Source organism: Azospirillum brasilense (assembly GCF_022023855.1).
Lineage (GTDB): Bacteria > Pseudomonadota > Alphaproteobacteria > Azospirillales > Azospirillaceae > Azospirillum > Azospirillum brasilense_F.
Genome location: NZ_CP059453.1, coordinates 250,001 through 305,184, shown reverse-complemented (window position 1 = coordinate 305,184; position 55,184 = coordinate 250,001). Strand labels below are relative to the sequence as shown.

The 55,184-nt window shown below is 69.4% G+C and carries 53 protein-coding genes (2 of these 53 running past the window's edge); 23 read left to right on the top strand and 30 right to left on the bottom strand.

Going from position 1 to position 55,184, the window contains the following annotated elements; genetic code table 11:
- Positions 1-3,896, top strand: partial view of a Calx-beta domain-containing protein gene (locus H1Q64_RS34050; protein ID WP_330874665.1) — the 3' end only. Its footprint begins 11,017 nt before the window's first position; 3,896 of the gene's 14,913 nt are visible here — the last part of the coding sequence; its start codon lies beyond the left edge, outside the window; it ends in the stop codon at positions 3,894-3,896.
- A gap of 83 nt (positions 3,897-3,979) precedes the next feature.
- Here H1Q64_RS34050 and H1Q64_RS31130 read toward each other — a convergent pair whose 3' ends face one another.
- Genes H1Q64_RS31130 through H1Q64_RS31105 form a run of 6 tightly spaced genes read right to left on the bottom strand, consistent with a single transcriptional unit; the run spans position 3,980 to position 8,937 of the window.
- Positions 3,980-4,630 carry a flagellar hook assembly protein FlgD gene (locus tag H1Q64_RS31130; RefSeq protein WP_237908168.1) on the bottom strand — a complete coding sequence of 217 codons (651 nt, stop codon included), beginning with the start codon at positions 4,628-4,630 and terminating at the stop codon, positions 3,980-3,982.
- A gap of 15 nt (positions 4,631-4,645) precedes the next feature.
- Positions 4,646-5,962: a flagellar hook-length control protein FliK gene (locus tag H1Q64_RS31125; RefSeq protein WP_237908167.1), complete on the bottom strand. Its 1,317-nt coding sequence runs from the start codon at positions 5,960-5,962 to the stop codon at positions 4,646-4,648.
- A gap of 32 nt (positions 5,963-5,994) precedes the next feature.
- Entirely contained in the window at positions 5,995-6,717 is a 723-nt protein-coding gene (locus tag H1Q64_RS31120) for a MotE family protein (protein WP_237908166.1), read from the bottom strand.
- A gap of 3 nt (positions 6,718-6,720) precedes the next feature.
- Positions 6,721-7,377, bottom strand: a complete 657-nt coding sequence (locus H1Q64_RS31115) for a DUF6468 domain-containing protein (protein ID WP_237908165.1) — start codon at positions 7,375-7,377, stop codon at positions 6,721-6,723.
- Positions 7,358-8,464 (bottom strand): flagellar motor switch protein FliM, encoded by a 1,107-nt coding sequence (gene fliM, locus H1Q64_RS31110; RefSeq protein ID WP_237908164.1) that lies wholly within the window; start codon positions 8,462-8,464, stop codon positions 7,358-7,360. The genes H1Q64_RS31115 and fliM overlap by 20 nt, the downstream gene beginning before the upstream one ends.
- 17 nt (positions 8,465-8,481) lie before the next feature.
- Positions 8,482-8,937 (bottom strand): flagellar basal body-associated FliL family protein, encoded by a 456-nt coding sequence (locus H1Q64_RS31105; RefSeq protein WP_237908163.1) that lies wholly within the window; start codon positions 8,935-8,937, stop codon positions 8,482-8,484.
- Positions 8,938-9,175: 238 nt separating this feature from the next.
- Between H1Q64_RS31105 and fliF the strand changes: the two genes are divergently transcribed.
- Genes fliF through H1Q64_RS31070 form a run of 7 tightly spaced genes read left to right on the top strand, consistent with a single transcriptional unit; the run spans position 9,176 to position 14,770 of the window.
- Entirely contained in the window at positions 9,176-10,876 is a 1,701-nt protein-coding gene (gene fliF / locus H1Q64_RS31100; RefSeq protein WP_237908162.1) for a flagellar basal-body MS-ring/collar protein FliF, read from the top strand.
- Complete coding sequence (locus H1Q64_RS31095) at positions 10,876-11,607, top strand: FliH/SctL family protein (RefSeq protein WP_237908161.1); 732 nt, start codon at positions 10,876-10,878, stop codon at positions 11,605-11,607. The genes fliF and H1Q64_RS31095 overlap by 1 nt, the downstream gene beginning before the upstream one ends.
- Positions 11,595-11,936, top strand: a complete 342-nt coding sequence (gene fliN, locus H1Q64_RS31090) for a flagellar motor switch protein FliN (protein WP_237908160.1) — start codon at positions 11,595-11,597, stop codon at positions 11,934-11,936. The genes H1Q64_RS31095 and fliN overlap by 13 nt, the downstream gene beginning before the upstream one ends.
- A gap of 32 nt (positions 11,937-11,968) precedes the next feature.
- Positions 11,969-12,751 (top strand): flagellar type III secretion system pore protein FliP, encoded by a 783-nt coding sequence (gene fliP, locus H1Q64_RS31085; protein ID WP_237908159.1) that lies wholly within the window; start codon positions 11,969-11,971, stop codon positions 12,749-12,751.
- A 4-nt stretch (positions 12,752-12,755) separates the two neighbouring features.
- Positions 12,756-13,079, top strand: coding sequence for a hypothetical protein (locus H1Q64_RS31080; protein WP_051658806.1), 324 nt, complete (start codon positions 12,756-12,758; stop codon positions 13,077-13,079).
- A gap of 9 nt (positions 13,080-13,088) precedes the next feature.
- The gene (locus H1Q64_RS31075) at positions 13,089-14,117 is read left to right on the top strand and encodes a flagellar motor switch protein FliG (RefSeq protein ID WP_237908158.1); all 1,029 of its coding nucleotides are present in this window, start codon (positions 13,089-13,091) and stop codon (positions 14,115-14,117) included.
- Between the two features lie 11 nt (positions 14,118-14,128).
- On the top strand, positions 14,129-14,770 hold the full coding sequence (locus H1Q64_RS31070) for a hypothetical protein (protein ID WP_237908157.1): 642 nt from the start codon (positions 14,129-14,131) through the stop codon (positions 14,768-14,770).
- A 47-nt stretch (positions 14,771-14,817) separates the two neighbouring features.
- Here H1Q64_RS31070 and H1Q64_RS31065 read toward each other — a convergent pair whose 3' ends face one another.
- The 3 genes from H1Q64_RS31065 to H1Q64_RS31055 all read right to left on the bottom strand — a co-directional run bounded on the left by H1Q64_RS31065 (position 14,818) and on the right by H1Q64_RS31055 (position 16,966).
- On the bottom strand, positions 14,818-15,714 hold the full coding sequence (locus tag H1Q64_RS31065; protein ID WP_237908156.1) for a sigma-70 family RNA polymerase sigma factor: 897 nt from the start codon (positions 15,712-15,714) through the stop codon (positions 14,818-14,820).
- 26 nt (positions 15,715-15,740) lie between these two features.
- Positions 15,741-16,076, bottom strand: coding sequence for an antibiotic biosynthesis monooxygenase family protein (locus tag H1Q64_RS31060; RefSeq protein WP_237908155.1), 336 nt, complete (start codon positions 16,074-16,076; stop codon positions 15,741-15,743).
- A gap of 110 nt (positions 16,077-16,186) precedes the next feature.
- Positions 16,187-16,966: a response regulator transcription factor gene (locus H1Q64_RS31055; RefSeq protein WP_237908154.1), complete on the bottom strand. Its 780-nt coding sequence runs from the start codon at positions 16,964-16,966 to the stop codon at positions 16,187-16,189.
- Between H1Q64_RS31055 and H1Q64_RS31050 the strand changes: the two genes are divergently transcribed.
- Both H1Q64_RS31050 and H1Q64_RS31045 read left to right on the top strand, forming a co-directional pair.
- Positions 16,965-17,312, top strand: a complete 348-nt coding sequence (locus H1Q64_RS31050; protein WP_237908153.1) for a hypothetical protein — start codon at positions 16,965-16,967, stop codon at positions 17,310-17,312. The two genes, H1Q64_RS31055 and H1Q64_RS31050, sit on opposite strands and share 2 nt — an antisense overlap.
- Positions 17,313-17,318: 6 nt before the next feature.
- On the top strand, positions 17,319-18,137 hold the full coding sequence (locus tag H1Q64_RS31045) for a hypothetical protein (protein WP_237908152.1): 819 nt from the start codon (positions 17,319-17,321) through the stop codon (positions 18,135-18,137).
- 17 nt (positions 18,138-18,154) lie between these two features.
- Here H1Q64_RS31045 and H1Q64_RS31040 read toward each other — a convergent pair whose 3' ends face one another.
- The 3 genes from H1Q64_RS31040 to H1Q64_RS31030 form a co-directional block, all read right to left on the bottom strand.
- The gene (locus tag H1Q64_RS31040) at positions 18,155-18,373 is read right to left on the bottom strand and encodes a hypothetical protein (protein WP_237908151.1); all 219 of its coding nucleotides are present in this window, start codon (positions 18,371-18,373) and stop codon (positions 18,155-18,157) included.
- Between the two features lie 123 nt (positions 18,374-18,496).
- On the bottom strand, positions 18,497-19,180 hold the full coding sequence (locus tag H1Q64_RS31035) for a class I SAM-dependent methyltransferase (protein ID WP_237908150.1): 684 nt from the start codon (positions 19,178-19,180) through the stop codon (positions 18,497-18,499).
- 61 nt (positions 19,181-19,241) lie between these two features.
- Positions 19,242-20,243, bottom strand: coding sequence for an alpha/beta hydrolase family protein (locus H1Q64_RS31030; protein ID WP_237908149.1), 1,002 nt, complete (start codon positions 20,241-20,243; stop codon positions 19,242-19,244).
- A gap of 236 nt (positions 20,244-20,479) precedes the next feature.
- Between H1Q64_RS31030 and H1Q64_RS31025 the strand changes: the two genes are divergently transcribed.
- Positions 20,480-21,145, top strand: coding sequence for a MarC family protein (locus H1Q64_RS31025; protein WP_237908148.1), 666 nt, complete (start codon positions 20,480-20,482; stop codon positions 21,143-21,145).
- A 9-nt stretch (positions 21,146-21,154) separates the two neighbouring features.
- Here H1Q64_RS31025 and H1Q64_RS31020 read toward each other — a convergent pair whose 3' ends face one another.
- The 3 genes from H1Q64_RS31020 to H1Q64_RS31010 form a co-directional block, all read right to left on the bottom strand.
- On the bottom strand, positions 21,155-22,213 hold the full coding sequence (locus H1Q64_RS31020) for a Glu/Leu/Phe/Val dehydrogenase dimerization domain-containing protein (RefSeq protein ID WP_237908147.1): 1,059 nt from the start codon (positions 22,211-22,213) through the stop codon (positions 21,155-21,157).
- 387 nt (positions 22,214-22,600) lie between these two features.
- Positions 22,601-23,212, bottom strand: coding sequence for a DUF2076 domain-containing protein (locus H1Q64_RS31015; protein WP_237908146.1), 612 nt, complete (start codon positions 23,210-23,212; stop codon positions 22,601-22,603).
- A gap of 327 nt (positions 23,213-23,539) precedes the next feature.
- A complete protein-coding gene (locus tag H1Q64_RS31010) occupies positions 23,540-24,655 on the bottom strand; it encodes an AI-2E family transporter (protein WP_237908145.1) in 1,116 nt (371 codons plus the stop codon).
- A gap of 214 nt (positions 24,656-24,869) precedes the next feature.
- Between H1Q64_RS31010 and H1Q64_RS31005 the strand changes: the two genes are divergently transcribed.
- From H1Q64_RS31005 to H1Q64_RS30975, 7 genes are all read left to right on the top strand, one after another.
- Positions 24,870-25,547 (top strand): HAD family hydrolase, encoded by a 678-nt coding sequence (locus H1Q64_RS31005; RefSeq protein ID WP_035682875.1) that lies wholly within the window; start codon positions 24,870-24,872, stop codon positions 25,545-25,547.
- A complete protein-coding gene (locus H1Q64_RS31000; RefSeq protein WP_237908177.1) occupies positions 25,544-26,428 on the top strand; it encodes a lipid kinase in 885 nt (294 codons plus the stop codon). The genes H1Q64_RS31005 and H1Q64_RS31000 overlap by 4 nt, the downstream gene beginning before the upstream one ends.
- 341 nt (positions 26,429-26,769) lie before the next feature.
- Complete coding sequence (locus H1Q64_RS30995) at positions 26,770-27,459, top strand: GntR family transcriptional regulator (RefSeq protein ID WP_035673347.1); 690 nt, start codon at positions 26,770-26,772, stop codon at positions 27,457-27,459.
- A gap of 41 nt (positions 27,460-27,500) precedes the next feature.
- Positions 27,501-29,258 (top strand): oxalyl-CoA decarboxylase, encoded by a 1,758-nt coding sequence (gene oxc / locus H1Q64_RS30990; RefSeq protein WP_137102847.1) that lies wholly within the window; start codon positions 27,501-27,503, stop codon positions 29,256-29,258.
- Positions 29,259-29,375: 117 nt separating this feature from the next.
- Positions 29,376-31,106, top strand: coding sequence for an NAD(P)H-dependent oxidoreductase subunit E (locus H1Q64_RS30985; protein ID WP_237908144.1), 1,731 nt, complete (start codon positions 29,376-29,378; stop codon positions 31,104-31,106).
- A gap of 1 nt (position 31,107) precedes the next feature.
- Positions 31,108-33,861 carry a formate dehydrogenase subunit alpha gene (gene fdhF, locus H1Q64_RS30980; RefSeq protein WP_237908143.1) on the top strand — a complete coding sequence of 918 codons (2,754 nt, stop codon included), beginning with the start codon at positions 31,108-31,110 and terminating at the stop codon, positions 33,859-33,861.
- A 109-nt stretch (positions 33,862-33,970) separates the two neighbouring features.
- Positions 33,971-34,816, top strand: a complete 846-nt coding sequence (locus H1Q64_RS30975) for an IclR family transcriptional regulator (RefSeq protein WP_014200109.1) — start codon at positions 33,971-33,973, stop codon at positions 34,814-34,816.
- A 425-nt stretch (positions 34,817-35,241) separates the two neighbouring features.
- On the opposite strand, the gene soxR is transcribed toward H1Q64_RS30975, so the two are convergent.
- The gene (gene soxR, locus H1Q64_RS30970) at positions 35,242-35,703 is read right to left on the bottom strand and encodes a redox-sensitive transcriptional activator SoxR (protein WP_237908142.1); all 462 of its coding nucleotides are present in this window, start codon (positions 35,701-35,703) and stop codon (positions 35,242-35,244) included.
- Between the two features lie 97 nt (positions 35,704-35,800).
- Here soxR and H1Q64_RS30965 point away from each other — a divergent pair, with 97 nt between their 5' ends.
- On the top strand, positions 35,801-36,061 hold the full coding sequence (locus H1Q64_RS30965; protein ID WP_014200106.1) for a hypothetical protein: 261 nt from the start codon (positions 35,801-35,803) through the stop codon (positions 36,059-36,061).
- 274 nt (positions 36,062-36,335) lie between these two features.
- Here the strand turns inward: H1Q64_RS30965 and frc are convergent, their stop codons facing one another.
- On the bottom strand, positions 36,336-37,586 hold the full coding sequence (gene frc / locus H1Q64_RS30960; RefSeq protein ID WP_237908141.1) for a formyl-CoA transferase: 1,251 nt from the start codon (positions 37,584-37,586) through the stop codon (positions 36,336-36,338).
- Positions 37,587-37,669: 83 nt separating this feature from the next.
- Complete coding sequence (locus tag H1Q64_RS30955; protein ID WP_237908140.1) at positions 37,670-38,098, bottom strand: PAS domain-containing protein; 429 nt, start codon at positions 38,096-38,098, stop codon at positions 37,670-37,672.
- Positions 38,099-38,550: 452 nt separating this feature from the next.
- Here H1Q64_RS30955 and H1Q64_RS30950 point away from each other — a divergent pair, with 452 nt between their 5' ends.
- Positions 38,551-40,614, top strand: coding sequence for a methyl-accepting chemotaxis protein (locus H1Q64_RS30950; protein ID WP_237908139.1), 2,064 nt, complete (start codon positions 38,551-38,553; stop codon positions 40,612-40,614).
- 11 nt (positions 40,615-40,625) lie between these two features.
- Here H1Q64_RS30950 and H1Q64_RS30945 read toward each other — a convergent pair whose 3' ends face one another.
- The 8 genes from H1Q64_RS30945 to H1Q64_RS30910 all read right to left on the bottom strand — a co-directional run bounded on the left by H1Q64_RS30945 (position 40,626) and on the right by H1Q64_RS30910 (position 49,929).
- Positions 40,626-41,915, bottom strand: coding sequence for an amidohydrolase family protein (locus H1Q64_RS30945; protein ID WP_035673371.1), 1,290 nt, complete (start codon positions 41,913-41,915; stop codon positions 40,626-40,628).
- Positions 41,915-42,838: an ABC transporter permease gene (locus H1Q64_RS30940; RefSeq protein WP_237908138.1), complete on the bottom strand. Its 924-nt coding sequence runs from the start codon at positions 42,836-42,838 to the stop codon at positions 41,915-41,917. The genes H1Q64_RS30945 and H1Q64_RS30940 overlap by 1 nt, the downstream gene beginning before the upstream one ends.
- A gap of 5 nt (positions 42,839-42,843) precedes the next feature.
- Positions 42,844-43,893: an ABC transporter permease gene (locus H1Q64_RS30935; protein ID WP_094307311.1), complete on the bottom strand. Its 1,050-nt coding sequence runs from the start codon at positions 43,891-43,893 to the stop codon at positions 42,844-42,846.
- Positions 43,883-45,424, bottom strand: a complete 1,542-nt coding sequence (locus H1Q64_RS30930; RefSeq protein WP_237908137.1) for an ABC transporter ATP-binding protein — start codon at positions 45,422-45,424, stop codon at positions 43,883-43,885. The genes H1Q64_RS30935 and H1Q64_RS30930 overlap by 11 nt, the downstream gene beginning before the upstream one ends.
- A gap of 221 nt (positions 45,425-45,645) precedes the next feature.
- Positions 45,646-46,650, bottom strand: coding sequence for a BMP family protein (locus H1Q64_RS30925; RefSeq protein WP_237908136.1), 1,005 nt, complete (start codon positions 46,648-46,650; stop codon positions 45,646-45,648).
- A gap of 146 nt (positions 46,651-46,796) precedes the next feature.
- Positions 46,797-47,432 (bottom strand): uracil phosphoribosyltransferase, encoded by a 636-nt coding sequence (gene upp, locus H1Q64_RS30920; RefSeq protein WP_237908135.1) that lies wholly within the window; start codon positions 47,430-47,432, stop codon positions 46,797-46,799.
- A 29-nt stretch (positions 47,433-47,461) separates the two neighbouring features.
- Positions 47,462-48,670 carry a URC4/urg3 family protein gene (locus H1Q64_RS30915; protein ID WP_237908134.1) on the bottom strand — a complete coding sequence of 403 codons (1,209 nt, stop codon included), beginning with the start codon at positions 48,668-48,670 and terminating at the stop codon, positions 47,462-47,464.
- The gene (locus H1Q64_RS30910) at positions 48,667-49,929 is read right to left on the bottom strand and encodes a GTP cyclohydrolase II (RefSeq protein ID WP_237908133.1); all 1,263 of its coding nucleotides are present in this window, start codon (positions 49,927-49,929) and stop codon (positions 48,667-48,669) included. The genes H1Q64_RS30915 and H1Q64_RS30910 overlap by 4 nt, the downstream gene beginning before the upstream one ends.
- 251 nt (positions 49,930-50,180) lie before the next feature.
- On the opposite strand from H1Q64_RS30910, the gene H1Q64_RS30905 reads away from it, so the two are divergent.
- On the top strand, positions 50,181-50,531 hold the full coding sequence (locus H1Q64_RS30905) for a hypothetical protein (protein WP_237908132.1): 351 nt from the start codon (positions 50,181-50,183) through the stop codon (positions 50,529-50,531).
- A 56-nt stretch (positions 50,532-50,587) separates the two neighbouring features.
- Here H1Q64_RS30905 and H1Q64_RS30900 read toward each other — a convergent pair whose 3' ends face one another.
- The gene (locus tag H1Q64_RS30900; RefSeq protein WP_237908131.1) at positions 50,588-50,998 is read right to left on the bottom strand and encodes a hypothetical protein; all 411 of its coding nucleotides are present in this window, start codon (positions 50,996-50,998) and stop codon (positions 50,588-50,590) included.
- Positions 50,999-51,388: 390 nt separating this feature from the next.
- Between H1Q64_RS30900 and H1Q64_RS30895 the strand changes: the two genes are divergently transcribed.
- Positions 51,389-53,440, top strand: a complete 2,052-nt coding sequence (locus H1Q64_RS30895; RefSeq protein ID WP_237908130.1) for a cellulase family glycosylhydrolase — start codon at positions 51,389-51,391, stop codon at positions 53,438-53,440.
- A gap of 82 nt (positions 53,441-53,522) precedes the next feature.
- Here H1Q64_RS30895 and H1Q64_RS30890 read toward each other — a convergent pair whose 3' ends face one another.
- Entirely contained in the window at positions 53,523-53,867 is a 345-nt protein-coding gene (locus H1Q64_RS30890) for a hypothetical protein (RefSeq protein WP_237908129.1), read from the bottom strand.
- A gap of 138 nt (positions 53,868-54,005) precedes the next feature.
- Positions 54,006-54,416: a hypothetical protein gene (locus H1Q64_RS30885; RefSeq protein WP_145708419.1), complete on the bottom strand. Its 411-nt coding sequence runs from the start codon at positions 54,414-54,416 to the stop codon at positions 54,006-54,008.
- A gap of 261 nt (positions 54,417-54,677) precedes the next feature.
- Here H1Q64_RS30885 and H1Q64_RS30880 point away from each other — a divergent pair, with 261 nt between their 5' ends.
- Entirely contained in the window at positions 54,678-55,055 is a 378-nt protein-coding gene (locus H1Q64_RS30880) for a hypothetical protein (RefSeq protein WP_174451866.1), read from the top strand.
- Positions 55,056-55,145: 90 nt separating this feature from the next.
- On the opposite strand, the gene H1Q64_RS30875 is transcribed toward H1Q64_RS30880, so the two are convergent.
- A protein-coding gene (locus H1Q64_RS30875) for a lytic transglycosylase domain-containing protein (RefSeq protein WP_237908128.1) crosses the window boundary here: on the bottom strand, positions 55,146-55,184 show its 3' end. The gene runs 840 nt beyond the window's last position; only the last 39 of its 879 coding nucleotides appear in the window; the start codon falls outside the window, past its right edge; the stop codon is at positions 55,146-55,148.

Below are 55,184 nucleotides of genomic sequence, written 5' to 3'. Positions count from 1 at the left end.
GGCGCCAGACCGGGGACTTTGACGCGGAGTTCCGCTACGAGTCCGTCAACTGGGCGCAGACCGGCGGGAACGCGGTCGCGCGGGCCGGCTACACGGCCGGCAACGGCGACACGGCGGGCCTGTTCATCCTGCCGCAGTCTGGCAGCGAGGCGGGGATGCTCGCCCTCGACACCACGGCGGGCAACACGGGCGTGAACGGCCTGTGGCGCTTCGAGATGACCGGCGGCACGGCGTCGAACGTCCTGCCGGCGGTCGTCGCCATCGAGCCGGGCCAGCTGTCCAAGGCGGAAGGCAACAGCGGGACCACCCGCTTCACCTTCACGGTCACCCGCTCCGGCGACACGACCGGCGCGGTGTCGGTCGGCTACACGGTGGCCGGCACGGGCAGCAACCCGGTCGGCGCCGGGGATCTGGCGGGCGGCTTCCTGCCCTATGACGGCACGGTCACCTTCGCGGCGGGCGAGACCAGCAAGACCATCTCGGTGGACGTGCTGGGCGACACCGTGGCGGAGGCGAACGAGACCTTCGCGGTGACGCTGGCCACTCCGGCGGACGGCTCCAACATCAAGCTGGGCAACCGTCAGTCCACCGGCACCATCCTGAACGACGACAACCAGGCGCCGCCGCTGCCGCCGGGCTTCCGTCCGGGCGCCAACTGGGGCGACCCGCATCTGGTGACCTTCGACGGCTTCTATTACAGCTTCCAGGCGGTCGGCGAGTTCACCTACGTCAACGCCAAGTCGGGCGACGAGCGGATCGTGCAGCTCCGCACCGCGGCGCTGGGCGACGCGGTGTCGATCAACACGGCGGTGGCGACGAAGATCGGGTCGGTCCGGGTGTCCATCAACGCGAAGGACTCGGCCCATCCGCTGCGCATCGACGGGCAGGCGACCGACATTCCGGACGCCACCGGGTCGCTCGCCGTCGGTGACGGGCACATCTTCCGCTCCGGCAACGTCTACACCATCGTCTATTCGAACCAGGAGCAGCTCATCGTCACGGTCGAGGCCGACCGCGTCGACCTCCAGCTCTACCTGTCGCCGAGCCGTGCGGCGGGGTCGATCGAGGGCCTGATGGGCAACCTCGACGGCGACGCTTCCAACGATCTGGCGCTGGCCGACGGCACGGTGCTGTCGCAGCCCATCGATTACTCGGTGCTGTACGGCAGCTACGCCGACGGCTGGCGGGTGACGCAGCAGACCTCGCTCTTCGACTACGGCCAGGGCGAGACGACGGCGACCTACACCGACCGCAGCTTCCCGCGGCAGGTGCTGTCGGTGGACGCCCTGCCCGAGGCGCTGCGCCAGCGGGCGGAGGCTCTGCTGGACGCCGCCGGCATCACCGATCCGGCGCTGCGGCAGGCGGCCCTGCTCGACGTGGCGCTGACCGGCGACGCCAGCTTCCTGAAGGGGGCCACGCAGACCAACGCTCCGACGCAGCAGTCCGCCACGTCGAACGCGCCGGCCGCCGCCCCGGTCATCACCATCGCGGCCCGCACCGCCACGGTGACGGAGCGCAACAGCGGCAGCACGAACGTCGTCTTCGACGTGTACCGGACGGGCGACTCCAGCGCCGATCTGGTGCTCGACTTCGCCGTGACGGGCTTCGGCGCGTCGGTGGCGGACGCCGCGGACTTCGGCGGTCGGCTCCCCGGCGGGACGGTGACCCTGGCCGCCGGCCAGACCTCCGCGACGATCACCGTCGCGGTGGCTGGCGACGCGGTGGCGGAGGCCGACGAGACCTTCGCCGTCACCCTGTCTCAACAGTCCGGTGCCCCCACCCAGGCGGTGATCGCCGCGCCGCGGGCGACGGTGACGATCGAGAACGACGACGGCGCGCTGACTCCCCGTCTGGACATCGCGGCGGCGTCGGCCATCGTGCAGGAAGGGGCGAACGCCAAGGCGACCTTCACAATCACCCGCAGCGACAACGCCCTCGACCCGGTCAGCGTCACCTACACGGTGGCCGGCAGCGGGCCGAGCCCGGCGTCCGCGGCGGATTTCCTGGGCAACGCCTTCCCGACGGGTGTTATCAGCCTCGCGGCCGGTGAGACGACGAAGACGGTGGAAATCGCCATCGCGACGGACACTCTGAGCGAAGCGGACGAAACCTTCACGGTCACGCTGTCCAACCCGAACGGCGCCACCATCGGGACGGCGGTGGCGACCGGCGTCATCAAGAACGGCGCCCCGCCGCCGGACCTGTCCATCGCGGCGGAAACCGGCAGCGCCGCGGAAGGCAACGACGGCACGGCGGCGCTGACCTTCCTGGTCACCCGCACGGGCGACACCTCCGGCTCCACCACCGTGTCCTACGCGGTGGCGGGCAGCGGTGCCTCCGCCGCCAACGCCGCCGACTTCGCCGGGAACGCCCTGCCGCAGGGAACGGTCACCTTCGCGGCAGGTCAGCAGACGGCCCGGATCACCATCAACGTCCAGGGCGACCAGACCGTGGAGTCCGACGAGACCTTCACGGTCACGCTGTCCAACGCCAGCGGCGGCACGATCGGGACGGCCACGGCGACCGGCACCATCCGCAACGACGATGTGGGGGTCATCAGCCTCAACAGCGGTACCAAGCCCGTGGGCGATGAGACGGTGAACGGCGTCGTCGTTCAGACCCGAAGCGCCAGTGCCCCTGCGGGCATCGACGTTCCCTTCGTCCAGACGGGCCTTGCCCAGCCTGTGCCGGCCGGCAGCCGGGATGGCGTGACCGTTTCGCTGATGCAGAGCTGGCTGAGCGGCATGCTCCTCCAGGCGAACGTGTCGGCGGGCGGGAGCCTCACCGCCTACGGTCCGCAATCCACGGTACAGAGCGGCCAGATGACCGGTGTCTTCGCCGGCATGCTCGCCGCCCTGCTGCCGGACAGCCTGACCACGGCGATCCGGAACGAAGTGGCGGCCTTCGCCGGCGGCGGCGGTGCGATGACGCTGCGCACTTTGACCCCGACGGGTTCGGGACCGGTCACCATCACCGGCAGTGCGGACTTTGAGGCTCCGCGCGAGGCGCTCATTATCAACATGGGCAGCAACGCCGGCGGTTCGGTCGTCCTCAATCGGGTGGACTTCGCGGTGCTGGTCGGCCAGGGCACCTTCACCGGCGGGGAGGGCAGCAGCCTGACCATCGGCGACGACAGCGCCCAGGTCATCAACCTCGGTCCGGGCGACGACACCACCCGCGGCGGCGGCGGCAACGACGTGGTGGCCAGCACCACCGGGCGCGACCTGCTGGCCGGCGACGCGGGCAACGACACCCTGCACGGCGGCGACGACGACGACACCGTGATGGGCGGCGACGACGACGACGTGATCGGCGGCGGCAACGGCAACGACCTGCTCAGCGGCGACGCCGGCAACGACTGGCTGATGGGCGAGGACGGCAACGACACGGCCATCGGTGGCGAGGGCAACGATGTGCTGTTCGGCATGAACGGCAACGACCTGCTGACCGGCGACGCGGGCAACGACACCATCGTGGGCGGGGACGGCAAGGACTCCATCCTCGGCGGTGCCGGGGCCGACCTGATCGGCGGCGGTGCCGGCGACGACCTGATCGACGGCGGCGACGGCAACGACGCCCTGGTCGGCGAGGACGGCAACGACACGCTGTTCGGCGGTGCCGGTGACGACGTGCTCTGGGGCTTCGGCGGTGACGACTGGCTGATCGGCGGTGCGGGGAAGGACATCTTCGCCTTCACGCTCGGCGGCGGGAACGACTATGTGTTCGAGTTCAACCCGGACGAGGACATCCTCGGCTTCGCGATCGCCGGCATCAGCATCGCGGACATCAAGGCGAGCGCCCAGACCGTCGGCAAGAACACCGTCTTCACCCTGTCCGACAAGAGCACCATCACCGTGGTCGGCCTGACCGGCGTCACCGACTCCTGGTTCTCGTAAAAAGGCCGCTGGCCGGCGGGGAAACAGTTCTCCTCCGCCGGCCAGCACGCCGTTTCCACCATCGAATCAATCCGGTGAAACCATCAGGACGCGGACAGGATGTCCGTGCCCTTCACCGTGGCGCCGCCCTTCAGGACGAACTGCGTCTCGCCGTCGACGCTGCGCACCTCCTTCACCGTGTCGGTCGTCACGGTGGCGGTGGTCAGCGACGTGCCGGCCTTGTCCTTCGCCGTCACGCGCACGAGGTAGGTGCCGTCCGCGGCGGTGGCGCCGTCGCTGCGCTTGCCGTCCCAGGTGAAGGTCTGCCGGCCCGCCTTCGGGCTGCCGGGCGCGCTGTAGATCACCTGCCCAGCGTCGTTCACCACCTCGATCTTTACCGACGCGGCGGCCCCATCGATGGCATAGGCCATCTCCGCCTTGCCCTCCGACAGGCTGATGCGGTCCGACGCGGCTTCCACCTTCCGGCCCAGATAGGCCATGTCCAGCCGCATGCCGCTGTTCTTCAGCGTGTCCAGCACCTGCCCCAGAGTCTGGTTCGTCTGCACGCCCTGCTCGACGGTGGAGAGCTGGGCGAGCTGCGTCATGAACTGTGTGGCGTCCATGGGTGACAGCGGGTCCTGGTTGCGCAGCTGCGCGGTCAGCAGCTTCAGGAACGCCTCGTAATCCACCGTCTGCTTCTTGGCGGCGGCGGCGGGGGGGGTGGTGGCCGTGTTGGTGGCCGCGGTCGTGGTCATGGCGGGTCCTTGCGGCTAGACGGAGATGTCGACGAGGCCGTCGATGGGGCGGGCGGCGCGTTCGGGCGGCAGGGCGCCGGAGGAATCGGCGAGGCGGATCGCCCGTCCGGGGCTGTCCTGGCGCCCCCCCGTTCCGTCGCCCTGGCCGGAGAAGGCGAAGCCGCGCGGCTCGCCGTCGCCGCGCAGCGAGAAGTTCAGGGTGCCGCCATCCAGCTCGAACCCGGCGTCGGACAGGGCGCGTTCCAAGTGATGGATGTCCCGGCGCAGCAGGGCCAGCGTCTCCGGGCTTTCGGCCTGGACATGCAGAGCGACGCGGGCGCCGCTCAACTCGGCGACGACGCGGACGGGGCCAAGCTCCTCCGGCTTCAGGTCGATGTGGAACTCGCCGCCGCCCGCCTCGACGACGCGCACCAGCTGGCCGGCCACCTGGGCGGCGGGCAGCCGCGCCGCGGCGCTCTCGCCGGGATGCGCCGCGTAGTGGGCCGCCGCGTGGGCCGCCGGCGGAGCGAGGGAAGAGGGCAGCGGTGCCGTGCCGACTGGGTCCGCCGGGGAGGACAGCCCCGACAAGGCTTCCGGTCCGGTCGGGTTGCCGCGGCCTTGTCCCTGTCCTTGCCCCGGATTCTGGCCGGTGCCGCCGTTGGACGCGGCGTTGCCGCCCGCCTGGGCCATCGCCTGCTGAAGCTGGGGGGATGGGGTTTGCGTTGCGTCGCCCTTGGCGGGCGTCGCGGGGTCCTTGGCTTGGAACAGCGGGGCTGAGTCCGGTTTGGCCCCGGAAGCCGGCAGGGCAACGGACGAGGTGGCGGGTGCCGCGGAGTCGGTCGTGGCCTGTGGCGGTGTCCCGTCCGCCCCAGCGTCCGGTCTGGTATTCGGGATCGCCGGGATGGTGGGCACCATGGGCTGCGACGCGGCCGGTTGCGGCGGACCGGGTTGGGCCGGAGCCGGCGGCTGGGGCGTCGCGGCGGTCTCCGCCGGGGGAGCCGTGACGGGTGGCAGCACCGACAGGGCGCCGGTCGAAGGCACGGAGTCCGGTAAAGCTGCGGCGTCCGCGATGCCCGGCGCCGAGGCGGGCGGCGGGGCGGCAAGCAGCGGCAGGAGCGCGGCCAGGGCGGCGTCGGCGCCGGCCGGCGCGCCACCGGTTCGGGCGGGGGAGTCCGCTTGGTCACCGTCCGCATCGGCGTCGCCTTGCCCCGCGGCGTCGTCCAGCAGGTCGGCGAAGGGCGTGCCGGACGCCTCGCGCTCGCCCGGCGCGCCGGGAGACGGCGCTGCCGTCGTCTCCGCGGAACGGGCGGGGCGGGGCGGTGGAGCGGCGATGACGTCGGGAAGGCTGGGCATGATGTCTCTTGGTGAGAGAACCGCAACCGGGTTCAGTTCGTCGGCGTCTGCATCAGGCGGACGGGCAGCGGGGCGGGCGGCGGCGGGCGGTCGCCGGGCAGGGCGCGCCGTTGCAGGACGAGGCGAGTGACCTCGCGCGCCTTGCCATCCTCCAACTCCGCGATGATCGGGGCGGAGCGGCGCTCGGCCATGCGGTCCAGCACGTCGATGATGATGTCGGTTTCCAGGTCGTTGAAGATGCGTGCGGCGTCGCGGGGCTTCATCGTCTCGTAGATCGTCACCATGCGCTTCAGATCCTCCGCCTGGAGGTTTGAGCGCTGCTGCATCAGCGCCTCCACATCGCGCTTGATGGCGCTCAGCTTCTGGATCTGGGCGGTGGCGCGGGTCTCGGCGGCGGCCAGCACCGCTTCCGCCTCGCCGAGATGGCGGGTGCGGCTGGTCACGTCGGCCTTCTGCTCCGCGATGGCGGCGCGCAGGGCCGGGTCGGTGCAGCTCGCCGCGGGCAGGACGGCGTCCGCGGGCGAAGCCGCCGCGGTCATCGGCAGCGCGGCCAGGGCGGGGGCCGGCGCTGGCGGGGCGTCCAGGGAGGAGGGCTCCGCGCCGCCCTTCAGATCCTTGGCCCAGGGGCGCTCATGCTTGCCGAACTCGCGGTCGAACTGCTGGGCAACCACCGGCAGCCCTTCCATCAGCGAGCCGAGCTTGAGCGGCAGCATCATCAGGATCGCCACCAGCGTGATGGGAAGTACGCGCAGCATGGCTCAGCGCTCCGGTCCGATGGCCCGCAGCCGGGCGTAGAAGGCGTTGGCGGCCTGCTGCCGCGCGCCGCCGGTTTCCATGGCGGATTCGGCGGTCTCAATGGCGGCCTCCGGGACGGGCGGCGGTTCCTCTGCCGGGCGGGCGGCGGCTCCGGCCAGCGCGGCGACGCGCATCGGGCGGAAGCCATCCTCATCCTCCGGCGAGTCGCTGTCCGGCGCAGGAGCGGCGTTCGCGGGGGCGGGCACCGGTTCCGTGACGGTGGCGGGGACGGCCGCGGGCGGCGGGACCGGGCGGGGTCGCGGGCGCGGCGCCGGGCCGTCCTCCAGCCGGCGGACCAGGGCGCGGGCCTCCTGCACGGACGCCTCGATGCGCTTGGACGCCCGCTCGCAGGAGCCGAGGACCAGCGCCGCCTCCTCGGTCACGCCCTTGGCGCGGTCGAGGCCGTCGGACAGCTTGGCCGAGGCCTCCGTCGCGGCGGCGACCAGCCGCTGCACCGAGGCCTCCGTCTCGTCGATGGTCTTGGAGAAGGTGCCGATCAGCGCGCCGATCTCGGCTTGGCTGGAGCGCATCACCTTCAGCCGCTTGTTGACGATCACCAGGAACACCGTGGCGGTGACGAGCATGATCGCCAGGACGGCGTCAATGAGGAATGAGACCATCGATCAGCTCCTGCTTGGTCTCCAGGTCGGTGTCGATCTTGACGGAGATGTTGCCGTTGCGCTGGCCCATGTGGCCGGCGAAGAGGGGAGTGGTCTTGCTTTGCAGAACCACCGGCGCGTCGGGGTCGATGCGCAGCTTCAGCGAGGTGCCCTTTTCCCAGTTCAGCACCTCGCCCAGCGACACCTGCGTCTGCTGCAGCACCGCGACGAGGTCCAGCTTGGCGCGCATCAGCTCGGCCTTCAGGTGGCTTTCCCACACCGTGTCGTGGCCGAACTTCTCGCCCATGAAGGTTTGCACCAGCTTGCCGCGCACCGGCTCCAGCGTGGCGTATGGGATCACCACCTCGGCGTGGCCAACGCGGCGCTCCACCTCCACCGCGATGCGCACGCGGATCACCGCGTTGGTGGCGCGGGTGATGGTGGCGAATTGCGGGTTCGTCTCCAGCCGGTCGAAGGTGAAGTCGATGGGCGTGATCGGGTCGAAGGACTGGCTGAGATCCTGGAGGATGACCCGGATCAGCCGCTCGGTGATCTTGCGCTCGATGGAGGTGTAGGTGCGCCCGTCGATGCGCCGGGCGCGGCTGCGCCGTCCGCCCAGCAGCACGTCCATCATGCAGTAGATCAGCGCGCTGTCGACCGACACGACGATGTGGTTGTCCCACTGCTCCGCCCGCGCGACGCCGACCAGGGCCGGAAGCTCGATGGTGTCGAGGAACTCGTTGTAGCGCAGCCAGTCGATGCGCAGCAGGCTGGCCTCCACGCTGGTCGAGGAGAACTGGCGCAGCGACGTGTTCAGCAGCCGGACCATGCGGTCGAAGACCACGTCCAGCATCGGCAGCCGGTCCTTGTTGACCGTCGTCGTGCTGATCAGCCGCTCGATGGCGCGGGTCTGACCGGCGGATTCCGTCTGCGGTCCGACGGCAAAGTTCAGCAGGCGGTCGATCTCCTCCTGGCTCAGCTCCTTGGTGTCGGCCATCAGGGCGGCGGCCTCGGACTCACCGGAGGCGGCGTCCAGGCCCCAGTCGAGATCGTCCCCGGTGGCGCCGTTTTGGCCGCTGCCGTCGTCCGTGTCGATGGGAGTGCTCATCCGTTCCTCTGGGTCGGCTATTGGGTGAGAAGGCTGCGCAGCAGGACGTCGGACACCGTGTCCGGGCCGAGGATCAGGTTGAAGCGGCGGCGCAACTCCTCGCGCAGCCGCAGCAGACCGGCGGAGCCGCGCAGGTCGTGCTGGTCGATGTTGCGCAGGAACTCCTGCTGGGCGTTGACGAGATGGGGCATCGCCTGCTCCACCCGGCCGCGGTCTTTGGGCGCCAGCGCCAGCGCCAGCGTCACCCCGATCTTCATGAAGCGCGACGGCGTATCGGGGCGCAGGTTCACCAGCAGCTCCGGCATGTCGAGCGTCGCCTGGGCCGGTTCGGCGATGGGCGTGCCCTCGAACAGCCGCGCCACCCCGTCCGGCCCGACGGCCATCCAGTAGCCGCCGAACCCGGCTGCGGCGACGCCGCACAGGGCGGCTGCCCCCAGCGCCAGCCGGGCCAGCGGCAGCACGATGACGTACATCCGCTGCCGGCCCGGCGTTCCCGTCCTTGCCTTTCCAGCATCTGTATTCATCGCGGCCGGCGCCTCCAAAATACCGAAAATTTGAGAGACTGTTTTAAACGATCAAGTTTTATCGACTTCCTTCCGGTCTATCTTCGCGGCTTTTACTCCGCTTAAAAGTCATCCCGGTAGGTTGTGAAGGCTCACGGGGTGAACATTACGGTCCCCGCTTTTCGGAAACTTTAAAGGTGCGGGTGTCGTGACGGGACTGATCGACAATCTGCGGACGCTTGGGCGCACGCGCCTTCTGGTGCTGGCCGGCACGGGTGTCGGCATCGTCCTGGCGGTCGCCACTATGGCGGTTCTGCTGTCGCGGCCGCACATGACGCCGCTCTACACCGGGCTGGAACCGGCGGAGGCCGGGCGCATCGTCAAGGCGGTGGAGGCTATGGGCGTGCCGGTGTCCGCTGCCTTCGACGGCACCGCCGTCCAGGTGCCGGAGGCCGAGGTGCCGCGGCTGCGCATGCTGCTGGCCGAGAAGGGCCTGCCGTCGCGCGGCGGCATCGGCTACGAGCTGTTCGACACCGACAAGCCGCTGGGCATCACCAGCTTCATGCAGCGGATGAACCGGCTGCGCGCCATGGAAGGCGAACTGGCCCGCACCATCGAGACGCTGTCCGGCATCGAGGCGGCGCGCGTCCACATCGTGCTGCCCGACCGCGAGGAGTTCTCGCGCGCCGCCCCCACCCCGACCGCCTCCATCGTGGTGCGCATGCGGGGCCGGGCGCCGCTGGAACGGCGGCAGGCGCTGTCGATCCGCCACCTCGTCTCCGCCGCCGTGCCCAACCTGAAGCCGAGCGCCGTCACCGTGCTCGACGCCTCCGGCGAGGTGCTGCTGACCGAGGAGGACGGCGACGCCCGGTCCTCGGCGAAGGTGGACGGGCTGCGCGCCGGCCATGAGACGCGCATCTCCCGCGCCATCGAGCAGATGCTGGTGGCGCGGCTGGGGCAGGGGAATGTTCGCGTTCAGGTTGCTGTCGACGTCGAAACCAAGCGGGAGGTCGTGCGCAGCCAGAGCTTCGACCCGAACAGCCAGGTCGTCCGCTCCACCCAGACGGTGCAGGAGCAGGACCGCAGCCTGGACAGCACGGGCGAGCCGCCGGTCACCGCCGAGCAGAACCTGCCGCAGCGCGAGGTCCGCGCCCAGGCCCAGAACAACCGCTCCTCCTCCGACTCCAAGCGCCAGGAGGAGACGGTCAATTACGAGATTTCCAACGTCGCCCGCGAAACCGTGATCGAGCCGGGGGACATCCGCCGGGTCAGCGTCGCCGTGCTGGTCAACGGCACCTGGGCGACCGCGCAGGACGGCACGCGCAGCTACGAGGCGCGCTCGCCCGAGGAGTTGCAGCGCATCACCGAGCTGGTGCGCTCCGCCATGGGCTTCAGCGAGGCGCGCGGCGACCGGGTCACCGTCGACAACCTGGAATTCGTCAACCTCGCCCCCGAGCTGGGCGCCCGCGAACCGATGGCGGAGATCGTCGACACGCTCAGCCGCAACGTGATGACGCTGATCCAGTGGGTGATCCTGCTGGTGCTCTGCGGGCTGCTGATCGTGCTCGGGCTGCGCCCGCTGATCCGCCGCGTCTTCCCGGCGCCGGAGCCGGTGGCGGCGGAAACCGCCGCCCCGGCGCTGGCCGCCGGAGCGGCGATGCCGCAGCTCACCGGTCCGGCCATGGGCAGCGATCCCGCCATGCAGGCGGCCCAGCTCACCGACGCGGGCGATCCGGCAACCGCGGCCCTGCCGGGCATCGAGGAGACGATGGACCAGCTCATCGAGCTGCGCACGGTGGAGGGTCGGGTGCGCGCCTCCTCCATCCGCCGGCTGGGCGACATCGTGGACCAGTACCCGGATGAGGCCATCGATATCCTGCGCTCCTGGCTCTACGAGGAGGCGGTCTGATGGGCTACCCGCGCTACCGCTTCGACCTGCGCTTCGACAGCACGGCCCAGGCCGCGGCGCAGGCGGCGGCGGAGTTCGGCGTTGCTCCCGAACCGGACCCCGTCGACCCGCTCGACGAGATCGTCCATTCCGAACGCCACCTCCAGGCCGCCGTCTACGGCGCCGAAGTCCGCGCCTTTGCCGAGGGGGTGGAGCAGGGCCGGCGCGAAGGGGCGGCGGAGGCCGCGGCGCGCACCGACGCCGCGCTGGCGCAGGCGCTCTCCCATCTCGACGAGCAATTGGCTGCCCTGGACGACCGTTTCACCGACGCCCTGCGCGGGGTCGAGGCGCAGGGGTCGGCGGTGATGCTGGCGCTCGTCCGTCGTCTCGCCCCGGCGCTGCTGGAGCGCATCGGCGCGGCGGAGACCGAACGGCTCGCCACGGATGCCCTGCGGCTGGCCGGCGGGTCGCCGCGGCTGCGGCTGCGCGTCCATCCCGATCTGGCGGAGTCCGTCCGCGCCCGGCTGGCCGACCCGGAGTCCCTTGGCTTCAAGGGCGCGCTGGAGGTGGTCGCCGACCCGTCCCTGCCGCCCGGCGGGCTCGACGCCGCCTGGGAGGCCGGGGGCCTGCGCTACGACCCCGCCGCGGTGGAGCGCGCCGTCGACGGCCTGTGCGACCGCGCGCTGGCTGCCCTGTCCACCGAACATGACCTCTTCACCGACACGGAAAGCACCGCATCATGGCCCCACTGAACCTCGACGTCCTGGAAGACGACGCCAAGCCCGCCGAGAAGGACCCCGCCGGCATCCCCGCCGCGGCGGTCGCCGGAGGCTCGATGAACGCCATCTACAACGTCCCGGTGGACGTGCAGGTGGTGCTCGGCCGCACCAGCATGCTGGTGGCGCAGCTCCTGAAGCTCGGCCGCGGCGCCGTGGTGGAGCTGGAGCGCAAGGTGGACGAGCCGGTGGAGGTCCTGGTGAACCACCGTCTGGTCGCCCGCGGCGAGGTGGTGATCGTCGAGGACCAGCGGCTGGGCGTCACGTTGACCGAGATCGTGCGCACCGATCTGGCGATCGATTGACACTTCCAGCACCGCATCCACGGGTTCCCGCCATGATCCGACGCCTGTCCTTGTACGGCCTTCCCGCCGCGCTCGCCGTTCTGCTTCCCGCGGCGGCCTGGGCGCAGAGCGGCGGGCTGGACCTGTCCTCCATCGGCAGCGCCCTCGGCGGCGCCACGGGGGAGAGCGGGTCGCTGTCCGGGCGCGTCATCCAGGGCATCGTCCTGCTGACGGTGCTCAGCGTGGCGCCGGGGCTGCTGGTCATGGCGACCTCCTTCACCCGGATCATCGTCGTGCTGTCGCTGCTGCGCTCGGCGCTCGGGCTTCAGCAGTCGCCGCCGAACATGGTGCTGATCAGCCTCGCCATGTTCCTGACCTTCCACATCATGGGGCCGGTCTTCGACACGGCGTGGCAGGACGGGCTGCGCCCGATGCTGAACGAGCAGGTGACCCAGGAGCAGGGGCTGGAGCGGATGGTCGAGCCCTTCCGCAACTTCATGGCCTCCCAGGTGCGGGACAAGGACCTGTCGGCCTTCGCCGGCTTCACCGGCAAGCCGGAGGCGGAGCAGCCGAAGACAGCGGCCACCGCTGACCTGCGCGTGCTGGTCCCGGCCTTCCTGCTGTCGGAGCTGCGCCGCGCCTTCGAGATCGGCTTCCTGATCTTCTTGCCCTTCCTGGTGATCGACATGGTGGTGGCGGCGGTGTTGATGGCAATGGGCATGATGATGCTGCCGCCGGTGATGATCGCGCTGCCCTTCAAGATCATTTTCTTCGTGTTGACCGACGGCTGGTTCCTGATCGCCAACAGCCTGATCCGCTCCTATGGGGGAACCTGACGCGATGACCGAGCCCCGGTTGCTGCCCGCCGTTCCCTCCGCCGGTCTGTCGGCGCCGCCCGCCGCACCCCCCGCCGGGGCGTCGGGGATGGCCGACAGCGTGACCGCCTTCGCCAGACGGCGGGGCGTCACGGTGGACGACGAGACGGCCGTCGTCACCCTCCTGAACGCGCTCGATCCGAACCCGCTGGTGCCGCACCGCATGGTGCTGGTCGCCGGCAGCGTCCTGGCGAACGTCTTCCGTCACGACCGCCTGCAGGGCGACCGCCCCCTGGAGCGGGATGACGATTCCGACCACTCCACCCTGACCGCCGACCGCTTCTTCTGAGGTGCCAGCATGGGCATGCCGATCAAGATCCGAGACAATTTCAAGAGCCTGAGCGGGTCGGAGAGGACCGCGGTGATCTTCCTGGCGCTGGGCGAGGAGCGCGGCTCCCGGCTGATGGAGAAGCTGGACGACGACGAGATCCGCATGGTCAGCCGCGCCATGGCCAGCCTGGGAAACGTCACCTCCAACCTCGTCGAGGCGCTACTGCGCAGCTTCACGGAGCGCTTCGCCAACACCGGCTCCGTCGTCGGCTCCTACGACAGCACGGAGCGCATGCTCTCCCGCTTCCTGCCCGACGACCGCGTGTCGGAGATCATGGGCGAGATCCGCGGCCCGGCGGGCCGCACCATGTGGGAGAAGATGTCCAACGTGAACGAGGCCGTGCTTGCCACCTATCTGGCGGGCGAGTACCCGCAGACGGCGGCGGTCATCCTGTCCCGCATGCGCAGCGACCACGCCGCCAAGGTGCTGCCGCTGCTGGCCCCGGCGCTGCGGCTGGAGGTGATCGAGCGGATGATCCAGATCGAATCCGTGCAGCGCAAGGTGCTGCTGGACATCGAGTCCATCCTGCACAACGAGTTCATGGCGAACTACGCCCGCACCCACGGCGCCGACACGCACGAGCGGATGGCCGACATTTTCAACCGCATCGACCGCGACACCATGGCGGACATCTTCACCGACCTGGACGCCGTGATGCCGGATTCGACCCACCGCATCCGCCAGCTCATGTTCACCTTCGAGGATCTGCTGCGGCTCGACCGCGTGTCGCTCCAGGCGGTAATACGGCGTTGCGACACCGGACAGCTCGCCATCGCGCTCAAGGGGGCGGAGGCGCTGCAGCGTGACCACTTCCTGTCCGTCCTGTCCGAGCGCGCCCGCATGATCCTCCAGGACGAGATCGAGAACATGGGGCCGGTGCGCATGCGCGACGTGAACGAGGCTCAGGCGGAGATCGTGCAGGTCGCCAAGGCCATGGCCGACGACGGGGCGATCGTCCTTCCGCAATCGGACGAAGCGGACGCCGTCGTTTACTGAGTCGTCTACCGATGGGTATGCTCATGCCGGACGCGGTCGCCGAGGTTGGCCATCTGCTGGCGGTGGTGGAGGCGCTGGACCCGCGGGCGGCGCAGGAGCTGCGCGGCGGGCTGCCGCGCTGCGATTCCACCTTCGGTCTGGGGCTGGCCTTCTTCCTGGCGGCGACCGCCAACGGCGCACGGGCGTGGCTGGGGCCGAAGCGCTGCCGGTTGCTGGAGCAGCTCGACGGCGGTGCGCTGCTGGACGATCTCGACTTGGCGCTGGCGCCGCGCCACCGCCGCACCGCCGACGGGCGGGAGTGGCGGGTGATGAGCATCCCGGTGATGGACGGCACGGTGGCGGGCGGGTGCAGCGGCCTGCTCTGCGCCATTTCCGACGGGGTTGACCTTCAGACGGGGAGCGCGCTGGTCCTGCAGATGCGTTTGCCGGCGCTGGGGGCGGTTCAACTCGTCGCGGCGGGGGAGGGGCGGCGGTTCGACGTGACGCTGCAGACCGGCGGCGGCCTGTCCTCCGCCGCGCTGGCCGACATGCAGGACGGCTTCGCCGGGGCGATGGGCGACGCGGGCCTGGGCGGCGACCTGACGGTGGGGCCGCTGGCCGGGGCGTGGCTGGATCTGGAGGAGGAGGCGCTCAGCGCGGACTGGTCGGGGTGAGCGTCCGTCGAAACCCGAAGGGGCCAGGCTGAAACCGTTGATCGGCCTCAGCTCTGCTCGATCTCGATCCGTACTCCGCGACAGTGCCCGTCCAGGTGCCGCACCTTGTCCGGGTTTCTGGTGATGTAGATTGCGACGATTTTTCCCTGCTCGATGTGCAAGGCGGTGGTCTGCACGATCCGGCCGCCCTCGACGGAGATGAAGCCGGGAAGCCCGTCGATCATGGCATAGCGTATGAGAAAGGACGGCGACTGGTTGAACTCCTGCGCAAGCTGGACATGCCGCGCCATCACCTCATCGATTCCGATCAATGGACGTTGCGAGGCCGGCACCCTGCCACCGCCGTCCGCGCTGGCAATGACATCATCGGCGAGAAGCAAACGCAGGCGGTCCATGTCACCGTCGCGCGACGCGGCGAAGAACGCCGCAGCGATCTCCAGCCCATGCTTTTCCGTCACGAGGAAGCGTGGGCGAGCCGCCTGGATATGCTCACGCGCCCGGCTGGCCAGTTTGCGGCATGTCGCGGCTTCACGGCCTATGGCGCTGGCGACCTCATCGAACCCCATGCCGAAAACATCGTGCAGCAGAAAGGCCGCTCGCTCCAACGGCGACAGACGCTCCAGCGCGATCATCAACGGAAGCGTGATGTCGTCGATGGAATCCAATTCTCCCGCGTCAACGAGGGGCTCCGGCAGCCACAGCCCGATGTAGGTTTCGCGTCTGCGCCGCGCGGATTTCAGTTCGTTCAGACAGAGGCGCGTGACGATGGTGTGCAGCAAGGCCGCCGGCTGCCGGACCGTCTCGCGGTCGGTCGCCAGCCAGCGGAGATAGGCATCCTGGACGACGTCCTCGGCATCCGCCACCGATCCGAGCATCCGGTATGCGAGGCGGATGAGGCGGGGGCGAATTTCAGAGAATGATGGGTCGGTGGGGATGTCGTCCATGGTCCTGCCGCCTTGCCATTCCTTCGTTACTCCGCGTGAACGGCTTCGACCGTATAGAGGCTTGGCGTGACCGACGTCGCGAGGCCCGCGAACTGTTTGAGTTTCTCTTGCATCTCGGGCTTCTTCATGAAGCCCTCGAAGTGCTCCTTGGATGCCCATTGGACGTAGTTCACGATCTTCTTTCCGTCGAGGCTGCTATGGATGCAGACCGACATGAAGCCGGGCTGGTGGCGAATGGTGTTTTCGGTCGATTCCGAAAGGGCCTTCGCCAAGGCAGCCTGCTTCTTCGGCTCGACCTCATAAACGTTTATCAGCGTCAGGCATGGGGACTGAGGGTCAATCGTTGCGATGTTCTTGGCCATCGTCACCTCCTTCAAAAGTGCAGCCACGAAGGGGATGACAACGCCTGCCCGCGAAATGTGACATGCCGGACGAAAAAGGGAAACGCGCGGCATTCAGATCGTGTTCGCCCTCACCCCGCCAGCCGCGCCTCGCCAATCCCGCGCCCGAACGCCGCGTAGCCTGGCAACACCCGGCGCGCCTGCAGGGCCGGGGCAGAGTCCTCATGCTCGGGCGGGGCCTCGAACTTGTAGCCGCGCCCATAGACGGTCTCGATGTAGCGGGCGCCGCCGGTGGCTTCGGCGATCTTCTTGCGCAGCTTGCAGATGTAGACGTCGATGACCTTGTCCAGCGGGTCGGCGCCGGACAGGCCGTAGACCTCGTCGTAGATGTGCTCCTTGGACACGACGCGGCGATGATGGGCGGCCAGCACACCGAGGATGGCGTGCTCGCGCTGGCTCAGCCGCAGCCGCTCGCCGCCGACCTCCGGGTCGCGCCCGTCGAGGAAGACCGTGAGCTGGCCCACCCGCACCGCGTTGCTCAGCAAGCCGCGCGAGCGCCGCCGCGCCACCTCGATGCGCGCCCGCACCTCGGCGCTGACCACCGGCTTGACCAGCACGTCGTCGGCCCCGGCGTGCAGCAGTTCCACCGTCGTCGTCACGCAGCGCCGGTCGAGCAGGCAAAGGATCGCCGCCCCGACCTGATGGGCCCGTAAGGCCGCCACGCAGCGCGCCGGATCGTTGACGCTGCCCAGGACGATGGCGTCGTAGCCCAGCCCGTCCGCACCTTGCTGTTGCAGAAGCTCCTCCAGCCCGGCCCAGTCCTGGCGGTCGTAACGGATCTTCCCCATGCCGAGCTGACGGCCGAGCGCGTCGGCGATCAGGGGGTTCGGTTCAACCAGGACAGCACGCATGGGGTTCTCCGCAGCATCGGATCGGCCAGGGCGATTGATTTGCTTTTTAGAAAAAGTCTTTTTCGCGCCTGCAAACATCATTCAAAAAACCAATCGAAATCCGTACTGTCAATCGTTGGTGTTAATACCTTGGCGAGAGGCGGGAGTCGGCGTTAAACCGGTTTTAAAACCCGTTAACAGACCTGATTTTGCAGAATTTGCCGACGAAATCCCTGAAAATACAAAACGAATTCTCGGCAGTGCTTTTTGCCGGACCGTCTCCCGGCCCCGGCCTATGGAAAAAGGTTCCTGTGCGCGGCGCGCCGGACGCGCTACTGTGGCGGTGCAGGCCCGACTGTCAGGATAAGCCGCGATGACCGAGATGATGCCGCTCTCCAACGCCGAGGATACGACGCCTCCGCCCGCGGCACCGGCCAAGCGGGCCACCCGTCCGCGCGCGGCGAAGGCGCCGTCGGAGGAAACCACGCAACTCCTGCGCGTCTACGGGGATCAGGTCGCCACGCTCGGTGAACAGATCGCCAAGGCGGAGGCGGCGGCGGACAGCGAACGGGCGGAGCGGCTGCGGGTCATCGCCGAGCACGCCTCCGAACGCGAGCGCTGGCGCGAGGCCATCGGGCAGGTCGAGCGGGCGCGCTCCGGGGATGTCGGGACCCTCCAGGGCGACCGCGAGGCGGAGCGCGACCGCATCAACCAGCTCGTCGAGACTCTGATCGCCGAGACCTCGGCGCGCGAGCAGGGCATGGCCCGCGCGCTTCAGGACGCGGAGAACCGGCTGTCCGCGGTGAACGCGGAGATCGCCGCCCTGCGCCTGTCGCACGCGGTCGCGCTGGACCGGCTCCAGGCCGACCGCGAGGCGGAACGCAAGCGCATCGGCGATCTCGTGGAGCGGCTGATCGCCGACACGGAGGCGCGGGAACGCGGCTTCCGCCAGCGCATCGAAGCGGCGGAGCGCCGCAGCGAGGAGGCGCAGGCGGCGCTGGAGCAGGAACGACGGACCGGCGCGGAGCTGGAGAAGCGGCTGGAGCGACTGACCGGCACGCTGGACGGCCTGCGCCGCGACCGCGAGGCCGAGGTCACCGCTTACGAGGCGATGCGCGACCAGTGCCGCATTCTGGTGACCAAGTTGGCGCGGCGGCAGAGCCCCTGGTGGCGCCGCCTGTTCCGGCGTTGAGCGTCCGGCGCTGAGCGTTATTCGTCCTTTTTCTCGTCGCCGCCGCGGAAGGGCGCGGTCGCCACATGGGCCGTGGCCGACACCACGTCGCCCGCGACGCTGACCGCGGACCCGGCGACGCTGGCCGCCGTGTCCACCGTGGCGACCACCACGCCGCAACCGGTCAGAAGCAAGGCCGCCGGGAAGAGCAGGACGGCGGCGGACAAGCCGGATCGGGACAAGGCGGGGTGGGGCATGGTCTTCGGCCTTCGAAAGGGTGACACCGCTCCACTATGCCCCGGACGCGCGGCAGCGCGCCTGTGACCAAACGGCGGCGCTCATGCTGGCACGCCGCCGTATCGCGGCCAAACGGGTCCTGCTTAAGGCAGTCTCTTGAAGACCATGCGCCGCATCGGCTGGTCGAAGGCGGTCATCCCCTCCGCGTCGATCCGCCCGCTGGCGGCGAAGCGGCGGCGGACCTCGGCCTCCACCGGGGGCAGGCGCTCGCGCCGCGCCGGGTCCACGGCGGTGACGTGGGTAAGGTAATGATCGGCGTCGCGGTAGCGCACCACGGTGCTGTAGACCGTCTCGTCCACCGCCTCCAGCGGCAGCGGCGGGTGCTTCAGCGTGTCGTAGGCGGCGGCGCGCACCTCCGTCTCGTCCTCGATGGGCAGGATGACCTCGAAATAGGCGCCCTCGGCGATCGGCTCCACCACCACCAGCGTGCCGCCGGGCTTCAGCGCCCGCGCCGCCTCGGCCATCGCGTCGGCCATCACCGCCAGCGGCAGATGGTGGAAGCTGTTGGAGTAGACGATGGCGTCCACCGACGCGTCCTCCAGCGGCAGGGCCTCCCCCTTGCCGACGCGGTAGTCGGCGCCGGCCACCGGCTCCGCCTTGCGGGCGCGGGCGAGCTGGCCCTCGCTGATCTCGATGCCGATGGCCCGGGCGCCGAGGCCCGCGAAATGGCGGGTCAGCGACCCGTCGCCGCAGCCGACATCCACCACGGTCCGGTCCCGCGGGTCCAGAACCTCGGCCAGGGCGTCCTTCAGGGTCATCGTCGTCATGGTGCGTTTCCGTTTTTCTTGATGGTTGGCAGGTGTTGGGCGACGTTCCGGCCCCGGTGGGTCAGGGCGCGGCGTTCAGCGTCCGCCGGAAATAGTCGAGGACTTCGTCGTTCAGCCGCGCGTGGAAGCCGGCGCGGTCGAAGCCCGGCGGGTCCTGCACCGTCGCGCCGAAGCGGGCGGCGGCGCTGGCCGGGACCGGCGTCAGGAAGGCGTAGTGGCCGGCGCCGGGAACGAGGTCGTATTCCGGCGGCCGGGGCAGCAGGCCGCGCACCCGTGCCACCTGGAGGGCGCCGCTTTCGTCGCCCTTCTCCGCCTCATAGAGCCGGACCGGGACGGTGACGCGGGACAGCGCGCCGTCCGCGAACAGCGCGCCGACCGGGTCCATCAGCAGCAGCGAGCGGATACGCGGATCGGTGGCGGCCTCCAAACGCTTCGGCGTGGCCGCGGCGGTGGTCTTGGCGCCCGCCGGGCAGAGGCTGCGGTTGTCTGGATGGGCAGCGCAGACCTGGGTCAGCCGCCCCGGATCGGCGACCCCGCCCGCCGCCGCCAGCGCCGCATGGCCCCCGGCCGCGTAGCCGAGCACGCCGATGCGCTGCCGGTCCACCCGGAAGCCCATGGGCGAGGAGTCCAGCACGGCGTCCAGCGCCGCGCGGAGCTGCAGCGGCAGTTCCGACCACAGCGGCACGGTGCCGACCCGGTCGCCTTTGCCGGCCCTGGGATCCGCGTCCGGTTCCACGCCGCCGAGATGGGTCACGATGGCTGTCATCATCCCGCGGCGCGCCAGGAACAGGGCGACGCTGACCATCGCCAGACCGTTGCGCGCCGGTCCCTGGGTCATCATCACCAGCGGCACGGAATCCAGCGCCGGTCCGCCCTCCGGGGCGACGTTCAGGTGATAGGGTCCCCGCCGGATCGGCTGCACGGGATCGCGCGTGGGGTAGAAGAGCAGGATCGGCACCGTCTTGCCCGTACCCGGATCGGCGTAGGCGATCTGCGACACCGCCGCCCGGAACTGGGCCGGCGTTTCCGCCCGCGCGGGCAGGACCGGAAGCAGCCCGGTCATCAGAAGAGCCAGAACCCACCGCCGTGTCCGCGGACCCATCGCAACCCCTCCGGCATCACGTCACGAGGCCTTCCCCGTTGGGGGGAGTGTGGCCGTCTTGCCGGTCGAACGGCAAGCACGGCGTTTCCTGCCTGAACAATGGAGTCCGCAAATCATGGCGCCTTGCCAAGAAACGGGCCGGCCTGTACCACGGCGGTGCGCCCCGCCAACCGCCAAGGCACAGGTCGGCCCGTCCCATGTTCGACAGCTTCCTTCTCGCCTTCACGGCGCTGTTCTCGATCGTCAACCCCATCGCCATGGCGCTGATCTTCAGCCAGGTGACGGCGGAGCGCAGCCCGAAGGAGCGGGTGCAGCTCGCCGCGCGGGTTGCCGTCTATTCGGCCATCGTCATGCTGGCCGCCTTGTGGGCGGGGTCCTACGTGCTGAACTTCTTCGGCATCTCGCTGGCGGCGCTGCGGATCGCCGGCGGCTTCGTGGTGGCGGAGCGCGCCTGGGCACTGCTGAGCGCGCCGGAAGCCCACGAGGCCCGCAAGCAGGAGCAGGCCGCACCGGCGGAGGAGGCCGGGGACTCCGATGTCGGGGAATCGGCCTTCTTCCCCCTGACCATCCCCTTCACCACCGGCCCGGGCACCATCTCCGTCGCCATCGCGCTCGGCGCCACCCGCCCGGCGGACACCGCCGGCCTTACGAACTTCTTCATTGGCGTGTCGGCGGCGGCGTTGACCATCGCGCTGCTGATCTGGCTGTCCTACCGCTCCGCCGACCGGTTGGTGGCTCTGCTCGGCCACACCCGCGCCCGCGTGCTGACGCGGCTGTTCGCCTTCCTGCTGTTCTGCGTCGGCGTGCAGATCCTGCTGACCGGCATCCTGGACGCCTTCCCCGTGCTAGCCTCGGGGCGCTGATCGTCTGCTTCAGCGAGCCCGCCCCACGCGCTGGCGGGCCATGCGGTCGGCGACGGCGGCGGTCGGTTTGCGCTCCATGTCGGCGCGGGCGAAGATCTCCGTCAGCGTGTCGGCGATCCGCTCGATGTGGCTCATCACGCGGCCGTGGTCGTAACCGGCGCGCTCGTGATAGACGTCGATCACCCCGCCGGCGTTGATGACGTAGTCGGGGGCGTAGAGGATGCCGCGGTCGGCCAGCGCCTGCCCGTGCCGGGCCTCGGCGAGCTGGTTGTTGGCAGCACCCGCGACGACCGGGCAGGTCAGCCGCGGGATCGTGCCGTCGTTGAGGACGGCGCCCAGCGCGCAGGGGGCGAAGACGTCCACCTCAAGATCGAAGATGGCGTCGGCGGACACCGGCGTGGCGCCGACGCGGTCGGCCACGCGGCGGGCCTGCGCCTCGTCGATGTCGGCGACCCACAGCCGCGCCCCGGCCTCGGCCAGATAGCGGGCGAGATGTCCGCCGACGCTGCCCACCCCTTGGATGGCGACGGTCAACCCCTCCAGGTCGGCGCGGTGCAGGCGGTGGAGCACCGCCGCGCGGAGCCCGACGAAGACGCCGTAGGCGGTTGAGGGGGAGGGGTCGCCGCTGCGCGTGCCGCCGCTTGCGGTCGCCTTCTCGACCACGCCGGAGACATGGGCGGTTTCCTGCGCCATGGTCTTGATGTCGGGAACCCCGGTGCCGGAATCCTCGGCGACGATGTAGCGTCCGCCCAGCCGTTCGACGTGGCGCCCCATGGCGCGCAGCAGCGCCTCGCTTTTGTCGGTGCGCGGGTTGCCGATGATGACCGACTTGCCGCCGCCCAGCGGCAGGCCGGCCAGGGCCGACTTGTAGGTCATGCCGCGCGACAGGCGCAGCGCATCGCGCAGGGCCTCCTCGTCGCTGGCGTAGGGCCACATCCGGCAGCCGCCCAGCGCCGGGCCGAGCGCCGTGTCGTGGATGGCGACGATGGCGCGCAGGCCGGACGCGGCGTCGGAACAGAAGACCACCTGCTCATGGTCGTCGAAATCGGGATGGTCGAACAGCGGCACGGTTTCCTCCTGATCTTTTTCTTTTTGAAAAAGCGGAAATCACCGTAATGCAAAGCTCGGGCGTTGCGCGCGGCAGGGTTCCGCGCGCCGCGCGATGGTTCGGCGTGTCCGCTTTTCCTTGCCCTGTGCTTCACCCCTTCTTGATCGGGCGGGGGAGCGACGGAGCGTTCTCTTGAAGGAAACTAGATGCGCATGAAAATGCTGGCAAGGCGGACGGTTGGCTGGCCTGCAAAAAGCAAGGAGATGAGCGCGGGAACAGTTCCGCGTTGAGAAAGTGTCGCGCACGGGACCGCGAACGATAATTTCCGGTCTGCTCTCAAAAGGGCGAAGAAGGCCGGGGACCGGCCGGGCGGTGGGAGGAGGCCGCCCGGCCGGTCCCCGCGGGGATCAGAATTCCTCTTCGTCCCCGCCGAAACCGCCCCAGGAATCCTCTTGGCTGGGGATCTCCTCAGCCACCTGATCGACGGCGCCCTGGGCCTCCTGGGCGATGGCCTCGCCGCCGCCGGAGAAGGCGCTGGACAGCGCGCTGCCGATCAGCATGCCGCCGGCCACGCCCATGGCGGTCTGCATGGCGCCGGCCATGAAGCCGCCGCCGGCGCGCTGCGGCTGCTGGGCATAGGCCGCCACTCGCGGGTCGCCGTAGGCCGGGGCGGCGCCGGGGGCCTGACCCCAGGGCGAGCCGCCGGGGCGCTGCTGCGGGGCCGGGGCGGGCTTGGCGGCGCCGCCACCGAACAGGCCGCCGAAGATGCCGCCGCCGGCCGCCGCGGCCGGGCGCTCCTGAAGCTGGCGCTCCAGCTCCTGGTTCTGGTTCTGCGAGGCGGCCAGCGCCTGCTCCAGCATGACGATGGCCTGCGCCATCAGGTAGGGCGCGCCCGGCTGGCGGGCGATGGTGTCGCGGATGTGGGCTTCGGCCTGCGGGTCGCGCGGGCCGGACTGGGCCTCGGCCTGACGCAGCTTGGCGAAGAGGTCGTCAATGATCTGGCGTTCGGTCTGGTCCATGGCGGTGCTCGTGCTCTCGGTGGTTTGAGGGATGGTCCGGGCGTGCCCCGGCGCGTCGTCCATTGGGTGGGCGGCGGCGTCCGGAGGGGGCCGGAAAGGTGTGGAGGGTGTGAGAGAGGTCTGGGGATCGCGGGTCCATGGGAGCATTCAGTCCCTCCAAGTGCGGTCACGCCCGTCGGCGCAAGAGCAGGTGAAGAGATCCGACATCGCGACCACGTCTAAGTCGCCAGAGGGGCCCGGATCACAGGTCCCGGAGACGTGGGGAGGGTCGGGAACCCTGTCAAGAGAGGGGGGCGCCGGAAAAAGAGCGGAAAAAACAGCGCTGCGTTACTCGGGCCGTGTGCGCGCCTCGAAGCGGCGGCGGTCGCTTTTGTCGCTGAGCACGAAGGCGAAGGGGCGCAGCGCGTCGATGTGGCTGAGCGCGATGGCGATCAGGACGGTCATCGGCACCGCCAGCACCGTCCCGGCGGCCCCCCACAGCCAGCTCCACAGCAGCAGCGAACTGACGATCACCAGGGGCGAGATGGCGAGCTGCTTGCCCTCCAGCCGCGGGCCGATGAAGTTGCCCATCACCTGCTCGATCACCAGCAGGCCGCCCGCGACCATCAGGGCGGTGGTCGATCCGCCCTGGGCCAGCGCCATCAGCACGGGCAGCGTGGCCGCTCCCACCGAGCCGATTACCGGGATGTAGTTCAGCAGGAAGGCCAGGAAGCCCCACAGGAACAGGAAGTCGATCCCGAACAGCGACAGCCAGCCGATGTAGAGCGCCCCGGTGATCAGCCCCAGCGTCGTGCTGACCAGCAGGAAGCGGCGGAACTGCTGGGCGATGGCGGTGACCGCGGTGACGGTGGTGGCGCAGCGCTCCGGCCCCAGCGTCTTCACGATCTTCTCGCGCCAGACCGGCGCCTCGACCAGCATCAGCAGGGCGAGGAACAGCACGATGACCAGCGTCGAGACGGCCTCCCGCGCCGCCGTCAGCACCGATGCGACGAGACCGGACAGCGCCTCCACCCCGCCGCCTCCGGAGTCGCCGCTTCCGGAATCGCCGAGAAACTGCTCGCGCAGCCCGTCGATCCAGCCGTTCGCCTGCCCCCAGAGGCGTTGCAACTCCTCGGCGTGGCGCGGCACCTCGCCGGCCACGCGCTGGCCGACGAACCACAGGCCCCCAGCGAAGACCGCCAGCACCAGCAGCACCGTCAGCATGGCGGCGAGCGGGCCGAGCAGGGCCAGCCGCGGCGGCACCCGGTCGCGCACCCAGCGCCCGACCGGCGCCACGGCGACCGCCACGAAGAAAGCCCCGGCCAGCGGGATGAGCACCGGCGAGGCGGCGCCGAGGCCCCACAGGACGGCCAAGGCGGCCAGCAGGCCGACCAGCCAGAGGCCGAGCGTGATCCGGTCGATGGACCAGCGCTGATTCCCGTCCGTGTCCTCTCGCTGTGCCAAGGTGTCCGCTCCCCGCCGTTGCGCCCGTCGTTGCAATCCGCCGCCCGAGGGGCAGCATGAGCTTGACGCGAAACCGGCCGCGATGTTCCGCCGCGCCCCGTTCCCGGCGGGGGCGCAGAATTGCCGCCGGGGGGACGTTGCGGCGCAGCAGGCCCGGCACCAACTCACTGGGGCCGGCTCCGCCGGAGCGGGATTCAGCCTGGGGGCATACGCCATGGACCGCATCAACACGGCTTTCCTGTTCGACCTCGACGGCACGCTGATCGACAGCGTCTACCAGCATGTGCTGGCTTGGCAGGAGGCGCTGGACCATGAGGGAATCGAGCTGTCGGTCTGGCGCATCCACCGCAAGATCGGCATGAGCGGCGGCCTGTTCGCCAACATGCTGCTGCGCGAGACCGGCCTCGCCATCAGCCCCGAGCTTCTGGAGCGGCTGCGCCGCCGCCATGCCGAGGCGTTCCGCGGGTTGGCCGGGCGCGTCCGCCCGCTGCCCGGCGCGCAGGAGCTGCTGTCCCACCTGACGGCGGCGGGCATCCCCTGGGCCATCGCCACCAGCGGGCGGATCGAGACGGCGCGCTCCGGCCTGGAGGCTCTGGGCGTCGACCCCGACAGGGTGCCGGTGGTTACGCGCGATCAGGTGAAATACGCCAAGCCCGACCCCGACTTGTTCCTGGCCGCGGCGGAGCGGCTCGGCGTCGCCATCGAAACGGCCATCGTGGTCGGCGACAGTGTGTGGGACATCCTGGCGGCGCGGCGCGCCCGTGCGCTCAGCATCGGCCTGCTGTCCGGCGGCTACGGGCAGGACGAGCTGGAGCGGGCCGGCGCCTTCCGCGTCTACGAGGACCCCGCCAGCCTGCTGGAGCATCTGGACGAGGTGGGAGGCCGACGCTGAGCGCCGACCGACGCCGCGCGCTGCTGATCGTCAACGGGAAGGCCCGCCAGGGGCAGCGCGCGCTCGACGACATCCGGGAGGAGGCCGCGAAGGCGGGCGTTACCCTGATCCGCGCCGAGTGCCGCGAGCGGGAGGACATCGCCGAGGCGATCCGCGACCATGCCGACTCGGTGGACATGGTCATCATCGGGGGCGGCGACGGCACGCTGAACGCTGCCGCCCCGGCGCTGGCCGACACCGGCCTGCCGCTCGCCATCCTGCCCATGGGCACGGCGAACGATCTGGCGCGCACGCTGGGAATCCCGCTGGACCTGCGGGAGGCGGCGAGGCTGGCGGTCAGCGGGCCGATTCGCCGGATCGACCTGGGCGAGGTCAACGGCGTGGCCTTCTTCAACGTCGCCAGCATCGGTCTCAGCGTCGAACTGGCCCGCGAACTGACGCGCGAGATGAAGCGGCGCTGGGGCGTGTTCGGCTACGCCGTGGCGGCCTTCCGCGTGGCGCGGCGCATGGCGCCCTTCCGCGCCGAGATCCGCATCAACGGGGCGCGGCACCGCGTCAAGTCGGTGCAGATCGGAGTCGGCAACGGACGCCATTACGGCGGCGGCATGACCGTGCAGGAGAACGCCGCCCCCGACGACGGGCAGTTGGACGTCTACAGCATCGACCTGCGCGGCTGGTGGGAGTGGCCCCTGCTGTACCCGGACTTCCGGCGCGGGCGGCACGGGCATTGGAAAAACGTCCATGCCTGGTACGGGCAGGAGGTGGAGATCACCACCCGCCACCGCCGCCCGGTCAACACGGACGGCGACATCACCACCCACACCCCGGCGCGCTTCCGCGTGCGGCCGGGAGCCGTCGCGGTGATCGCGCCGCCGCGGTGAGGTCTTGCCCCCTCCCTATCCCTCCCCCGCTATTGCAGGGGAGGAGACTGCTGCCGCTTCGAAACAATCTCCCTCCCCTGCAAAGCGGGGGAGGGCCGGGGTGGGGGCAAAGCGTCAGCCCTCCCCGCAACCCCTGCGCGACATTCCCCCCTAACTCCCTGTGCGTTCGTGAAACAGTTCGCTGAGCGAACATAATCGCTTGCGGGCTAGTGGTATCTGGTATACCGTATCACCAATCCAAGCCGCTTCCCTTCTCCGGGGCAACGAAACCGCGGCCCAAACCCCTTCAGCCGGGGCCCCTCCTACGCGAGGGGAAAGAAGAGTCAGGGACGGGAACAGCCATGCAGACGATGAGTTTCTCGGTCGCACCCCTGGATCAGGGGATGAGCTTCAAGGCCAAGGCCTACCAGTCGCTGCGCCAAGCCATCACCCAGATGGACATCTACGGCGGGCCGAGCGAGATCCGCCTCGACGAGCGCCAGCTCTGCGAGGCGCTGGGCGTCAGCCGCACCCCGGTGCGCGAGGCCATGGCGCTGCTGGAGCAGGAGGGCTTCATCCGCTCCATGCCCCGGCGCGGCATCTTCGTGGTGCGCAAGACCAAGGCGGAGATCATCGAGATGATCACCGTCTGCGCGGCGCTGGAGGGCATGGCCGCCCGGCTCTTCGTCGAGCGCGCCGACGAGCGCGGCATGGCCGACCTGCACGAGACCTTCGACCGCTTCGCCGAAGGCGAGCTGGCCGACCACGTGCTGGAGTATTCCGACGCCAACGTCGCCTTCCACCAGTCGATCATCCAGGCCTCGGGCTGCACGCTCATCGCCGACCTGACCGACCGCTTCTTCATCCACATGCGGGCCATCCGCCGCGTCACCATGCGCCGCGGCGGCCGGGCCGAGACGTCCATCGTCGAGCACCGCGACATCATCGACGCCCTGACCCGGCGCGACGCCGACCTGGCCGAGCGGCGGGTGCGCGAGCACACGCTGGGGCTGGCCCGCCATGTCGAACAGCACTGCGATTTTCTCGATTGACCGATCGTGAACCGAATAAGAGTCGGGGAGGAGTAACCCTTATGTCAGCCGTCACAGTCCTCAACAACCAAGCCACGGCCGCCACCGATGCGGAACCGGCGCTGACGGATGGTTTCCAGCTCGTCATCGATGCCCTCAAGCTCAACGGCATCGAGAACCTCTACGTCGTGCCGGGCATCCCGATTTCCGACCTGCTGCGCATGGCCCAGGGCGAGGGGCTGCGGGTCATCTCCTTCCGCCACGAGCAGAACGCCGGCAACGCCGCCGCCATCGCCGGCTTCCTGACCAAGAAGCCGGGCGTGTGCATGACCGTCTCGGCGCCGGGCTTCCTCAACGGCCTGACCGCGCTGGCCAACGCCACCACCAACTGCTTCCCGATGATCCTGATCTCCGGCTCCTCGGAGCGCGAGATCGTCGACCTCCAGCAGGGCGACTACGAGGAGATGGACCAGCTGGCCATCGCCAAGCCGCTGTGCAAGGCGGCCTTCCGCGTGCTGCACGCCCAGGACATCGGCATCGCGGTGGCCCGCGCGATCCGCGCCGCGGTGTCGGGCCGTCCGGGCGGCGTCTACCTCGACCTGCCGGCCAAGCTGTTCTCGCAGGTGATGGACGCCGCCGAGGGCGCGCGCTCGCTGGTCAAGGTGGTCGACGCCGCCCCGGCGCAGCTGCCCTCGCCGGACTCGGTGGCGCGCGCCCTGGAGGTGCTGAAGGGCGCCAAGCGGCCGCTGATCATCCTCGGCAAGGGCGCCGCCTATGCCCAGGCCGACGAGGCGGTGCGCGAGCTGGTCGAGAAGAGCGGCATTCCGTTCCTGCCGATGAGCATGGCCAAGGGCCTGCTGCCCGACACCCACCCGCAGTCGGCGGGGGCGGCGCGCTCGATGGTGCTGAAGGACGCCGACGTGGTGGTCCTGGTGGGGGCGCGGCTGAACTGGCTGCTGTCGCACGGCAAGGGCAAGACCTGGGGCGAGCCGGGGTCGAAGACCTTCATCCAGATCGACATCGAGCCGCGCGAGATGGACAGCAACGTGGCGATCGTGGCGCCGCTGGTCGGCGACATCGGGTCGTGCGTGTCGGCGCTGACGGCGGGCATGGCCAAGGGCTGGACGCCGCCGCCGGCGGAGTGGACGGGGGCGGTGTCGGCGCGCAAGGAGGCGAACATCGCCAAGATGGCGCCCAAGCTGATGAGCAACGCCTCGCCGATGAACTTCCACGGCGCGCTCGGCGCGCTGCGCCGGGTGGTGCAGGAGCGGCCGGAGGCGCTGCTGGTGAACGAGGGGGCGAACACGCTGGACCTGGCGCGCGGGATCATCGACATGCACCAGCCGCGCAAGCGCCTGGACGTCGGGACCTGGGGCGTGATGGGCATCGGGATGGGCTTCGCGGTGGCGGCTGCGGTGGAGTCCGGCAAGCCGGTTCTGGCGGTGGAAGGCGACAGCGCCTTCGGCTTCTCGGGCATGGAGGTGGAGACGATCTGCCGGTACAAGCTGCCGGTGTGCATCGTGGTGTTCAACAACAACGGCATCTACAAGGGGACGGACGTGAACCCGACGGGCGGGTCGGACCCGTCGCCGATGGTCTTCGTTCCGGACTCGCGCTACGACAAGATGATGGAGGCCTTCGGCGGCGAGGGCGTCAACGTGACGACGCCGGACGAGCTGTACCGGGCGGTCAGCGCGGCCATGGACAGCGGTCGGCCGACGCTGATCAACGCGGTGATCGACCCCAACGCCGGGTCGGAGAGCGGCAACATCGGCAGCCTCAACCCCACCAGCGCCGTCCGCAAGGGTCCCAAGACCTGACGCCTTCCTAAATTATAAAAACAAAGCCCCCCGGAAAAATCGGGGGGCGGTTCCAAACGACTGCACGACATCCCAACGTTACGAAGAATCAGCCTGAGACGAGAGGGGAGGGCGGACATGGACACGGCCATCGTCGCCAAAGACGACACGAAAAGGCGCTCCATCCATCCCGGTTCGGGGCGCCGGAACACCCGGCCCCAGCCGAAGGGCCGGCAGGTCGATCCGGCGGCCCTGGCGGAGGTGCAGGAACTTCTCGGTGACCGGTCCCGGCAGCGGGACCTGCTGATCGAGCATCTGCACCTGTTGCAGGACACCTATCACGGGCTGCATGCCCGCCATCTCGCGGCGCTCGCCCACGAGATGCGGCTGGCCCTGGTGGAGGTGTACGAGGTGGCGTCCTTCTACGCCCACTTCGACATCGTGATGGACGGGGAGGAAGCCCCTCCGCCCGTGACCGTCCGGGTCTGCGACAGCCTGTCCTGCTGCATGGCCGGCGGCGAGAAGCTGCTCGACGAACTGAAGGCCGCCGACATGGGGCCGGACGTCCGGGTGGTGCGCGCCCCCTGCATGGGCGCCTGCCACAACGCCCCGGCGGTGGCCATCGGCCACGCCCTGCACGAGAACGCCACGGTCGAGAGCGTGGTCACCGCCGTGAAGAACGGCGAGACGCACCCGCAGCTCCCCACCTATGTCAGCCTGGAGCAGTACAAGGCGGAGGGCGGCTACCGCCTGCTCGCCGACTGTCTGACGGGCAACGTCCCGGTGGATGACATCCTCGGCAAGCTGGAAGGGGCCAACCTGCGCGGCCTCGGCGGCGCCGGCTTCCCGACCGGCCGCAAGTGGCGCTTCGTCCGCCACGAGCCCGGCCCCCGCCTGATGGCGGTGAACGGGGACGAGGGCGAGCCGGGCACCTTCAAGGACCGCTACTATCTGGAGAACGATCCGCACCGCTTCCTGGAGGGGATGCTGATCGGCGCCTGGGTGGTCGAGGCGACCGACGTCTACATCTACCTGCGCGACGAGTACCCGCACATCCGCGAGGTGCTGGAGCACGAGATCACCGCCGTGGAGAAGGCCGGCCTCGCCGGGCACACCCGCATCCATCTGCGGCGCGGCGCCGGGGCCTACATCTGCGGCGAAGAGTCCGCGATGCTGGAGAGCATCGAGGGCAAGCGCGGCCTGCCGCGGCACAAGCCGCCCTTCCCGTCGGTCGTCGGCCTGTTCGGTCGCCCGACCCTGATCAACAACGTCGAGACGCTGTTCTGGATCAGGGACATCCTTGAGAAGGGCGCCGACTGGTGGGGCAGCCACGGGCGCAACGGCCGCAAGGGCCTGCGCAGCTACTCCGTCTCCGGTCATGTGAAGGACCCGGGCGTGAAGCTGGCCCCCGCCGGCGTCACCATCCGCGAGCTGATCGACGAGTATTGCGGCGGCATGGCCGACGGCCACACGCTCAAGGGCTATCTGCCCGGCGGCGCGTCGGGCGGCATCCTGCCCGCCAGCATGGACGACATCCCGCTGGACTTCGGCACGCTGGAGCAGCACGGCTGCTTCATCGGCTCCGCCGCGGTGGTCGTGCTGTCGGACAAGGACGACATGCGCAAGGTCGTGCGCAACCTGCTGGACTTCTTCGAGGACGAGAGCTGCGGCCAGTGTACGCCCTGCCGCGTCGGAACGGAGAAGGCGGTGGCGCTCATCAAGCAGCCGGTGTGGGACGAGCCGCTCTTGACGGAACTCGCCCGGCTGATGGGCACGGCGTCGATCTGCGGCCTGGGTCAGGCCGCGATGAACCCACTCAAGAGTGCGCTGAAGCATTTCCGCGACGATCTGCGCGGGGAGGTCCGGTGATATGAGCGACCGCATCCTGTTCCACCTCGACGACGAGCTCGTCGAAGCCCACGCCGGCGAGACGATCTGGCAGGTCGCCAACCGCCTGGGCACCGAGATCCCGCATCTCTGCTACGCCGACGAGCCGGGCTACCGCGCGGACGGCAACTGCCGGGCCTGCATGGTCGAGATCGACGGCGAGCGCGCCATGTCGGCCTCCTGCGTGCGCCACCCGACGCCGGGCATGCGCGTCCGTTCGGCCAGCGAGAACGCCAAGTTCGCCCGCAAGATGGTCATCGAGATGCTGGTCGCCGACCAGCCGAAGCGGGAGGAGGCCCACGACCCCGACAGCAAGTTCTGGCGCTGGGCCGACCGCCTGGAGGTCTCGGACAGCCGCTTCCCCAGCCGGGAATGCGCGCCGAAGCCCGACTTCAGCCACCCGGCCATGGCGGTGCAGCTCGACGCCTGCATCCAGTGCAACCTGTGCGTCCGCGCTTGCCGCGAGGTCCAGGTCAACGACGTGATCGGCATGGCGCTGCGCGGCCACAAGGAGACGATCGTCTTCGACTTCGCCGACCCGATGGGCGACAGCACCTGCGTTGCCTGCGGCGAGTGCGTCCAGGCCTGCCCGACCGGCGCGCTGATGCCGAAGACCCAGGTGGACCTGAACAGCGGCGTCTTCGCCGCCGCCCCGGACCGCAAGGTGGACAGCGTCTGCCCCTATTGCGGCGTCGGCTGCCAGCTGACCTACAACATCAAGGACGAGAAGCTGCTGTCGGTGACGGGCGGCGACGGTCCTGCCAACAAGAACCGGCTGTGCGTGAAGGGCCGCTTCGGCTTCGACTACATCCACCACCCGCACCGCCTGACCAAGCCGCTGATCCGCAAGGAGGGCGTTTCCAAGCACGACGTGGACATCGACCCGCTCAACCCGCTGACCCACTTCCGCGAGGCGAGCTGGGAGGAGGCACTGGAGGTCGCCACCGCCGGCCTGCGCAAGATCCGCGACGAGCGGGGCGGCTCGGCGCTCGCCGGTTTCGGTTCGGCCAAGGGCTCCAACGAGGAAGCCTACCTGTTCCAGAAGCTGGTGCGCGTCGGCTTCGGCACCAACAACGTCGACCATTGCACCCGCCTGTGCCACGCCTCCTCGGTGGCGGCGCTGATCGAGGGCATCGGGTCGGGCGCGGTGACGGCCCCCTTCATGGCGGCCAAGGACGCCGAGGTGATCGTCGTCATCGGCTCCAACCCGACGGAGAACCACCCGGTCGCCGCGACCTTCTTCAAGAATGCGGCCAAGCGCGGCGCCAAGCTGGTCATCATGGACCCGCGCGGCCAGGTGCTGAAGCGCCACGCCAGCCACATGCTGCAGTTCAAGCCGGGCCGCGACGTGCCCATGCTGAACGCCATGCTGAACGTCATCATCAGCGAGGGGCTGTACGACGAGCGGTATGTGGCGGAGCACACCCAGGACTTCGAGGAGCTGCGCGCCCACATCGCCAGCTTCACCCCGGAGGCCATGGAAGCGGTCTGCGGCATCCCGGCGGAGCAGCTCCGCGAGGTCGCGCGCCTCTACGCCACCTCCAAGGGCTCGATCATCTTCTGGGGCATGGGCGTGTCGCAGCACACCCACGGCACCGACAACGTGCGCTGCCTGATCGCCCTGTCGCTGGTCACCGGCCAGATCGGGCGCCCCGGCACCGGCCTGCACCCGCTGCGCGGCCAGAACAACGTCCAGGGCGCCTCCGACGCCGGCCTGATCCCGATGATGTTCCCGGACTACCGCCCGGTTGACGATCCCGAGGTCCACGCCTTCTACGAGGATTTCTGGGACACCAAGCTGGACTCCAAGCGCGGCCTGACGGTCGTGGAGATCATGGACGCGATCCATGCCGGCTCGCTGAACGGCATGTACGTGATGGGCGAGAACCCGGCCATGTCCGACCCGGACGTGGAGCACGCCCGCGACGCGCTCGCCAAGCTCGACCATCTGGTGGTGCAGGACCTGTTCCTGACCGAGACGGCCAAATACGCCGACGTGGTGCTGCCCGCCTCGGCCTGGCCGGAGAAGACCGGCACGGTGACCAACACCAACCGCCAGGTCCAGCTCGGCCGCCAGGCCCTGCCGCCTCCGGGCGACGCCCGGCAGGATCTGTGGATCGTCAACGCCATGGCCCGCGGCCTGGGTCTGGACTGGAACTACGAGCATCCGCGCGACGTGTTCCGGGAGATGAAGGGGGCGATGCCGTCGCTCGACAACATCACCTGGGAGCGGCTGGAGCGTGAGCGCTCGGTGACCTACCCCAGCCTGTCCGCGGACGATCCCGGCCAGGAGATCGTGTTCGGCGACGGCTTCCCCACGGCCACCGGCCGCGGGCGTCTGGTCCCCGCCGACGTGATCCCGCCGGCGGAGGAGCCGGACGCGGAGTTCCCGATGGTCCTGACCACCGGGCGCCAGCTGGAGCATTGGCACACCGGTTCGATGACCCGGCGCGCCCAGGTTCTGGACGATCTGGAGCCGGAGGCGGTGGCCTACATGAGCCCGGCGGACCTGCGGCGGATGGGCGCCAAGGGCGGCGACCGCATGAAGGTCACCACCCGGCGCGGCACCATCGAGCTGAAGGCGCGGTCGGACTACAACGTCCCGTCCGGGCTGGTGTTCGTGCCCTTCTGCTACGCCGAGGCGGCGGCCAACGTGCTGACCAACCCGAAGCTGGACCCCTACGGGAAGATTCCCGAGTTCAAGTTCGCCGCGGCCCGCATCGAGCCGGCGGCATAGCCAACCGGCGGCTCCCGCTCCCCGCAAGGGAGAACCGGGGGCCGCCACACCCGAGGACGACAACGGCGCGGATTCAACAGCGCCGGACGATTTCGAGAGGGATGGGACGATGAAGACGCAAGCGCTGATGATGGCACCCCCGGCCCCGCGGGCCGAAGGCCGCGCGGAAACCGTGGACCGTGCGGCGAAGGGCAATCTCGTTCAGTCGCTGTCGCGGGCGCTGAGCATCATGACCATCCTCGGCCAGTCGGACAGCCCGATGAGCCTGACCGCGGTGGCCGAAGCGGCGCATCTCTCGCCCTCCACGGCGCACCGCCTGCTGACCACCCTGCAGGAGGAGCGTTACGTGCGCTTCGACCAGGGCAAGCGGGGCTGGGCGGTCGGGGTGCAGGCCTACATGACCGGCACCGGCTTCCTGAAGACGCGCAGCCTGCTCGACGTCGCCCGCCCGCGGATGCGCCGGCTGATGGAGGAGACCAGCGAGGTCGTCAATCTGGCCGTCGAGGAGAATGGCGAGGCCATCTATCTGCACCGGGTCGGCGGCCCGCGCGTCGCCCAGGCGGCGCTTCCCGTCACCGACCGCACGCTGCTGCACTGTTCCGCCGTCGGCAAGGCGCTGCTCGCCGGCATGCCCGACACGCGGGTGCAGAGCATCGTGACCCAGCGCGGCATGCGCCAGTTCACCCGGACCACCGTGTCGTCGATCCCGGCCCTGCACCGGGAGCTGATCCTGACGCGCGACCGCGGCTACGCCGTGGACCAGGAGGAGCGGGTCAGCGGCCTGCACTGTGTCGCCGCGGCGATCTATGACGAGCAGGCCCGCGTCATCGGTGCCCTGTCGCTGTCGAGCACCAACCGGCGCCTGGACGACGCCCGCGTCGTGGCCTTCGGTGAGATGGTCAAGCGCACCGCCGCGGCGGTGACCGCCGAGATCGGCGGGCGTTTCCCCACCTGATCCCTGGGCCTGATCCGGAGCACCCTTACGGAATTCGAATTCGCGCCGGCCGGGAGGCGCGATCCGCCCCGATCCGCAAATCCCTCGGATTGGGTTGGGGCGGCTGTTACCCCGGTTTTCCTTCCTGTCACGTAGTGCTGCCCTGAAGAAACTGACCGCGCCCGCAACGGCGCGGTCTTTTTTTGGGAAAAATACTTTGTTTCCGCAATGTGGAAACTTGAGATTCCTTGTTGCGTACCAGGGAAGACTCGGGCATCATTCTTCTTACACAGGGTTCATCACCCTTTGTATCGGGCGGGTTGTTGCTCCGCATTATATGCGAGCCTCTCGGATACTGGCCGTGCTGGAAACAGCACGGCCTTTTTATTGCCGGGGCGGCGCCGGATGAGGAGGCTATGCTGCAGTGCGGCAAAACAGCGCGGATGTCATCGCGGATCGAGCAGGCGCGGGCCGGGGCCGTCCTCCGACAGCTCGTCCCAGGGGTTGCGCAGCGGGCATTCGCCGAGCGACAGGCAGCCGCAGCCGATGCACTCCTCCAGCCCGTCGCGCAGCCTGGTGAGCACGGCGATGCGCTCGTCCAGGTCCGCTTTCCAGGCCGCGGACAAGCGTTTCCAGTCCTCTGCGGTGGGGGTGCGGCCGTCCGGCAGGGTCTTCAGCGCCTGCGCGATGGTGGCCAGGGGGACGCCCAGGCGCTGGGCCACCTTGATGACGGCGATGCGCCGGAGCACGTCGCGGGGGAAGCGGCGCTGGTTGCCGCTGCTCCGCCAGCTCGCGATCAGCCCCTTTGATTCGTAGAAGTGGATGGTGGACACTGCCACACCGGAGCGTTCCGCGACCTCGCCCACGGAAAGGTCCTTGTCCATGTCCGCGGGATCGAGAATCGCCATCGCCGGGCCTCCCCTGGGGTTCGGAACCTCTTGACCTCAAGTGAAGTTGAGGTCGTATCGAGAGAGAGTCAACAGCGTGCCGCATCGAGGGTAGCCGATGATTTCACCAACCTCCGTCGACTGGACTTCGCTCAACACCCTGCGCGCCACGCCGGGGCCGGAGGTGACGGCTCTGCCGGCCTCGTTCCTGACGATCACCAAGGCCGCGAACCTGAAGCCGGCCATCGTCCGCCCGGTGCTGGACGGGCTGCTGCGCCAGGGCTTCGTGCGCGAGTACGAGACCCAGTACGGGAAGGCCTACGCCCGCACGCCGGAGGGCAACCAGCGCATCCGCGAAGTGAGGGAGTGGCTGCGGTAAGATTCGAGATTCTTGTTGGACAACAGCTTCTTCACGGATTTCACGAATTCAAGCACGGATTTCACGGATTTTTCTTTGGCTTGCCCAGTGGTTGCGGACCGAGAAGGCATGCAATGCGCACGAATAAGATGATCCGGGAAATCCGTGTTCAAATCCGTGCAATCCGTGAAGCCCCTGTTGCCCGACAAGAAACCTGCGCCCGCGCAAAGAAAGGACGGCGCCCCTTTCGGAGCGCCGTCTTCGCGAGGTGTGCCGTCAGACTGTCGGGAAGCGATCAGACAACCTTGTTGGCGTGCAGCTCGGCGATCTGTTCCTTGCTGTAGCCGAGGCTGGCCAGAACCTCGTCGGAGTGCTCGCCGAGCAGCGGCGATCCGGTCACTTCGACGGTCATGTCGGAGAACTTGATCGGGCTGCCGACGGTCAGGTACTTGCCGCGGGCCTTGTGATCGACCTCGACGATCGTGCCGCTCTTGCGGAGCGACGGGCACTCGGCGATTTCCTTCATGGTCAGCACCGGGGCGCACGGGATGTCGAACTTGCGCAGGATGTCGACCGCCTCGTACTTCGTCTTGTCGGCCAGCCAGCCTTCGATGAAGGCGAAGATGTCGAAGATCTTGTCCTGACGCGCCTGGGCGGTGTTGTAGGCCGGATCGTCAATCCACTCCGGCTTGCCGAGAGCCTTGCAGATCGGCGCCCAGGCATGGCCCTGGATGGTGAAGTAGATGTAGGCGTTCGGATCGGTCTCGGCGCCCTTGCACTTCAGGACCCAGCCCGGCTGGCCGCCACCGCCGGCGTTGCCGCCACGCGGAACCACGTCGGAGAACTCGCCGTGCGGGTACTGCGGGTATTCTTCCAGGTAGCCGACGCGGTCGAGGCGCTGCTGGTCGCGCAGCTTGACGCGGCAGAGGTTGATGACCGAGTCCTGCATCGACACGGCGACCTTCTGGCCCTTGCCGGTCTTCGAACGGCCCATGAGGGCGGTCAGGATGCCGATGGCGAGGTGCATGCCGGTGTTGCTGTCGCCGAGGGCGGCGGCGCTGACGGTCGGCGGGCCGTCCCAGAAACCGGTGGTCGAAGCCGCGCCGCCGGCGCACTGGGCGACGTTCTCGTAGACCTTCAGGTCCTCGTAATGGTGGCCGTCGCTGAAGCCCTTCACCGAGGCGACGATCATGCCCGGGTTCAGCTCGTTGATGCGCTCCCAGGTGAAGCCCATGCGGTCGAGCGCGCCCGGCCCGAAGTTCTCCACGAGGACGTCGGACTCCTTGATCAGCTTCTCAAGGATTTCCTTGCCCTGCGGGGTCTTGGTGTCCAGCGTCAGCGAGCGCTTGTTGCTGTTCAGCATCGTGAAGTAGAGCGCGTCCGCTTCGGGAATGTCACGGAGCTGGTTGCGGGTGACGTCGCCGGAACCCGGCCGCTCCACCTTGATGACGTCCGCGCCGTACCAAGCGAGGAGCTGCGTGCAGGCGGGGCCAGCCTGAACGTGGGTGAAGTCGATGATCTTGATTCCTTCGAGCGGCTTGCTCATGGCTCGTTTACTCCCTCTCACTTATTGCGATGCCGTTGTTGAGCACTGGACAACACGGACAAACTGGCGGGATGGGTTGTGGGTTACTGATTTGCGGACTCCAACTCCGACAGGCGTCGGCGGAGCTTGCGCTCCTCGGCCCAGCGGCTGCTCTCGTCGCGGATGATGGCGACGATTCCGGTCACCGTGCCGTCCGGCGCGGTCAGCAGGGCGACCGTGAAGGCGATGGACAGGGCGTGCCCGTCCTTGTGCAGGGCCGGGACGCGCAGCACGTCGCTGCCGTAGCGCGTCTGGCCCGTGCGCATGGTGTTGGCGTAGCCGTCCCAATGGCGCTGGCGCTGGCGTTCCGGGATGATGATGTCGAGCGATTGCCCCAGCGCTTCGCCCTCCGCGAAGCCGAACATCCGTTCGGCCGCCGGATTCCACAGAGTGATGGCGCCCTGCGCGTCGGACACGACGATCGCGTCCCCGGCGGCCATGACCAGCTGTGCGAAATCGACTGTTGCGCTCATGAAAGCATTCGCTCCGACACCGGACCCGAAACCTTCCGGCACCGTCATGTTTCCTTCAAAACACGCCCGCGCCGTTGGTTTTGCACTTCGTTTCCGAAGCACGATGGGATGTGAGATACCGTATACCAGATGCGAAATGCCTGGCAAGCTCTTTTGTGCGTTAGGCGAACTAATCGCGCTCCGGACCTTTCGCGGCAAATGCCGGAGAATGGGAGAGGGGGGCGGCCCGATGCGCGCATCCCGGTCCGATCCGGCACCAGGGAACCGCCATGAAGCCTCCGGTATAAAACCGGCACCCGCCTCGTCCGCGGCGGATGGTGGCGGCGGCGCGCACCCGCCACCGTTGAGCCGGCGGATGATCCGTGACCGGCAGATATGGCCGTCCGGTTTTCGGTGTGCCAAGATGACCGACCGCCCCTGATCCGGGGTGGCGGCTCGAACAGGGTAGGGGCATGACGGGGCGTTTCAGAACCAAGATCATCATCGGCATGACCGCTGTCCTGGCCGTGGGAGCAGCGGCGGTCACCTCGGTTTCCCTGTTCCTGTCGCGCGACGCCGCGGAGCGGGCGGTCACGACCCTGGTGGCCGAAACCGCCGACCATCACGGCGCGCGGGTGGCCGCCGACATCTCCGCCGCCCTGGCCGATGCCCGTTCCGCCGCCGCGCTGGTGGAGGTGGAGCGCTCCACCGGCGCCCCGCGCCGGGAGACGGTCAACCGCTACCTCAACCGCCTGATGGCGGTCGGTCCGCTCTACGCCGGGGTGTGGGTGGACATGGCCGACGACGGCTTTGACGGGCGCGACCGCGAGATCGCCGGGCTGGACCGCGCCGCCGAGATCCTCGGCCTACCCGGCACCGGGCGGATGAGCCTGCTGTGGCTGCCCGGCCCCAAGGCCGACGACAGCGAGGGCTATCCCTTCTCCGACGTGAAGGAGAAGGAATATTACCGGGCCGCCGCGGCGGCCGGGAAGCCGGTGCTGACCGAACCCTATCTGGACGATCTGACCAAGACGCTGATGACCAGCGCCGCAGCACCGGTGAAGGACGGCGACCGGGTGATCGGCGTCGCCGGCGTCGACCTGACGCTGAGCGGCCTGACCGATCTGGTCCGCCGCGTGAAGCCCTATGGCGATGGCCACGCGGCGGTGCTCACCGGCGCCGGGGTCTATGTGGCCCATCCCGACGCCGGCCGTCTCTCCCATCCCGCCGACGACCTGCCGGAGGAGGCGCGCCGCGCCATCGCCGAAGGGCGGGCCTACGACGGCGTCGTCACGCTCGGCGGCGCCCCCTATTACCTGCGCCTGTCGCCGGTGCGCTTCACCGGCGCCGACGGCGCGTGGTCGTTCCTGGTCGCCGCGCCGCAGGCCAGCGTGATGGCCGACGCCAACCGGCTGACCCTGCTGACCGTCCTGGTCGGGGTGGGCTGCATCCTGCTCGGCGGTCTGGTGGCGTGGCGGGTGGGCGACGGCATCGCCCGGCCGATCGCCGGGCTGACCGTCACCATGGACCGGCTGGCCGCCGGCGATCTGGACGCCGCCATTCCCGGCGCCGATCGCAAGGACGAGGCGGGCGCCATGGCCCGCGCGGTCGAGGTGTTCAAGCAGGGGCTTGTGCAGGCCCGCGATCTGGGCGGCCAGCAGGAGGCGGAATGGCGCGCCAGGGAGGCACGGACCGCCACCCTGCTCGACCTGCAGCGCGGGTTCGAGGAGCGGGCGGGCGGCCTGACCGGAGCGCTGGCCTCGGCCGCGCAGCAGCTCGAATCCACCGCCCGCGCCCTCACTGGCATCGCCGAGCAGACCCACGGCCGGTCGGAGCGGATGACGCTCTCCGCCCATTCCGCCGCGGACAACGTGCAGACCGCCGCCGCGGCGACCGAGGAGCTGTCGGCCTCGGTGGAGGAGATCGGGCAGCAGGTGGGCGAGTCCGCCCGCATCGCCGAGGCGGCGGTGGCCGACGTGAAGCGCGCCGACTCGGCGGTCGTCGTGCTGGCCGACAGCGCGGAGCGGATCGGCGCCGTCGTCGGCCTGATCAACGACATCGCCGGCCAGACCAACCTGCTGGCGCTCAACGCCACCATCGAGGCCGCGCGGGCGGGCGAGGCCGGAAAAGGCTTCGCGGTGGTCGCCGGCGAGGTCAAGAGCCTGGCCAATCAGACCGCCCGCGCGACCGAGGACATCGTCGGTCAGATCAAGGGCATCCGCGACGCGACGGGAGAGGCGGTGGAGGCGGTGCGCGGCATCAGTCAGACCATCGCCCAGGTCAGCCGCATCGCGTCCGGCATCGCGGCAGCGGTGGACCAGCAGTCCGCCGCCACCCGCGACATCGCCCGAAGCGTCCTGCAGGCCGCTGACGGCGCCCGCGAGGTCAGTGGCGGCATGGGCGATATCCGGGCCGGGGCCGGCGATACGGGCGCCGCCGCCGACCAACTCCTCGCCGCCGCCGCCGGGGTGGCCGGTCAGTCCAAGGAACTGGCCCGCGAAATCGACCGCTTCATCGCCGGTGTCCACAAGGCCTGATCTGCGGGGCGTTACCTCGCCCGCGCGGTGGGCAGGGTGAAGGACACAGACTCCGGGCGGCCCGGCAGGGAGAGCTGGGCCTCCACCGGGGCACAGCGGCTGACGACGGCGCCGCGGCGCAGGACGAACAGGCGGGTGGCGCGGGTGCGGATCGCCTCCACCGGGTCGGCGGCCTGGAGCACCACCAGATCGGCGTGGCAGCCCACCTCCAGCCCGTAGCCGTCGAGGTGCAGCAGCTTGGCCGGAGCCTCCGTCACCGCGCGGAAGCAGGCGAGCATCCCGTCATAGCCGGTCATCTGCCCGACATGCAGGCCCATGTGCGCGACCTCCAGCATGTCGCCGGAGCCGAGCGGGTACCAGGGGTCCATCACGCAGTCGTGGCCCAGCGCGACGGTCAGGCCGGCGCCCATCAACTCCGGCACGCGGGTCATGCCGCGGCGCTTGGGGTAGCTGTCGTGGCGGCCCTGGAGCGTGATGTTGATGAGCGGGTTGGCGATGACGCCGAGGTTCGCCTCGACCATCAGCGGGATCAGCTTGGACACGTAGTAGTTGTCCATGGAATGCATGGAGGTGAGGTGCGAGCCGGTCACCCGGCCCTGCATCCCCAGCCGCTGCGTCTCGTAGGCCAGCGTCTCGACATGGCGGGACAGCGGGTCGTCGGACTCGTCGCAATGCATGTCGACTAGCAGCCCGCGCTCCGCCGCGATCTCGCAGAGCAGTTTCACGGAGGCGGCGCCGTCGGCCATCGTCCGCTCGAAATGCGGGATGCCGCCGACCACGTCCACACCCATGTCGAGAGCGCGCTTCAGCAGGTCCACCGCGCCGGGGGCACGCAGCACGCCGTCCTGCGGGAAGGCGACCAGCTGCAGGTCAAGGTAGGGCGCGACCCGCCGCTTGACCTCCAGCAGCGATTCCACGGCCAGCAGGCGCGGGTCGCAGATGTCGACATGGCTGCGGATCGCCAGCAGGCCGCGCGCCACCGCCCAGTCGCAATAGGCCAGCGCCCGCTCGACGATGGCGTCCTGGACGAGCTGCGGCTTCAGCTCGCCCCACAGCGCGATGCCCTCCAGCAGCGTGCCGGAGCGGTTGACCCGCGGCAGGCCGTAACTGAGTGTGGAGTCCATGTGGAAGTGCGAATCGACGAAGGGCGGCGTGACCAGCCGGCCCGTGGCGTCGATCTCCTCCCCGGCCGGGCCGGGCAGGTCCTTCTCCACCGCGGCGATGCGGCCCTCGCGGACGCCGATGTCCATGCCGGTGCGGCCGTCGGGCAGCGTGGCGCGGCGCAGGATCAGATCGAACATCAGCGTTCTCCTTTGCGGTACGGGATCATCAGCGCCCGCGGGTAGGAGGCGCGGCGCGCCACCAGCACCAGCGCCAGGATGCTCAACAGGTAAGGCATCATCAGGAACAGCTGGTAGGGCAGGACGCCCCCCGCCACCTGCTGAAGCCGCAATTGCAGCGCGTCGAAGGCGGCGAACAGCACCGCCCCCAGCAGCGCCTTGCCGGGCCGCCAGGAGGCGAAGACGACCAGCGCGATGCAGATCCAGCCGCGCCCGTTGACCATGTTGAAGAAGAAGGCGTTGAAGGCCGACAGGGTGAGGAAGGCCCCGGCCAGCGCCATCAGCGCGCTGCCCGCCACCACCGCGCCGATGCGGACCGCGGTGACGCTCAGGCCCTGGGCCTCCGCCGCCGCCGGATTCTCGCCGACCATGCGCACCGCCAGCCCGACCGGCGTGCGGTAGAGGACGTAGGCGACCACGGCGACGAGCATCAGCGCCATGTAGGTCATCGGTGTCTGGGCCAGCGCGCCGGGCAGGTCCAGCGGCTGGAACGGTTCGATGGTCGGCGGGGTGCTCGCCTGCGGCAGGACGAGGCGGTAGACGAAGTAGGACAGGCTGGTGCCCAGCAGCGTCACGCCGATGCCCGCCACATGCTGCGACAGGCCCAGCGGCACCGTCAGGGTGGCGTGCAGCAGCCCCATCAGCCCGCCGCAGAGTGCGGCCACCAGCACGCCGGCCCACAGGTCGGCCCCCTGGTAGACGGCCATCCAGCCGGCCATGGCGCCCATCGTCATGATGCCCTCGATGCCGAGGTGCAGGACGCCGGCCCGCTCGCACAGAAGCTCGCCCAGCGTGCCGAGGATGTAGGGGGTGGCGATGCGCAGCACCGCCGTCCAGAAGGCGGCGGAGACCAGGATGTCGAGGATCGTTTGGAACAGCTCCATGGCGCTCACCCCCGCCGCAGCCGGTAGCGCGTCAGCAGCCCGGCGACCAGCATGCAGAGCAGGCTGGTGGCGACGAGCACGTCGGCGATGTAGTTGGGCACCGGCATGGCGCGGCTCATGGCGTCGGCGCCGACGAAGATGCCGGCGATGAAGACCGCCGCCCCGACCACGCCCACCGGGTGAAGCTGCGCCAGCATGGCGACGACGATGCCGCTGTAGCCGAAGCCCGGCGACAGGTCGAGCGTCAGGTAGCCCTTCAGCCCGCAGACCTCGATCACCCCGGCCAGTCCCGCCAGACCGCCGGACAGCAGGGCGGTGCGCAGCATGACGCGGGTCACCGGCATGCCGGCGAAGGCCGCGGCGCGCGGGTTGGCGCCGACCGCCCGGTTCTCGTAGCCCCAGATGGTCCGGGTGTCGATCAGCCAGAGCAGGGCCGACAGGCCGAGCGCGACCAGCAGGCCGGTGTGCAGCCGCGTGCGCTCGACCAGCTTGGGCAGCTCGGCGGCCTCGACGACGGGGGCGGACTGCGGCCAGCCCATGCCCATGGGGTCCTTCAGCGCGCCTTCCAAAAGCATGGAGACGAGCAGCAGGACGATGAAGTTCAGCAGTAGCGTCGTCACCACCTCGTCCACGCCGAAGCGCACCTTCAGCACGGCGGGACCGAGCAGCGTGGCGCCCCCGGCGGCGGCCCCGGCGATCATCACCGTGGGAAGCAGCAGCCAGGCGGGCAGGTCGAGCATCCCGCCGCCCAGCACCACGGCGGCCAGCGCGCCCATGTAGAGCTGCCCCTCCGCCCCGATGTTCCACAGCTTGGCGCGGAAGGCCACGGCGGCGGCGAGGCCGGTGAGGATGAGCGGGGTGGCGCGGGTCAACGTCTCGGTCAGGGCGAAGCGGGAGCCGGCGGCCCCCTCCAGCAGCAGGCCGTAGGCGCGCAGCACCGGTGCGCCGGTCCAGGCGACCAGCAGCGCGCAGAGCGCCAGCGCCGCCGCCACCGCCGCCACGGGCGCCAGCAGGCGGGCGGCCAGCGGGGTATGCTCTCGCGGTTCAAGCCGCATCGACAATCTCCGGCAAAATCTCCCAATGCCCGGCCATCAGCAGGCCGAGCTGGCGGACCGAAACCCGGCCGTGGGGCAGAACGGGGGTGAGGCGCCCGTGATAGGCGACGGCGATGCTGTCGGCCAGCGCCAGGATCTCGTCCAGATCCTCGGAGATCACCAGCACCCCGGCCCCGGCGGCGCGGGCCTCCAGCAGCCGACCATGGACGTAGGACACCGCGCCGACGTCCAGGCCGCGGGTCGGCTGGCTCGCCAGGATCAGGTCCGGCCCGTGGGCCAGCGTGCGGCCCAGGATCAGCTTCTGCATGTTGCCGCCGGACAGCAGCTGCGTGCGGGCGTCCGGACCCGGGCAGCGCACGTCGAACGCCTCGATCACCTCCTCGGCGTAGGCGCGGGCTGCCCCCCGGCGGATCAGGCCGAAGCGCTGGAAGGCGGATTCGTGGTAGCGCTCGGCGATCAGGTTCTCCCACACCGCCATGGTCCCGACGAGGCCGGCGGCGTGCCGGTCCTCCGGGATGCGGGCCACGCCGCGGCGGACCATCTCCGCCGGGCTGGCGTTGCCGGCGGCTTCGCCCTTCAGCGCCATGGTGCCGGAGTCGGGGTGGATCAGGCCGCTGACCAGCTCGGCCAGCGCGGTCTGCCCGTTGCCCGACACGCCGGCGATGCCGACGATCTGGCGGCGGCGCACAGTCAGGTCCACGCGGTCGAGCAGCGGGCGCCCATGGCCGGAGCTGACCGTCACGCCGGCCAGCGTCAGCACCGGCTCGCCCGGCTCCAGCGGGGTCGGGGTGGGCGGCTTCAGGGCGCGGCCGACCATCAGCTCGGCCAGCTCCTCGCGGTCGGTCTCGGCGGTCTTGCGGGTGGCGACGAGGCGACCGCCGCGCAGGACGGCGACCGTGTCGCTGGCCGCGAAGACCTCGTTCATCTTGTGGCTGATGAAGACCACGGCCAAGCCGTCGGCGGTCAGGCGGCGCAGCGTGTCGAACAGGCTGGCGGATTCCTGCGGGGTCAGCACCGCGGTCGGCTCGTCCAGGATCAGGACGCGGGCGTCGCGGTAGAGCGCCTTCAGGATCTCGGCCCGCTGCCGCTCGCCCACCGACAAATCGCCGACCAGCGCGTCGGGCCGCACCTCCAGCCCGAAGCGGCAGGCGAGGTCGAGCAGCTTGGCCTTGGCGGCGGCGCGGTCGGAGCGCGGGCGCCACAGCGACTCCGTGCCCACGGCGATGTTGTCGAGCACCGACAGGTTGTCGGCGAGCGTGAAGTGCTGGTGGACCATGCCGATCCCGGCGGCCAGCGCCGCGCGGGGAGAGCCGGGGGGAAGCGGTTGGCCGAACGCCTCGATGCTGCCCTCGTCGGCTACGTAATGGCCGAACAGGATGTTCATCAGGGTCGTCTTGCCAGCGCCGTTCTCGCCCAGCAGGGCCAGCACCTCGCCCTTGTGGAGTGTCAGCGAGATGGAATCGTTGGCGACGAGCGGCCCGAACCGCTTCGTGATGCCGGAGAGGCGGAGGACGATGGGGGGTGATGTCATGGATGTCCGCGGCGTGCCGGAAGGCATAAAAATCCTCTCGCTCCCTTGGGAGAGGAGGAATGCTCCCTCTCCCCTCCGGGGAGAGGGTTAGGGTGAGGGGGTTGCGCGTTTGCCGGACGTGCCGCCACGCGCAACCCCCTCACCGGCCCTTCGGGCCACCCTCTCCCCGGAGGGGAGAGGGTTCGATGGGCTTCCTCACAGAGAGGAGAGGGAGATGTGGATCACATCGTCGACTTGGGCTCGTTGTCGTTCACCTTCACGGTGAACTTGCCATCGAGGATTTCCTGCTCGCGGGCCTTCACCTTGGTCATCACGTCGGCGGGAACCTTGCCCTCGAAGGTGCCGAGCGGGGCGAGGCTGGAGCCCTTGTGGACCATCTGGCTGTAGGGGCCGTAATCCTCGGCCTTGTAGCTGCCCGCCTTCACCGCGGCGATGGCGCGGTCCACCGACGGCTCCATGTGCCAGAGCGCACTGGCGACCACGGTCTCCGGATACTGCGGCTGGGTGTTGATGACGTTGCCGATGGCCAGGACTTTGCGCTCCTTGGCGGCGTCGGACACGCCGAAGCGCTCGGCGTACATCACGTCGGCGCCGCGGTCGATCATGGCGAAGGCGGCTTCCTTGGCCTTCGGCGGGTCGAACCAGGAGCCGATGAAGCTGACCATGAACTTCACGTTCGGGTTCACCTCCTTGGCGCCCTCCATGAAAGCGTTCATCAGGCGGTTCACCTCCGGGATCGGGTAGCCGCCGACCATGCCGATGACGTTCGACTTGGACACCGCACCCGCGATCATACCGGTCAGATAGGCCGGCTCCTGGATGTAGTTGTCGAAGACCGAGAAGTTCGGCTCCTGCGGCTTGAAGCTGGAGCCCATGACGAAGGCGGTTTTGGGATAGTCCTTGGCGACGGCGCGGGCCGCGCGCTCGACGCCGAAGACCTCGCCGAAGACCAACTGCTGGCCGCCCTCGGCGTACTGGCGCATCACGCGCTCATAGTCGGTGTTGGCGACCGACTCGGCCCAGACATACTCGATCTCGCCACGGGCCTCGGCGGCCTTCAGGGCGGTGTGGATGCGGCTGACCCACTGCTGCTCGATCGGCACGGTGTAGATGCCGGCGACCTTGACCTTCGACTGGGCCCAGGCGGGCAGAGCCATCGCCGCAACGGCGACCGCCGCAGCACCGCACAGGACGGCGCGCCGCGCCACGCCGAATACGTTCCCCATGAAAACCCCCTCCGTCTGCTTTGCTGTTTCAGCTCAGAAATGCAGCAGAGGCGTTGCAACGGCAATGCCATTCCGTGCGCGTCAGCCCTGCTGCGGCTCTCACGGGTCGGCAGGGTGGCATGTGACCAAAAGGGCGGCAACGATTCTCAGCGGGTGCCGTAAAGCCGGTCGCCCGCGTCGCCCAGGCCGGGCAGGATGTAGCCGTTCTCGTCCAGCCGCTCGTCCACCGCGGCGGTGAAGACCGCCACGTCGGGGTGCGCGTCGTGGAAATTGCGCAAGCCTTCGGGGGCGGCTACCAGAACCGCCAGCTTGATCGAGGCCGCACCCGCGTCCTTCAGCCGGTGCACCGCCGCGACGGCCGTGTGGCCGGTGGCGAGCATGGGATCGACCAGGATGACCATCCGCTCCTCGATGTCCTCCGGCACCTTGAAGAAATACTCGACGGGGGTCAGCGTCTCCTGGTCGCGGTAGAGGCCGATGTGCCCGATGCGGGCCGACGGCAGCAGCGTGCGCATGCCGTCGAGCAGCCCTTGCCCGGCCCGCAGGATGGAGACGAGGCACAGCTTCTTGCCGGTCAGCAGCGGCGCGTCGAAGCTGGCCAGCGGCGTTTCCACCGGGCGCTCCTCCAGAGGAAGGTCGCGCGTCAACTCGTAGCCCATGAGCTGCGACACCTCCCGCATCACCTCGTGGAACCGGGCGGTGGGAGTCTCCCGCCGCCGCAGAAGGGTCAGCTTGTGCTGGACCAGAGGGTGGTCGATGACGGTGAGCGTCGGAATGGGCATGGGCAACCCTTCGGGTGGTTGGCGTCACATCAGAAGACGGTTCCATCGCTGCGGATGCGGATCGGCGGGCCGCCACCGGGGCGGCGCTCGCGGGCGATCCGGCGCCCGGCGGTCCAGGTGCCGCCCTGGAGAACCTTGGCGAGCGGGAAGCTCTCTGCGGGCATGCCCAGCCGGGTGCGCACCTCGTCAGCGAGGCGGTCGAGCAGGGCGACGGTCAGGGCGCGCCACTCCACCACCGCCTCGTCCCCCACCTCCAGCTCGTCGGTGAGGAGGCGCGGGTCCTTCGGCACCAGAACGCCGCTGTCCACCAGCAGCCCGCCGTTGCGGTATTCCGGCAGGCCGGTCAGCCGGTCCAGCCCGGTGACGGCGACGCCGGCCCCCTCCAGCGGCTCGGCCAGCGAGTAGCTGAGCCATTGCGACAGCTTGTGGAAGGGGACGAGGCCGACCGCCGAATGGGTCCAGCTGTCGCCGAGATTGACTCCGCCGCGCTCGATCCGGCCCGGCCAGATCGGCCCCAACCCGCGCAGCACCGCGTCGAGAATCGCGGAGGCGGGAAGCATGCCGTCCACGGCCTGCGCCTTCAGCGCGTCGTAGAGGGTGCCGACCCGCCCCGGCGTGCCGAACAGGTCGGGTGCGGCGGTCAGCGCGCTTCCCAGACGGCGCAGCAGGGCCGCGCGCCCTTCCAACCCGACCAGCGGGTTGTCCGGCCCGGCCTGGAAGCCGCGGGCGAGCGTCGTTTCGGTCACCGCGGACAGGACCGCTGCGTCGGCGCGCAGCGGGGCGTGGACCGGATCGTCGGCGAAGCCGCCGGAGCGGAACAGGTCGAAGCTGGCGATGGCTAACCCTTCGGAGCGGGCCAGCTCCACCCCCGCCGCGTCGCGGTAGCGCCAGCGGTCGCCCGCCCCGGCGTCGAGCAGAACGCTGGTCACCGCGAGGTCGAAGCGGATGCGCGCGATCTCGTCGGCGTCCGCTCTCAGCCCGTCCGCAAGCGTCGCCCAGCGGTCGTCGCCGTTCACCACGAAATGTCGCCAGCGGCTGTGGTAGGGAACGTCCAGGTCCGGGTAGGACTCCCGCGTCACCGCGGCGACCAGGGCGGCGGCATCAAGCAGCCGCTCCGGGCGCAGCTCGAAATGGGCGAGGTCGCCGCGCTCGGCCTTCGCCAGGATCGCGTGGGCGCGCTGGCGCACCGCGTCGGCGGAGAGCAGCCACCCCACATCGTCGTCGCTGACGGCGCTCAATCGGTCAGCCCCCGGCCCTTGGCGACGGTCAGTTCCTCCGCGGTCGGCACGGCGGGGGTGAAATAGCCGGCGGCCTTCTTGGCGTCCATCTCCACCTTGGCGTCGTCGGGGATCAGCTCGTCCGGGATCGGGATCTGCTCGACGATCTCGATCCCGGCGCGGCGGATGGCGTCGGACTTCATGTTGCTCATCGACACCATGCGGTCGATGCGGGTGACGCCCAGCCAGTGGAAGACGTCGGGCATCAACTCCTGGAAGCGCATGTCCTGAACGCCGGCCACGCACTCCGTGCGCTCGAAATAGGCCTCCGCCCGGTCGCCGCCGGGCTGCCGCTTGCGCGCGTTGTAGACCAGGAATTTGGTCACCTCGCCGAGCGCGCGCCCTTCCTTGCGGTTGTAGATGACGAGGCCGGCGCCGTTCTCCTGGGCGGTGCGGATGCACTCCTCGACGCCGTGGGTCAGGTAGGGGCGGCAGGTGCAGATGTCGGAGCCGAAGACGTCCGACCCGTTGCACTCGTCATGGACCCGGCAGGCGACCTTGCGCGCCGGGTCGGTCAACGCCGCCACATCGCCCAGGATGTAGACGGTCAGCCCGTTGATCGGCGGCAGGAAGACCTTCAGGTCGGGGCGGGTCACCAGTTCCGGGAACATGCTGCCGGTGTGCTCGAACAGGCCGCGGCGCAGCGCGCTCTCGGTGATGCCAAAGCGCTTGGCGATGCCGGGCAGGAACCACACCGGCTCGATGGCGACCTTGGTCACGCGGGCGTCGCCGCTCGGCAGCAGGATCTGGCCGTCCGCCGCCAGCCGCCCGGCCCGCATGGCGTCCACCAGCTCCGGCATCTTAATGCGCGCCTTGGTCACGGCGATGGTGGGGCGGACGTCGACGCCGCGCGCCAGATGATCGCCGAAGGCCTCGCTGACCATGTGGCCGAAGGGATCGATGGAGACGATCTTCTCCGGATCGCCCCATTGCGGGTGCGGGCCGATGGGCTCCGCCGGAGCGGTGTTGGTCAGGTCCGGCACGTGATAGGCGCTGAGCTGCCCCGCCGCGACGGCGAGCGCCCGGTAGACCGCGTAGCTGCCGGCGTGGGCGCCGATGGAATTGCGCTGCGCCGGATCGGAGAGCGAGGCGACGACCGGCCCGCGCTCCGCGGCGGTGGGGGCGCCCCAGTGGACCGGGGTGTAGCGCGGCTTGGCGCCGCCGGTCGGGTGCGAGGCGAGAACGATGTGACGTTGCGGCTGGTTGCGGCGGCTTTCCATACGGACGCTCCCGATGCCATTCACCATGTGACAGTGTGACACAGTTTCGGCGCCTGCGAACACCAAATCGAATGGCCGCAACCTCTGACGTTCGTTCGGTTTTCGACCCGCCATTTCCGCCGGGGGGCACCACCTTCGGGGAATAAGGGGTGCCCGAAATTTGTCCCAGGGCGGATGGTTGGAGCCAGAGCTTGGGCGCACGATCTGCTGTTAGGATCGGGCCAACCGATAGCAGAAAAAGGATGCAGGGAATGTCCGTCCACTCAGGCGCGGGCCATTCAGGCAAAGGTGGTTTCGGCAAGCGCGAGCCTGGCAAGCGCGGCTGGAGCGTGGCGTTGGGAGGCTTGGTGCTGACCGTGGCGCTGGCCGCTCCGGCCATGGCCGACGACCACAAGCATTGGCGCAAGCACAAGCACAAGCATCACCACCGCGGCCACGGCCCCGTGGTGATCTACGAGCCGCCCCCGCCGGTCGTGGTGATGCGCCGCCCGCCGCCCGTCTATTACGCCCCGGCCCCGCGCGTGGTCTACGCACCGCCGCCACCGGTCTATTACGCGCCCGCACCGGGCCTCAGCGTCCAGATGAACATCCCGCTGCGCTGAGGCCGCCGTCCTGCGGAAGGCGGCCCGCGATCGGGCGCGCCTTCACCGCAGGACCTTCATCGCAGGACGCGGCACGGGTCCACGATCAGCATGTCCACCGGCTCGTCCTCGCCCTTGGCGGGCATGTCCTCGTGCTTGGGGATCAGCAGGCAGCGCCCGTCCTGAAGCAGGACGGCCTTGACCCGGAACCACATCGTCTTCGGGTTGCTGCCGAAGGTGATTTCAAACGAATCGCCCGCCGCGATGCGCGCCGGCACCGGCACGTTGCCGTACTCGCGGCAGGTGTGGGTGAACACCCAGTTGCGGCACAATTTGAAGGTCGCCGACCCGTTGGTGGTCACCAGCGACACGCTCTGCCCCACGGCGGGGGCCGGGGACGCCTGAACCGGCGCGCCGGCAAGCGCGGTTGCCGAGGCCGTCGCCAAAGCCGCCTTCCAAAGCGCCGCCACCATCCTCATGCCCGTCATCATCCACCATCCGTCGTGACGCACAGTGTAGCACGCGCGGCTTCGCCCACGGGTTGACACTTCGGAAGGGCGGACTCCGTGCCGGCTCGCACCACGCTGTCCACACCGGGACGATCGGGGCATCCCGGATGTGAACGGGTTGGCCTTCCGCCTGTGACCAGACTGGGGCACGGGCGCCGAACGGTCCTGCGCGAGGGCGGCGGCGGTGCTCCCGGCGCGTCCCCGGCAAACCCAGAGCGGGCCTGCTGTTGCGTCGCCGCATCAGGCAAAGCCTGCGGCCGGCCGCTCCTATTTGCCACAAATGGTTAATTCATTTTAAAGGAATTCTTAGTATCTCATTAACTATCTGGAGCCACGGTCTAGCCATCGAAACCGCAATGGAATAGACAAATGGCGACGACCTCCACTGGTTTGACTAAGTCCAAAATCGTCGTGAACGCCTATGGCACCTCTTCGGACGCTGTGAATCCTCACTTTCGTCTGATGATCGACGGCAAGGATGTTGGTCAGGCGTCGGTGGGCTCGGCCGAGCCGAAAGCCTATACATTCGACGTTGACGTTTCCTCTGGTCAGGCACACAAAGTCCAGGTTGTTTATGATAACGACGACGTGAACGCTGGGTCGAACCGCGACCTCGGCATCAAGTCCATCGTCATCAACGGCCACACGCTGAGCCCAACCGACGCGAGCTACGAGCGGCACGACGATGCCGGCGGGCCCATGGCCGGACAGGAAGGCCTGTGGTGGAACGGGGCGCTGAACTTCTCCACCCCGGCGTCGCTCTACGGTGCCACGCCCGATACGGCCAATTCCGGCAGCACCCCCGCCGCGCCGGAGGCCGACAGCGTCGCCACGGGCGGCACCGGCTCCTCGACTATCACCATCAACGCCCGCGGCACCGCCGCGGCGGGCCAGAACGCGCACTTCACAGTGCTGGCGGACGGCAAGACGATCGGCGAGGGCACGGCCGGCACGGAGTCGAAGAACTTTTCCTTCAAGACCGATCTGGCCGCCGATCAGGCGCACAAGATCCAGGTCCAGTACGACAATGACGCCACGGTGAACGGCCAGGACCGCAACCTGCATGTCGGCAGCGTGACCATCAACGGCCACGAATACGCCCCGACCGACTCCGCGGTCAGCTACGACAGGGGTGTGCTCGACGGCAAGGACGTCATCAAGGGGCAGGCCGACCTGTGGTGGAACGGCGCGCTGGTGGTGGAGGCCGACAAGGGCCTGTTCACCTCCGCCTCCGCCTCCGCGCCCTCCACGACTCCGAGCACGACGCCGACCACGCCGACCGCCCCGGTGACCACCCCCTCCACCGACAGCGGCGCCGGGTCCAGCGGCGGCTACCTGCACACCGAGGGCAGCCAGATCGTCGACAGCGCTGGCAACAACGTGAAGCTGACCGGCGTCAACTGGTTCGGCGCGGAGGGCTATGCCTTCGCCCCGCAGGGCTTGTGGCAGGACAGCTACAAGAACATCATGAACCAGATGCAGGATCAGGGGTTCAACACCATCCGCCTGCCCTGGTCGGACGCCATGCTGGACAACGGCCGCATGCCGACCGGCATCGACTATTCGAAGAACCCGGAGCTTCAGGGCAAGACCAGCCTCGAGGTGTTCGACAAGATCATCGACTACGCCGATCAGACCGGCATGAAGATCATCCTCGACCACCACCGCTCCGGCGACGGCGCTTCTGCCAATGAGAACGGGCTCTGGTACACCAGCCAGTATCCGGAATCGAAGATGATCGAGAACTGGAAGATGCTGGCCCAGCGCTACGCCGACAACCCGTCGGTCGTCGCCGCCGACCTGCACAACGAGCCGCACGGCCAGGCCACCTGGGGTGACGGCAACCAGGCCACCGACTGGAAGGCCGCGGCGGAGCGCATCGGCAACGCCGTCCAGTCGGTCAACCCGAACTGGCTGCTGATCGTCGAGGGCGTCGAGAACTCGTCCGAGGGCACCTACTGGTGGGGCGGCAACCTGGACGGCGTGAAGACCGACCCGGTCGACTTCAACATCGACAACAAGCTGGTCTATTCCGTCCACGATTACCCGCCGTCGATGGCCGGCTTCGGCTGGTTCAACGACCCCAGCTATCCGAACAACATGAAGGACATCTGGACGGACGCCTGGGGCTGGATCGTCCAGAAGGACATCGCGCCGGTCCTGGTCGGCGAGTTCGGGACCAAGCTGGAGACCGGCCAGGACAAGCAGTGGCTCGACGCCATGGTCAAGTACATGGATGGCGACTACAACGGCGACGGCAAGTCCGATCTGGCGGCGGGCGACCAGGGCGTCAGCTTCACCTACTGGGCCTGGAGCCCGGGCTCGGGCGACACCGGCGGCATCATGACCGACGACTGGGCGGTGAACACGGCGAAGATGAACGCCATCGAGCCGGCCCTGTTCGACGGCACGATCGCCTGATCGTACGTTCCGTTCTTTGAAGGACAGGCTCGGCGCCGGACGATCTCCGGTGCCGGGCCTGTCCCGTTTTCAAGCGCTTCGCTTACGCCGAGGCCGCTCCACGTGGGCGGAAAAGCGCCTCCGCCTCGGCCCGCGGGTCGCGGAAGAGGGGGGCCGGCTGTCCCGGACGCCCGCCGCCGGCCAGGATGGCGACCGTCTCGGCCAGCCACAGATAGGGTCCGCTGCGCCCGGCTTCGGGAAGGCGGGACAGGTCGCGCAGGTAATTGCCGACCGCCTGGGTCAGTGCCTGCTCGCCCGTGGCGCCCTGCACCCGTCCGGCGGCGGCGGCGAAGCGGCGGCGTTCCTCCGCATCCGTCTTCACCCGTTCCTCGACGGCTTTCAGAAGCGCCGCCCGGGTGCGGGGACCGTTCAGCAGGTTCAGAGCCATCACGACCGGATCGACCGGCCTCGCGGGGCGCGAAGCGGAGTCCCCCACCGTACGCCGCGGCTCGGCCCCGCGGCGTGTCGAATGTCCGTTCTGCATGGAATGTCTGGCTTTCTTTCCCCGGAAGGGCCGAGCAGCCCTTCAGATGGTGTAGGTTCCCTCGAACAGGTCGCCGAGCGCGAGGCGCATCAGGGACCGGGTCCGGGTGACGCGCCGATGCTCGTCGCGCGCGGTGACCATATGACAACGCCGGCACAGCCACCGCCGTTCCATCGCCTTCTCGGCCGACCGTTCGATCGCCGCGGCGCGGCGGTATTGTCCGACGATGCTGCGCGAGGTCCGGACCCCGGCATACTCGACCACGTCCGGCCAGGGGGCCGGGTCGCCTTCGTCGCTGAACCAGATCCCGTCGGGCGACAGCCAGCGGCCGTCCGGCAGGCAGCGCAACGTATGGCCGTGCGGACGCCCGCAATGCTCGCACCGCGGAGCGGCAGGGCTGGGGGCGATGGAACGGTCCTGATGTTCGGCGGGACGGTCGATGAGGCGGGCCATTCTGACCAGGGATGGTGGCTGCGAACAAAACCAAAACCGAATCTAGCGCATCGCACGGTCCGTGGGAATCCCCAACGATGGCCCGCCCGCGGTAATTCTTCGATCGCAGGTTATGACGAAAGCCGTGTGCATCGCCGCCTCGGCACCTTGCGCGGGACCCGGCCGCCGCTTTTGCAAGCGGACGGGCTCGTGGGAGCATTTTGCCTCTGGTTCCCGTGCGCCACTGCCTATACGCTGTCAGACAAATCGGAGCTATAGGTCATGGAAAAGGTAACAGTGCCGCAGAATTCGGCCGCGTCCGTCCCCGACAATTCCACCGGCGGTGGTGTGAAACAGCGCGTGGACTTCGAACTGAATGGCGTTCGCATCGTCGCTTTCCTGGACAGCGATCAGCCCACCCAGCCCGGCGGCATCATGTGGCCGCAGGTTGCCGAATCCTACGCCGCGGAGCAGGGGATCGGCATGAGCGACGCCCGCTGGTACAGCGTGCAGCCCTACCGCTTCGCGAACGGGCGCCCCAACGTCAACGAATACCGCCCCAACGGCCAGACCTGGAAGTTCGAGACCAACCTGAACACGGCGGCTGAGATCGTCCGCCGCCTGGGCCTGGACCTCGACTCCCTGCCGCTCGACATCTGATCCCGCGTCCAGCTTGGTGATGCCGGGCGCTAACGCGCTTAGCATGGCAATACCGGGCGCTCACGCGCTTGTCATTGGAATACCGGGCGCTCACGCGCCCGGGGGCACCACGAAGCAGGCCATGCCCAT

Excerpts from the sequence above, each read along its gene's own strand:
- H1Q64_RS31040 (WP_237908151.1), bottom strand. The coding sequence starts at position 18,373 with ATGCCCCACCCCGCCTTGTCCCGATCCGGCTTGTCCGCCGCCGTCCTG.
- H1Q64_RS31050 (WP_237908153.1), top strand. The coding sequence starts at position 16,965 with ATGGGGTTCTCCGCAGCATCGGATCGGCCAGGGCGATTGATTTGCTTT.
- H1Q64_RS30985 (WP_237908144.1), top strand. The coding sequence starts at position 29,376 with ATGGACACGGCCATCGTCGCCAAAGACGACACGAAAAGGCGCTCCATC.
- H1Q64_RS30880 (WP_174451866.1), top strand. The coding sequence starts at position 54,678 with ATGGAAAAGGTAACAGTGCCGCAGAATTCGGCCGCGTCCGTCCCCGAC.
- H1Q64_RS30895 (WP_237908130.1), top strand. The coding sequence starts at position 51,389 with ATGGCGACGACCTCCACTGGTTTGACTAAGTCCAAAATCGTCGTGAAC.
- soxR (WP_237908142.1), bottom strand. The coding sequence starts at position 35,703 with ATGGCGATTCTCGATCCCGCGGACATGGACAAGGACCTTTCCGTGGGC.
- H1Q64_RS31005 (WP_035682875.1), top strand. The coding sequence starts at position 24,870 with ATGGACCGCATCAACACGGCTTTCCTGTTCGACCTCGACGGCACGCTG.
- H1Q64_RS31060 (WP_237908155.1), bottom strand. The coding sequence starts at position 16,076 with ATGGCCAAGAACATCGCAACGATTGACCCTCAGTCCCCATGCCTGACG.
- H1Q64_RS30925 (WP_237908136.1), bottom strand. The coding sequence starts at position 46,650 with ATGGGGAACGTATTCGGCGTGGCGCGGCGCGCCGTCCTGTGCGGTGCT.
- H1Q64_RS30940 (WP_237908138.1), bottom strand. The coding sequence starts at position 42,838 with ATGGAGCTGTTCCAAACGATCCTCGACATCCTGGTCTCCGCCGCCTTC.
- H1Q64_RS30910 (WP_237908133.1), bottom strand. The coding sequence starts at position 49,929 with ATGGAAAGCCGCCGCAACCAGCCGCAACGTCACATCGTTCTCGCCTCG.
- fliM (WP_237908164.1), bottom strand. The coding sequence starts at position 8,464 with ATGAGCACTCCCATCGACACGGACGACGGCAGCGGCCAAAACGGCGCC.
- upp (WP_237908135.1), bottom strand. The coding sequence starts at position 47,432 with ATGCCCATTCCGACGCTCACCGTCATCGACCACCCTCTGGTCCAGCAC.
- H1Q64_RS30945 (WP_035673371.1), bottom strand. The coding sequence starts at position 41,915 with ATGTTCGATCTGATCCTGCGCCGCGCCACGCTGCCCGACGGCCGCACC.
- H1Q64_RS30995 (WP_035673347.1), top strand. The coding sequence starts at position 26,770 with ATGCAGACGATGAGTTTCTCGGTCGCACCCCTGGATCAGGGGATGAGC.
- fdhF (WP_237908143.1), top strand. The coding sequence starts at position 31,108 with ATGAGCGACCGCATCCTGTTCCACCTCGACGACGAGCTCGTCGAAGCC.
- H1Q64_RS30950 (WP_237908139.1), top strand. The coding sequence starts at position 38,551 with ATGACGGGGCGTTTCAGAACCAAGATCATCATCGGCATGACCGCTGTC.
- H1Q64_RS31105 (WP_237908163.1), bottom strand. The coding sequence starts at position 8,937 with ATGTACGTCATCGTGCTGCCGCTGGCCCGGCTGGCGCTGGGGGCAGCC.
- H1Q64_RS30965 (WP_014200106.1), top strand. The coding sequence starts at position 35,801 with ATGATTTCACCAACCTCCGTCGACTGGACTTCGCTCAACACCCTGCGC.
- H1Q64_RS31120 (WP_237908166.1), bottom strand. The coding sequence starts at position 6,717 with ATGCTGCGCGTACTTCCCATCACGCTGGTGGCGATCCTGATGATGCTG.
- oxc (WP_137102847.1), top strand. The coding sequence starts at position 27,501 with ATGTCAGCCGTCACAGTCCTCAACAACCAAGCCACGGCCGCCACCGAT.
- H1Q64_RS31075 (WP_237908158.1), top strand. The coding sequence starts at position 13,089 with ATGGGCATGCCGATCAAGATCCGAGACAATTTCAAGAGCCTGAGCGGG.
- H1Q64_RS30930 (WP_237908137.1), bottom strand. The coding sequence starts at position 45,424 with ATGACATCACCCCCCATCGTCCTCCGCCTCTCCGGCATCACGAAGCGG.
- H1Q64_RS31130 (WP_237908168.1), bottom strand. The coding sequence starts at position 4,630 with ATGACCACGACCGCGGCCACCAACACGGCCACCACCCCCCCCGCCGCC.
- H1Q64_RS30975 (WP_014200109.1), top strand. The coding sequence starts at position 33,971 with ATGAAGACGCAAGCGCTGATGATGGCACCCCCGGCCCCGCGGGCCGAA.
- H1Q64_RS31125 (WP_237908167.1), bottom strand. The coding sequence starts at position 5,962 with ATGCCCAGCCTTCCCGACGTCATCGCCGCTCCACCGCCCCGCCCCGCC.
- H1Q64_RS31065 (WP_237908156.1), bottom strand. The coding sequence starts at position 15,714 with ATGGACGACATCCCCACCGACCCATCATTCTCTGAAATTCGCCCCCGC.
- H1Q64_RS31115 (WP_237908165.1), bottom strand. The coding sequence starts at position 7,377 with ATGGTCTCATTCCTCATTGACGCCGTCCTGGCGATCATGCTCGTCACC.
- H1Q64_RS31080 (WP_051658806.1), top strand. The coding sequence starts at position 12,756 with ATGACCGAGCCCCGGTTGCTGCCCGCCGTTCCCTCCGCCGGTCTGTCG.
- fliP (WP_237908159.1), top strand. The coding sequence starts at position 11,969 with ATGATCCGACGCCTGTCCTTGTACGGCCTTCCCGCCGCGCTCGCCGTT.
- H1Q64_RS31055 (WP_237908154.1), bottom strand. The coding sequence starts at position 16,966 with ATGCGTGCTGTCCTGGTTGAACCGAACCCCCTGATCGCCGACGCGCTC.
- H1Q64_RS30900 (WP_237908131.1), bottom strand. The coding sequence starts at position 50,998 with ATGACGGGCATGAGGATGGTGGCGGCGCTTTGGAAGGCGGCTTTGGCG.
- H1Q64_RS31015 (WP_237908146.1), bottom strand. The coding sequence starts at position 23,212 with ATGGACCAGACCGAACGCCAGATCATTGACGACCTCTTCGCCAAGCTG.
- fliN (WP_237908160.1), top strand. The coding sequence starts at position 11,595 with ATGGCCCCACTGAACCTCGACGTCCTGGAAGACGACGCCAAGCCCGCC.
- frc (WP_237908141.1), bottom strand. The coding sequence starts at position 37,586 with ATGAGCAAGCCGCTCGAAGGAATCAAGATCATCGACTTCACCCACGTT.
- H1Q64_RS31095 (WP_237908161.1), top strand. The coding sequence starts at position 10,876 with ATGGGCTACCCGCGCTACCGCTTCGACCTGCGCTTCGACAGCACGGCC.
- H1Q64_RS30935 (WP_094307311.1), bottom strand. The coding sequence starts at position 43,893 with ATGCGGCTTGAACCGCGAGAGCATACCCCGCTGGCCGCCCGCCTGCTG.
- H1Q64_RS30905 (WP_237908132.1), top strand. The coding sequence starts at position 50,181 with ATGTCCGTCCACTCAGGCGCGGGCCATTCAGGCAAAGGTGGTTTCGGC.
- H1Q64_RS30955 (WP_237908140.1), bottom strand. The coding sequence starts at position 38,098 with ATGAGCGCAACAGTCGATTTCGCACAGCTGGTCATGGCCGCCGGGGAC.
- H1Q64_RS31035 (WP_237908150.1), bottom strand. The coding sequence starts at position 19,180 with ATGACGACGATGACCCTGAAGGACGCCCTGGCCGAGGTTCTGGACCCG.
- H1Q64_RS30885 (WP_145708419.1), bottom strand. The coding sequence starts at position 54,416 with ATGGCCCGCCTCATCGACCGTCCCGCCGAACATCAGGACCGTTCCATC.
- H1Q64_RS31030 (WP_237908149.1), bottom strand. The coding sequence starts at position 20,243 with ATGACCGGGCTGCTTCCGGTCCTGCCCGCGCGGGCGGAAACGCCGGCC.
- H1Q64_RS30890 (WP_237908129.1), bottom strand. The coding sequence starts at position 53,867 with ATGGCTCTGAACCTGCTGAACGGTCCCCGCACCCGGGCGGCGCTTCTG.
- H1Q64_RS31025 (WP_237908148.1), top strand. The coding sequence starts at position 20,480 with ATGTTCGACAGCTTCCTTCTCGCCTTCACGGCGCTGTTCTCGATCGTC.
- H1Q64_RS31045 (WP_237908152.1), top strand. The coding sequence starts at position 17,319 with ATGACCGAGATGATGCCGCTCTCCAACGCCGAGGATACGACGCCTCCG.
- H1Q64_RS31070 (WP_237908157.1), top strand. The coding sequence starts at position 14,129 with ATGGGTATGCTCATGCCGGACGCGGTCGCCGAGGTTGGCCATCTGCTG.